53 protein-coding genes, 1 pseudogene and 1 riboswitch (1 of these 55 cut by a window edge) are annotated in these 57,671 nt (G+C 41.8%); of the genes and pseudogenes, 33 read left to right on the top strand and 21 right to left on the bottom strand.

Features of this window, described 5'->3' with window-relative positions:
• A protein-coding gene (locus ACQKNS_RS21725) for a methyl-accepting chemotaxis protein (RefSeq protein WP_427645333.1) crosses the window boundary here: on the bottom strand, nucleotides 1–773 show its start. The gene continues 1,222 nt to the left of window position 1, outside the view; the window shows 773 of its 1,995 coding nt (coding positions 1–773); it begins with the start codon at nucleotides 771–773; its stop codon lies beyond the left edge, outside the window.
• 497 nt (nucleotides 774–1,270) lie between these two features.
• Here ACQKNS_RS21725 and dacB point away from each other — a divergent pair, with 497 nt between their 5' ends.
• The 3 genes from dacB to bluB all read left to right on the top strand — a co-directional run bounded on the left by dacB (nucleotide 1,271) and on the right by bluB (nucleotide 4,297).
• Entirely contained in the window at nucleotides 1,271–2,692 is a 1,422-nt protein-coding gene (dacB, locus tag ACQKNS_RS21720) for a D-alanyl-D-alanine carboxypeptidase/D-alanyl-D-alanine endopeptidase (protein WP_427645463.1), read from the top strand.
• A gap of 263 nt (nucleotides 2,693–2,955) precedes the next feature.
• Complete coding sequence (locus tag ACQKNS_RS21715; protein WP_427645332.1) at nucleotides 2,956–3,561, top strand: uridine kinase family protein; 606 nt, start codon at nucleotides 2,956–2,958, stop codon at nucleotides 3,559–3,561.
• A gap of 94 nt (nucleotides 3,562–3,655) precedes the next feature.
• Nucleotides 3,656–4,297: a 5,6-dimethylbenzimidazole synthase gene (gene bluB, locus ACQKNS_RS21710; RefSeq protein ID WP_427645331.1), complete on the top strand. Its 642-nt coding sequence runs from the start codon at nucleotides 3,656–3,658 to the stop codon at nucleotides 4,295–4,297.
• Nucleotides 4,298–4,475: 178 nt separating this feature from the next.
• On the opposite strand, the gene rpoN is transcribed toward bluB, so the two are convergent.
• The gene (gene rpoN / locus ACQKNS_RS21705; RefSeq protein ID WP_427645330.1) at nucleotides 4,476–5,837 is read right to left on the bottom strand and encodes an RNA polymerase factor sigma-54; all 1,362 of its coding nucleotides are present in this window, start codon (nucleotides 5,835–5,837) and stop codon (nucleotides 4,476–4,478) included.
• 379 nt (nucleotides 5,838–6,216) lie between these two features.
• On the opposite strand from rpoN, the gene ACQKNS_RS21700 reads away from it, so the two are divergent.
• From ACQKNS_RS21700 to ACQKNS_RS21690, 3 genes are all read left to right on the top strand, one after another.
• Entirely contained in the window at nucleotides 6,217–7,542 is a 1,326-nt protein-coding gene (locus ACQKNS_RS21700) for an aspartate aminotransferase family protein (protein ID WP_427645329.1), read from the top strand.
• A gap of 18 nt (nucleotides 7,543–7,560) precedes the next feature.
• On the top strand, nucleotides 7,561–8,994 hold the full coding sequence (locus ACQKNS_RS21695; RefSeq protein ID WP_427645462.1) for an aldehyde dehydrogenase family protein: 1,434 nt from the start codon (nucleotides 7,561–7,563) through the stop codon (nucleotides 8,992–8,994).
• A 216-nt stretch (nucleotides 8,995–9,210) separates the two neighbouring features.
• Nucleotides 9,211–10,731, top strand: a complete 1,521-nt coding sequence (locus ACQKNS_RS21690; RefSeq protein WP_427645328.1) for an aldehyde dehydrogenase family protein — start codon at nucleotides 9,211–9,213, stop codon at nucleotides 10,729–10,731.
• 144 nt (nucleotides 10,732–10,875) lie between these two features.
• Here the strand turns inward: ACQKNS_RS21690 and ACQKNS_RS21685 are convergent, their stop codons facing one another.
• Nucleotides 10,876–12,924, bottom strand: a complete 2,049-nt coding sequence (locus ACQKNS_RS21685) for a molybdopterin oxidoreductase family protein (protein WP_427645327.1) — start codon at nucleotides 12,922–12,924, stop codon at nucleotides 10,876–10,878.
• Nucleotides 12,925–13,080: 156 nt separating this feature from the next.
• Here ACQKNS_RS21685 and putP point away from each other — a divergent pair, with 156 nt between their 5' ends.
• The 4 genes from putP (at nucleotide 13,081) to megL (ending at nucleotide 18,702) form a co-directional block, all read left to right on the top strand.
• The gene (putP, locus tag ACQKNS_RS21680; protein WP_427645326.1) at nucleotides 13,081–14,550 is read left to right on the top strand and encodes a sodium/proline symporter PutP; all 1,470 of its coding nucleotides are present in this window, start codon (nucleotides 13,081–13,083) and stop codon (nucleotides 14,548–14,550) included.
• A gap of 163 nt (nucleotides 14,551–14,713) precedes the next feature.
• Nucleotides 14,714–15,988, top strand: a complete 1,275-nt coding sequence (locus tag ACQKNS_RS21675) for an ATP-binding protein (protein WP_427645325.1) — start codon at nucleotides 14,714–14,716, stop codon at nucleotides 15,986–15,988.
• A gap of 50 nt (nucleotides 15,989–16,038) precedes the next feature.
• On the top strand, nucleotides 16,039–17,175 hold the full coding sequence (locus tag ACQKNS_RS21670; RefSeq protein WP_427645324.1) for a DEAD/DEAH box helicase: 1,137 nt from the start codon (nucleotides 16,039–16,041) through the stop codon (nucleotides 17,173–17,175).
• A gap of 351 nt (nucleotides 17,176–17,526) precedes the next feature.
• Nucleotides 17,527–18,702: a methionine gamma-lyase gene (gene megL / locus ACQKNS_RS21665; protein ID WP_427645323.1), complete on the top strand. Its 1,176-nt coding sequence runs from the start codon at nucleotides 17,527–17,529 to the stop codon at nucleotides 18,700–18,702.
• Between the two features lie 13 nt (nucleotides 18,703–18,715).
• Here megL and ACQKNS_RS21660 read toward each other — a convergent pair whose 3' ends face one another.
• Nucleotides 18,716–19,447, bottom strand: a complete 732-nt coding sequence (locus ACQKNS_RS21660; protein WP_427645322.1) for a TspO/MBR family protein — start codon at nucleotides 19,445–19,447, stop codon at nucleotides 18,716–18,718.
• Nucleotides 19,448–19,650: 203 nt separating this feature from the next.
• A riboswitch (FMN riboswitch) is annotated at nucleotides 19,651–19,781 on the top strand.
• A 146-nt stretch (nucleotides 19,782–19,927) separates the two neighbouring features.
• Here ACQKNS_RS21660 and ribE point away from each other — a divergent pair.
• The 4 genes and pseudogenes from ribE (at nucleotide 19,928) to ACQKNS_RS21640 (ending at nucleotide 23,213) form a co-directional block, all read left to right on the top strand.
• Nucleotides 19,928–20,566: a riboflavin synthase gene (ribE, locus tag ACQKNS_RS21655; protein WP_427645320.1), complete on the top strand. Its 639-nt coding sequence runs from the start codon at nucleotides 19,928–19,930 to the stop codon at nucleotides 20,564–20,566.
• Nucleotides 20,567–20,584: 18 nt separating this feature from the next.
• Nucleotides 20,585–21,223, top strand: a pseudogene (ribB, locus tag ACQKNS_RS21650) (3,4-dihydroxy-2-butanone-4-phosphate synthase); the annotation flags it as partial.
• Between the two features lie 80 nt (nucleotides 21,224–21,303).
• Complete coding sequence (ribH, locus tag ACQKNS_RS21645) at nucleotides 21,304–21,774, top strand: 6,7-dimethyl-8-ribityllumazine synthase (RefSeq protein WP_034305700.1); 471 nt, start codon at nucleotides 21,304–21,306, stop codon at nucleotides 21,772–21,774.
• 272 nt (nucleotides 21,775–22,046) lie between these two features.
• On the top strand, nucleotides 22,047–23,213 hold the full coding sequence (locus ACQKNS_RS21640; protein WP_427645319.1) for a DHH family phosphoesterase: 1,167 nt from the start codon (nucleotides 22,047–22,049) through the stop codon (nucleotides 23,211–23,213).
• A 60-nt stretch (nucleotides 23,214–23,273) separates the two neighbouring features.
• On the opposite strand, the gene ACQKNS_RS21635 is transcribed toward ACQKNS_RS21640, so the two are convergent.
• The 6 genes from ACQKNS_RS21635 to ACQKNS_RS21610 all read right to left on the bottom strand — a co-directional run bounded on the left by ACQKNS_RS21635 (nucleotide 23,274) and on the right by ACQKNS_RS21610 (nucleotide 28,399).
• Nucleotides 23,274–24,140, bottom strand: coding sequence for a YihY/virulence factor BrkB family protein (locus ACQKNS_RS21635; protein ID WP_427645317.1), 867 nt, complete (start codon nucleotides 24,138–24,140; stop codon nucleotides 23,274–23,276).
• Between the two features lie 439 nt (nucleotides 24,141–24,579).
• Nucleotides 24,580–25,806: a cation:proton antiporter gene (locus ACQKNS_RS21630; protein ID WP_427645315.1), complete on the bottom strand. Its 1,227-nt coding sequence runs from the start codon at nucleotides 25,804–25,806 to the stop codon at nucleotides 24,580–24,582.
• A gap of 6 nt (nucleotides 25,807–25,812) precedes the next feature.
• Nucleotides 25,813–26,310, bottom strand: coding sequence for a cation:proton antiporter regulatory subunit (locus ACQKNS_RS21625; RefSeq protein WP_076370883.1), 498 nt, complete (start codon nucleotides 26,308–26,310; stop codon nucleotides 25,813–25,815).
• Between the two features lie 52 nt (nucleotides 26,311–26,362).
• Complete coding sequence (locus ACQKNS_RS21620) at nucleotides 26,363–26,926, bottom strand: tyrosine-type recombinase/integrase (RefSeq protein ID WP_427645314.1); 564 nt, start codon at nucleotides 26,924–26,926, stop codon at nucleotides 26,363–26,365.
• Between the two features lie 258 nt (nucleotides 26,927–27,184).
• Nucleotides 27,185–28,192, bottom strand: a complete 1,008-nt coding sequence (gene mreBH, locus ACQKNS_RS21615; RefSeq protein ID WP_427645313.1) for a rod-share determining protein MreBH — start codon at nucleotides 28,190–28,192, stop codon at nucleotides 27,185–27,187.
• Between the two features lie 78 nt (nucleotides 28,193–28,270).
• The gene (locus ACQKNS_RS21610; protein ID WP_427645312.1) at nucleotides 28,271–28,399 is read right to left on the bottom strand and encodes a hypothetical protein; all 129 of its coding nucleotides are present in this window, start codon (nucleotides 28,397–28,399) and stop codon (nucleotides 28,271–28,273) included.
• A gap of 109 nt (nucleotides 28,400–28,508) precedes the next feature.
• Here ACQKNS_RS21610 and ACQKNS_RS21605 point away from each other — a divergent pair, with 109 nt between their 5' ends.
• The 6 genes from ACQKNS_RS21605 to map all read left to right on the top strand — a co-directional run bounded on the left by ACQKNS_RS21605 (nucleotide 28,509) and on the right by map (nucleotide 33,404).
• Nucleotides 28,509–29,606 carry an AbrB family transcriptional regulator gene (locus tag ACQKNS_RS21605; protein ID WP_427645311.1) on the top strand — a complete coding sequence of 366 codons (1,098 nt, stop codon included), beginning with the start codon at nucleotides 28,509–28,511 and terminating at the stop codon, nucleotides 29,604–29,606.
• A 367-nt stretch (nucleotides 29,607–29,973) separates the two neighbouring features.
• Nucleotides 29,974–30,765 (top strand): flagellar motor stator protein MotA, encoded by a 792-nt coding sequence (motA, locus tag ACQKNS_RS21600; RefSeq protein WP_427645310.1) that lies wholly within the window; start codon nucleotides 29,974–29,976, stop codon nucleotides 30,763–30,765.
• Nucleotides 30,758–31,513 (top strand): flagellar motor protein MotB, encoded by a 756-nt coding sequence (gene motB / locus ACQKNS_RS21595; protein ID WP_427645309.1) that lies wholly within the window; start codon nucleotides 30,758–30,760, stop codon nucleotides 31,511–31,513. The genes motA and motB overlap by 8 nt, the downstream gene beginning before the upstream one ends.
• 45 nt (nucleotides 31,514–31,558) lie before the next feature.
• Entirely contained in the window at nucleotides 31,559–31,834 is a 276-nt protein-coding gene (locus ACQKNS_RS21590; protein ID WP_427645307.1) for a late competence development ComFB family protein, read from the top strand.
• A 201-nt stretch (nucleotides 31,835–32,035) separates the two neighbouring features.
• Nucleotides 32,036–32,551: a type 1 glutamine amidotransferase domain-containing protein gene (locus ACQKNS_RS21585; RefSeq protein ID WP_427645306.1), complete on the top strand. Its 516-nt coding sequence runs from the start codon at nucleotides 32,036–32,038 to the stop codon at nucleotides 32,549–32,551.
• Nucleotides 32,552–32,657: 106 nt separating this feature from the next.
• Nucleotides 32,658–33,404, top strand: a complete 747-nt coding sequence (gene map, locus ACQKNS_RS21580) for a type I methionyl aminopeptidase (protein WP_427645305.1) — start codon at nucleotides 32,658–32,660, stop codon at nucleotides 33,402–33,404.
• Between the two features lie 526 nt (nucleotides 33,405–33,930).
• Here map and ACQKNS_RS21575 read toward each other — a convergent pair.
• The 5 genes from ACQKNS_RS21575 to ACQKNS_RS21555 all read right to left on the bottom strand — a co-directional run bounded on the left by ACQKNS_RS21575 (nucleotide 33,931) and on the right by ACQKNS_RS21555 (nucleotide 37,701).
• Nucleotides 33,931–34,839: a LysR family transcriptional regulator gene (locus tag ACQKNS_RS21575; protein ID WP_427645304.1), complete on the bottom strand. Its 909-nt coding sequence runs from the start codon at nucleotides 34,837–34,839 to the stop codon at nucleotides 33,931–33,933.
• 516 nt (nucleotides 34,840–35,355) lie between these two features.
• Nucleotides 35,356–35,598 (bottom strand): DUF2164 domain-containing protein, encoded by a 243-nt coding sequence (locus ACQKNS_RS21570; RefSeq protein WP_427645303.1) that lies wholly within the window; start codon nucleotides 35,596–35,598, stop codon nucleotides 35,356–35,358.
• 11 nt (nucleotides 35,599–35,609) lie between these two features.
• Nucleotides 35,610–36,119, bottom strand: a complete 510-nt coding sequence (mobB, locus tag ACQKNS_RS21565; protein ID WP_427645302.1) for a molybdopterin-guanine dinucleotide biosynthesis protein B — start codon at nucleotides 36,117–36,119, stop codon at nucleotides 35,610–35,612.
• A complete protein-coding gene (locus ACQKNS_RS21560) occupies nucleotides 36,113–37,378 on the bottom strand; it encodes a molybdopterin molybdotransferase MoeA (protein ID WP_427645301.1) in 1,266 nt (421 codons plus the stop codon). Before ACQKNS_RS21560 ends, mobB begins: the two co-directional genes overlap by 7 nt.
• 98 nt (nucleotides 37,379–37,476) lie before the next feature.
• Nucleotides 37,477–37,701, bottom strand: a complete 225-nt coding sequence (locus ACQKNS_RS21555) for a DUF1128 domain-containing protein (protein ID WP_427645300.1) — start codon at nucleotides 37,699–37,701, stop codon at nucleotides 37,477–37,479.
• A gap of 231 nt (nucleotides 37,702–37,932) precedes the next feature.
• Between ACQKNS_RS21555 and ACQKNS_RS21550 the strand changes: the two genes are divergently transcribed.
• Nucleotides 37,933–38,325: a YtxH domain-containing protein gene (locus ACQKNS_RS21550; protein ID WP_427645299.1), complete on the top strand. Its 393-nt coding sequence runs from the start codon at nucleotides 37,933–37,935 to the stop codon at nucleotides 38,323–38,325.
• A gap of 16 nt (nucleotides 38,326–38,341) precedes the next feature.
• Nucleotides 38,342–39,181, top strand: coding sequence for a YihY/virulence factor BrkB family protein (locus ACQKNS_RS21545; protein ID WP_427645297.1), 840 nt, complete (start codon nucleotides 38,342–38,344; stop codon nucleotides 39,179–39,181).
• 233 nt (nucleotides 39,182–39,414) lie between these two features.
• On the opposite strand, the gene ACQKNS_RS21540 is transcribed toward ACQKNS_RS21545, so the two are convergent.
• Both ACQKNS_RS21540 and ACQKNS_RS21535 read right to left on the bottom strand, forming a co-directional pair.
• Nucleotides 39,415–41,334 (bottom strand): heavy metal translocating P-type ATPase, encoded by a 1,920-nt coding sequence (locus ACQKNS_RS21540; protein WP_427645296.1) that lies wholly within the window; start codon nucleotides 41,332–41,334, stop codon nucleotides 39,415–39,417.
• Nucleotides 41,335–41,662: 328 nt separating this feature from the next.
• Nucleotides 41,663–42,829 carry an MFS transporter gene (locus ACQKNS_RS21535; RefSeq protein ID WP_427645295.1) on the bottom strand — a complete coding sequence of 389 codons (1,167 nt, stop codon included), beginning with the start codon at nucleotides 42,827–42,829 and terminating at the stop codon, nucleotides 41,663–41,665.
• 189 nt (nucleotides 42,830–43,018) lie between these two features.
• Here ACQKNS_RS21535 and cax point away from each other — a divergent pair, with 189 nt between their 5' ends.
• Both cax and ACQKNS_RS21525 read left to right on the top strand, forming a co-directional pair.
• Nucleotides 43,019–44,077: a calcium/proton exchanger gene (gene cax / locus ACQKNS_RS21530; protein WP_283902696.1), complete on the top strand. Its 1,059-nt coding sequence runs from the start codon at nucleotides 43,019–43,021 to the stop codon at nucleotides 44,075–44,077.
• A 468-nt stretch (nucleotides 44,078–44,545) separates the two neighbouring features.
• A complete protein-coding gene (locus tag ACQKNS_RS21525) occupies nucleotides 44,546–45,358 on the top strand; it encodes a YfkD family protein (protein ID WP_427645294.1) in 813 nt (270 codons plus the stop codon).
• A gap of 33 nt (nucleotides 45,359–45,391) precedes the next feature.
• Here the strand turns inward: ACQKNS_RS21525 and yfkAB are convergent, their stop codons facing one another.
• Nucleotides 45,392–46,513: a radical SAM/CxCxxxxC motif protein YfkAB gene (gene yfkAB, locus ACQKNS_RS21520; protein WP_427645461.1), complete on the bottom strand. Its 1,122-nt coding sequence runs from the start codon at nucleotides 46,511–46,513 to the stop codon at nucleotides 45,392–45,394.
• A 156-nt stretch (nucleotides 46,514–46,669) separates the two neighbouring features.
• Here yfkAB and ACQKNS_RS21515 point away from each other — a divergent pair, with 156 nt between their 5' ends.
• A complete protein-coding gene (locus ACQKNS_RS21515) occupies nucleotides 46,670–46,855 on the top strand; it encodes an SE1561 family protein (RefSeq protein ID WP_034305661.1) in 186 nt (61 codons plus the stop codon).
• A gap of 305 nt (nucleotides 46,856–47,160) precedes the next feature.
• A complete protein-coding gene (locus ACQKNS_RS21510; RefSeq protein WP_427645293.1) occupies nucleotides 47,161–48,729 on the top strand; it encodes a fumarate hydratase in 1,569 nt (522 codons plus the stop codon).
• Nucleotides 48,730–48,779: 50 nt separating this feature from the next.
• Here the strand turns inward: ACQKNS_RS21510 and ACQKNS_RS21505 are convergent, their stop codons facing one another.
• Nucleotides 48,780–48,917: a hypothetical protein gene (locus tag ACQKNS_RS21505; protein ID WP_427645292.1), complete on the bottom strand. Its 138-nt coding sequence runs from the start codon at nucleotides 48,915–48,917 to the stop codon at nucleotides 48,780–48,782.
• A gap of 110 nt (nucleotides 48,918–49,027) precedes the next feature.
• Here ACQKNS_RS21505 and ACQKNS_RS21500 point away from each other — a divergent pair, with 110 nt between their 5' ends.
• The 5 genes from ACQKNS_RS21500 to ACQKNS_RS21480 all read left to right on the top strand — a co-directional run bounded on the left by ACQKNS_RS21500 (nucleotide 49,028) and on the right by ACQKNS_RS21480 (nucleotide 53,224).
• The gene (locus tag ACQKNS_RS21500; protein ID WP_427645291.1) at nucleotides 49,028–49,213 is read left to right on the top strand and encodes a hypothetical protein; all 186 of its coding nucleotides are present in this window, start codon (nucleotides 49,028–49,030) and stop codon (nucleotides 49,211–49,213) included.
• Between the two features lie 197 nt (nucleotides 49,214–49,410).
• Complete coding sequence (gene pdaA, locus ACQKNS_RS21495) at nucleotides 49,411–50,196, top strand: delta-lactam-biosynthetic de-N-acetylase (protein WP_427645290.1); 786 nt, start codon at nucleotides 49,411–49,413, stop codon at nucleotides 50,194–50,196.
• Nucleotides 50,197–50,319: 123 nt separating this feature from the next.
• Nucleotides 50,320–51,204, top strand: coding sequence for a DNA-3-methyladenine glycosylase family protein (locus tag ACQKNS_RS21490; RefSeq protein WP_427645289.1), 885 nt, complete (start codon nucleotides 50,320–50,322; stop codon nucleotides 51,202–51,204).
• Nucleotides 51,201–52,586 carry a 23S rRNA (uracil(1939)-C(5))-methyltransferase RlmD gene (rlmD, locus tag ACQKNS_RS21485; protein ID WP_427645288.1) on the top strand — a complete coding sequence of 462 codons (1,386 nt, stop codon included), beginning with the start codon at nucleotides 51,201–51,203 and terminating at the stop codon, nucleotides 52,584–52,586. The genes ACQKNS_RS21490 and rlmD overlap by 4 nt, the downstream gene beginning before the upstream one ends.
• A 116-nt stretch (nucleotides 52,587–52,702) precedes the next feature.
• Nucleotides 52,703–53,224 (top strand): DUF1456 family protein, encoded by a 522-nt coding sequence (locus tag ACQKNS_RS21480; RefSeq protein ID WP_427645287.1) that lies wholly within the window; start codon nucleotides 52,703–52,705, stop codon nucleotides 53,222–53,224.
• A gap of 169 nt (nucleotides 53,225–53,393) precedes the next feature.
• On the opposite strand, the gene ACQKNS_RS21475 is transcribed toward ACQKNS_RS21480, so the two are convergent.
• Complete coding sequence (locus ACQKNS_RS21475) at nucleotides 53,394–54,293, bottom strand: 3-hydroxyacyl-CoA dehydrogenase (protein WP_427645286.1); 900 nt, start codon at nucleotides 54,291–54,293, stop codon at nucleotides 53,394–53,396.
• A gap of 527 nt (nucleotides 54,294–54,820) precedes the next feature.
• On the bottom strand, nucleotides 54,821–54,952 hold the full coding sequence (locus ACQKNS_RS21470) for a hypothetical protein (RefSeq protein WP_427645285.1): 132 nt from the start codon (nucleotides 54,950–54,952) through the stop codon (nucleotides 54,821–54,823).
• A 376-nt stretch (nucleotides 54,953–55,328) separates the two neighbouring features.
• Between ACQKNS_RS21470 and ACQKNS_RS21465 the strand changes: the two genes are divergently transcribed.
• The gene (locus ACQKNS_RS21465) at nucleotides 55,329–56,519 is read left to right on the top strand and encodes a glycine C-acetyltransferase (protein WP_427645284.1); all 1,191 of its coding nucleotides are present in this window, start codon (nucleotides 55,329–55,331) and stop codon (nucleotides 56,517–56,519) included.
• 44 nt (nucleotides 56,520–56,563) lie between these two features.
• The gene (locus ACQKNS_RS21460) at nucleotides 56,564–57,523 is read left to right on the top strand and encodes an L-threonine 3-dehydrogenase (RefSeq protein ID WP_427645283.1); all 960 of its coding nucleotides are present in this window, start codon (nucleotides 56,564–56,566) and stop codon (nucleotides 57,521–57,523) included.
• Nucleotides 57,524–57,671 lie beyond the last annotated feature (148 nt).

The following is a 57,671-nucleotide window of genomic DNA, read 5'->3' as shown; positions in this document are numbered from 1 at the left end:
GCGTATCCGATGATCCTGCTTTGTCCTTCGTAATCCTCGATCATTGAACCGGATGCACTTTTCATTTTTCTGAACATATTTTCCTTTGATATATCCTGTTGGATTTTTTCCTTGTCTGGATGTGTAACGAATGACCCTTTCTTATCCAGCAAAACCGTATAGCCCGTTTCACCTAATTTCGTTTGATTGACCATCGCGATCAATGTATCGATCGAGATGTCGACACCGAGCACGCCTATTAATTCATCACGATCATCATATATGGCTTTTGCTGCCGTAATGACAAGTGCATTCGTCGCCTGATCCATATAAGGTTCCGTCCAAATCGTCTTGTTTTTTTGTTTCAATGCCGATTGATACCAATCCCTTTGTCTTGGATCAAAGTCAGCCGGCAATTCAGCTTTTGGGAATATCAATGTTGTTCCGTCTTTCTCTGTGCCAAGGTATAAACCATTTATTTCAGAACTGCTTGACTGTGTATGGGAAAACTCATCCACTATCGATTCGGAGTTCTTATCATAAGTACGCATGATAGGATACTTTCCAATCCTATCCAATTGGTTTTCCGTTTTTTGAAAGAAGATTTCGAAAGAATCATTCATTGACTTGACTTGTTCTTCCGTCGTTCCGGTAAGTTCCTGGGTCGTCAACTCGATACTATTTTTATAGCTCATGTAAGAGATGGCCATTCCACTTATCATGATCAAAGCTAAAAAAGGAATCAAGATTTGTTTTTTTAGCGAATTAAAATACCAGTCTGTCAGTCTTTTCATTTGGACAATTCTCCTTATATCCCTCAAATTAATTTAGGTTCTATAAGATATTTCGGACTGCTTTGACTTTTTTGAAGCTCCAAGTTAGAAAATTCCCAATATTAATTTTGATGTGGGTGGACTGGCATATATTCTAGGTGTGAGAGGGGGAAATGGAGAAAAAAGAGCTGACTGCCATGGTCAACTCTTTCATTCATTGATTGCTATTCGACTTGAATATTTTTTGTTCTGCCCATATACCATGTATAAAACTCGTCTGCATATTCAACGGATACATCTTGGAGCTTTGTATGGTGTACAGGCTTGGAGCGGTTGACCGTTTCAATTGTGGCAAGACCGAAAAGCTTTTGAGTGAATCTTTTCTTTTTATATGACTGTAAATTGGACAAGATAGAAGTGGTGAGCTTTTTAGAGTGGGAGTGATAGATTTGACATACAAAAGGAAGTGGAGTTTTATATTCTTCCTGTTTTTGATTTGTTTTGTTAATGGAGAATCGATGCAGGCTGCGAATGATGATGGAAACCTAGGGCAGGAAATTCAACAAATATTGGCTGAATCGCCGGGATTGGCTGGCGCGTTGACGGGAATTTCCATCCGTTCAGCTGAAACGGGGGAAATGATTTATGAACGGGGATCCCAAACGAGATTGCGTCCTGCTTCGAACCTAAAACTATTGACTGCAGCAGCTGCACTGGAAACTTTAGGGGAAGATCATGTTTTTCAAACGGAACTATACATAAAAGGAGTGCAAGTTGGCCATGTTCTGCAGGGCAATGTGTACCTGAAGGGAAAAGGGGATCCCACATTATTGGAACAGGATTTCGATGAGCTTGCAGCTTCACTGAAACGCAAACAAGTTAAGGTGGTTCATGGGAATCTTATAGGCGATGATTCTTGGTATGACGATGTTCGGCATTCCCAAGATTTAGTTTGGAGCGATGAACAGGAATATTACGGGGCGGCCGTTTCAGCTTTAACCGCTTCCCCGAATGAAGACTACGATACCGGTACCATCATCGTGGAGATATCCCCTGGGAAAAAGGCTGGTGAAAGGGCAACGGTTAAGCTGAAGCCTGAAACGGATTATGTGAAGGTCATCAACAAAGCAAAAACTGAATCGGAAGGTGGCAATAAGAAAATAGAAGTCGAAAGGTCTCATGGCACACAAGTCATTAAGGTGACCGGAACTATTCCGGAGCATGCCGGGGTGACCAAAGAGTGGATCTCGGTGAAAGATCCCACAAAATATGCCCTGAGCTTATTTGAAAACTCAATGAATAAACACGGAATTAAAGTGTTGGGAAAAAGGAAAAAAGGGAAAACGCCAGTAGGAGCGGACATGATTGCTACTCATCAGTCCATGCCGCTTTCACACCTGCTTATCCCTTTCATGAAATTGAGCAATAACAGCCATGCCGAGGTTTTGGTGAAAGAAATGGGCAAAGAGGCAGAAGGGGAGGGAAGCTGGAAGGATGGTTTGAAGGTTGCCCGAAATCAGCTGAAGAGTATGGGGCTCGATATGCAAACGATCATGATGCGTGATGGATCTGGAATTTCCCAAGTCAATATGGTTCCAGCGAATGAAATAACGAAGCTGCTGTATGCCGTACAGGAAAAAGCGTGGTTTCCAGCTTACTTGAACGCCCTGCCGATTGCAGGGAACGAAAATCGGATGGTAGGCGGTACGCTAAGAAAGAGGATGAAAGAGACATATGCAGCCGGGAATGTTCGCGCTAAAACAGGGACGATTTCAGGAACGAGCTCTTTATCTGGTTATGTTACGACCAAAGGAGGGGAAAAGGTCATATTTTCGATCATCTTGAATAATTTTGTAGAAGAAAAAGGCATTACGGCAATCCAGGATAAGATAGCCGTGATGCTCGCAGAAAAGGAAAACCGGTTGGGGAGTGGCCTTTAAGTCCATTTGGGAAACTGAATTTGAAGATCAGGGAAATCTGCCAATTCATTTTCTTCGGCAAATACGAATTGGGAGCATACAGCCAATGAGTCATATTATTTCCTGACTCGATGTCGGTTTCGATCGCAAATCCGAATGGCGTATTCAATTCGATGGTCATTCAACATTGCCAGCACCTTCTTCTAGTTTTTTTTCATTTTATCCGCTCAAGGAAGGAATTTGAGGGAGGATGAATAGAAATAAGTAGTATAGGAGGAATGCTCATGAATTTTCCACCACTTGATGGGCAGTATACGATTACCAGTCTTATAACTGAAATTCACGAATTTTCCAAAAAACGGTCTCCATATATATTGGCCATAGATGGCCGGGGCGGCTCTGGAAAAAGTACACTCGCTTCCCGTATCCAAACTGAGTGCCCGGGTAGCGCGGTCGTTCATATGGATGATTTTTATTTGCCATCAGCGGATAGGGTCCAACTGCCTCCATCCCAAAAGCAGATTGGTGCGGATTATGATTGGGAACGGGTATTTAACCAAGTTTTGAAACCGCTTGCAAGCGGTCGGGATGCCAGGTATCAAAGGTATGATTGGAAAACGGACACTATGGCGGAATGGCATGATGTTCCTGCTGAAGGGCTTGTTATTATAGAAGGAACATATTCCATCCGTAAAGAATTGGCAGGGTACCATGATTTCATGATTTGGGTGGAATGCCCCCGTGATCAGCGTTTGAAACGGGGGCTTGAGAGGGATGGTGAAGAAGCGCGGCAAATGTGGGAGGATAATTGGATGGTGCATGAAGATCTGTATGTAGGTGTGCAAAGGCCTCAAGAAAGAGCGGACCTTGTTGTGGACGGAACGAGCTGAATCCTTGGATTTTTGGAACTCGCTTTTAATTGTAAGGGTTTACCTATAAAATTGTATGTATGTTTAGATAAAGCCGGAAACTTGAGGGGGAACTATGTTTACTAATGAAGAACAAGCTGCCGTTTATAAAGCCATTTATAACCGAAGGGATATCAGGAGTTTTTTGCCTAAGCCCATTTCAAAGGATATACTCCGCAGAATTTTGGATGCTGCACATCATGCGCCATCTGTAGGATTCATGCAACCTTGGAGTTTCATCGTGATTTCATCTCAGGAAACCAAGAACAATTTGGCATGGGCAGCTGATAAAGAAAGAAGGGCACTCGCCATTCATTATGAAGGTGATAAAGAAAATAAGTTTCTTAGTTTGAAAGTGGAAGGATTAAAAGAAGCACCTTACACCATTTGTGTTACATGCGACCCGACACGGGGCGGCTCCCATGTTTTAGGGAGGAACTCCATTCCGGAAACGGATATCCTATCCACAGCCTGCGCGATACAAAATATGTGGCTGGCTGCCTGTGCGGAAGGATTGGCAATGGGATGGGTAAGCTTTTATAAGAAAAATGATATTCGTGATATTTTGGACATTCCGCCGCATATAGAACCCGTTGCACTCCTGTCGATTGGCTATACGGATCAATATCCGGATAAACCCATTCTTGAACTTGCTAATTGGGAAAAAAGAAGGCCGATGGATGAACTTATCTTCAAAGATAAATGGGGTAATAAATAAAACTATATAGTAATTCAATCCCCTGTTTCAGGGGTTTTTTGTTGAAAGAAATTGATTTTTTTACAAAAAAATGAAATGAAGCAGTGGGAAAATAGAAGACCCTTACGGTAGATACATCTTTTGTAAGAGTCCTTTAAAAATACGTATTCCGTAATATGGAAACAAAATTTGGTTTGATTTAAAATCTGCGCCGTTTTGAAGATCCCGGTATACCGAGATCTTCACGGTATTTTGCAATGGTGCGGCGGGAGATCTTCATCCCTTCATTTGCGAATATTTGACAAAGTTTCTGATCTGAAAAAGGCTTTATCTTATCTTCATCGGCAATCAAGACCTTTATTTTTTCTTTGATGGTGGCCGTTGATTCGGTTGTTTGGCTGTTCACTCGGTTTAATCCTCTAGTAAAGAAGTTCCTAAGTTTAAAGAGGCCATGCGGCGTCTGGATATATTTATTGCTTGTCGCCCTGCTGATTGTTGATTCATGAACATGAAGTTTCTCCGAAATGTCTTTCAGCGTCATTGGTTTTAATCCCGTAATTCCCTTCATGAAAAACTCTTGCTGCTCGTCAACTATTGTCGAGGCCACCTTGTAAAGTGTCATTTGCCTTTGTTCGAGCCCTTTTAAAAGTAATTGGGCATCATTTATGTGTCCTTTTATATAATCTTTAGCTGGATTGACAGGATTCAGAGCGATGTGGTCCTTGTAGAAAGGGCTGATGGAAAGTTTAGGTGTGCAGCTATCGTTGACCGTTATCAGAAAACCTTCTTTTTCTTTTTCCACGTAGACCTCCGGAATGATGTAATGAGTCAAATCATTGGAAAAGTGACTGACGGGACGCGGGTTTAACGTACGGATGAAATCTGCCGCGTCTTGTACTTCCTGAATGGTCACTTTGTAAAGGGCGGCAATTTTTCTGTAGCGTTTTTCCGCTAAGTCCGATAAGTGCTTTTTAACGATCTTAGACGCCAATTCATTGTGATTCTCATGCTCACGCAGCTGAATGAGTAAGCAATCGGTCAAATCTCTAGCCCCGACTCCAATCGGGTCAAGGGATTGCAAAACTTGAATCATTTTTTCTATTTCCCCGACGGATACGGAAAAATGAGAGGCAGTCCAATTGGTATCCAATTCAAGAAATCCATATTCATTTAAGTTCCCAATTAAAAATTTGAGAATCCTCCTTTCAATGGTTTTCAACGAACTTAGTAAACTTAATTGTTCCAGTAAATGGATTTCCAGTGTTTCTGTGTTGATTGAATAATTATTGATAGGGTTGTAATCATTGTCTCCGTTGAAACTGTTACTTTTAGAGGACCGTTTCAGAGAATTTATTCTAGGTGTACGAATGCTAGATTCAGTAAGTGATGAGAGGGGGTCTTTAAAGCTTATTTCGAGAACGGGATTTTCGTAAGCCTGTCGGTTTAGGAAACCTATTAGTTCATGGGTCGAATATTGAAGGATCTTGATCGATTGCTGTAATTCAGGGGTTAATGACAATTTCAAGGTTTGTTTTTGGTACAGTTCAAATCCTACCTGCATACTTATCAACTTCTTTCGTTTAGATTAACACGGCAGCTCAAGAGGGATGGAAAAATATTAACATGATAATAATACAAATCTTCCGAAAATTCAACATTGTGTGTCAGGTTTTGTAACATCAATAAGAAAATAAAGTGGGAGGTTTTGTAATGTAGTATTTATTCTAATGAAGGGGTATTGGGTGATTCAAATACGAATTGAATGATTTATATGTGAATCAACGCAAACTCCTAATGATTTATTTATGAATCATTTTAACTTGAATACCTTTCATATAAGGCACATATAATTTGGCATGCATCTTGCTATATCTAAATATATAAATAAAAAAATAAACTAGCTTGAAAAAAATCCACTACAAGAGAAGGGTGTTTTTTACATGATCAAAGAAACGACGGGTATTCAGGAATTAATCGATTTGGATAAAAAGCATTTTATTCATCCGACTACGGCAATCGAGCAACAGCAGGCAGATGGTCCAAGTTTCATCTTTAAGGAAGGGAAAGGAATATATCTTACGGATGTCACGGGAAGGACTGTTATTGATGGCATGGCTTCACTTTGGAATGTGAATATTGGACATGGACAAGAAGAGTTAGCTGAAGTTGCGAAGGAACAAATGACGAAGCTAGCTTTCACCTCAAGTTTTGCCACTTTTAGCAATGAGCCGGCAATCCGGTTGGCAGCCAAAATCGCTTCCATCGCTCCTGGGGATTTGAATGCAGTTTTCTTCACTTCAGGTGGATCGGAGTCGAATGATACGGCCATCAAACTTGCTCGTCATTACTGGCTTTTGAAAGGGCAGCCTAATCGTCAGAAAATCATTTCCCGCTCGAAATCCTATCATGGGGTGGCAATGGGAGCTACAAGTGCGACTGGCCTGAAGCCGTTCCGGGACTTCACGAATTCAATCGCACCGGATTTTTATCATGTGGACGGTTCCTCCATTGAGGAATTGCGTAAGGTCATAGAACAGGAAGGGCCGGAAACGATTGCGGCATTTATTGCTGAACCGATTCAAGGTGCTGGTGGAGTGAACCTTCCTCCTGAAGGCTATTTTAAGGAAGTAAGGGAAATTTGTAATGAATACGGCATTTTAATGGTGACGGATGAAGTCATTACAGGTTTCGGAAGAACAGGGACTTATTTTGGGATTGAACACTTTGGTGTCGTACCTGATATGATGTGCTTCGCAAAAGGTGTGACGAGCGGATATGCACAGTTAGGCGGGGTCGTCTTGAATGATAAGATGCACCAGGATTTCATTGCCCTTTCAAAAGGCACGCTTTTACATGGCTACACATACAGCGGCCATCCTATGGCATGTGCGGTTGCTTTGAAAAATATTGAAATAATTGAACGTGAAAACTTGATAGAAAACTCGAAACAGCGTGGTGAAGAGTTGCTTGCCGGCTTTAAGAAGCTTCAAAGCAAACACCCAATTATTGGTGATGTCAGGGCACTTGGATTAATTGGGGGCATCTCCATCGTAAAGGACAAACAAACAGGCGAAGGCTTTGAGACACAGCTTGCTCCAAAACTGGTTGCTGAAGCGGCGAAGAATGGTTTGATTTGCCGGTCTGTTACGTTTGACCAAGATACACTCGTATTTGCACCGCCTTTAATCATTACTAAATCGGAAGTCGAAAGAATAATTGAAATCCTTGATGAGACATTTACTGCAGTTGAAAAAGAAATTTTATAAGAGGTGAAAGTGATGGTCATGACGGAAACGCTGAAAAAGAAATTATTCATTAATGGTAAATGGCAAGAAGCTGAAAAGTTCACGACACTAAAGTCTCCCTATAGCGGGGAAGTTCTGGCGGAGATTCCTTCGGCAAGCCTCGAAGATGTAGAGTTGGCAATAGAGTCAGCCTATCAAGCTAGAAAAACAATGGCAGCTTTACCTAGTCATAAACGTGCTGCAATACTTGAAAAGCTTGCGAGTCTTTTGGAGAGCCGCAAAGATGAGGCAGCTGAAATTATTGCCAAAGAGGCAGCGAAACCGATCAAAACGGCAATGGTTGAAGTATCCCGGACGATTGCCACATATAAATTTGCAGCAGAGGAAGCAAAAAGGATTCATGGGGAAACATTGACGATGGATGCTACAGCTGACGGAGAAGGAAGGATAGGATACACAGTCCGTGAGCCTCTAGGCGTTGTGGGTGCGATTACCCCTTTTAATTTTCCGATGAACCTGGTTGCCCATAAAGTAGGCCCGGCCATTGCTGCTGGAAATACACTTGTCCTGAAACCTGCGAGCCAAACACCGCTATCTTCGCTATTTCTTGCTGAATTATTAGCCGAAACCGATTTACCGGCAGGTGCGTTTAATTTAGTTACTGGAAGCGGTTCGGTTATTGGTGATAAACTAGTCACCGATTCACGCGTGAAGAGCATTTCATTTACTGGAAGTCCGGCTGTTGGAATCGGGATCCGTAATAAGTCCGGATTAAAGAAAGTGAGTCTTGAACTAGGTTCGAATGCGGCTGTCATCGTTGATAAAGGGATCAATATCGATAAGATCATCCAACGCTGTGTATCGGCAGCATTCGCTTTTCAGGGGCAGGTCTGTATTTCCTTACAGCGTGCATATGTTCATGAAGAGGTATATGATGAATTCGTCAAAAAATTCATAGAAGCAACGAATGGCTTGAAACTGGGAGATTCTTTGGACCCTTCTGTGGACCTTTCGGCATTAATCAGTGCTGGTGATGTACAGCGAAGCCTGGATTGGATCGAGGAAGCTAAACAACACGGTGCGATCGTTGCAGCAGGAGGTAAATCTGAAGGGAATATCCTGCATCCGACTGTGTTGCTGGAAGTGGATGCAATGCTTAAGGTATCTTGTCAGGAAGTCTTCGCACCCATTGTTTTGATCAATAAGGTTTCTTCTGTTGAGGAAGCGATTGACTTGGTCAACGATTCCGAATTCGGATTGCAGGCAGGAATTTATACAGAAAATATCAACCTGGCTCTTTCTGCGGCAGAACAATTGGAAGTCGGCGGTGTTATCATTAATGATATCCCAACTTACCGTGTCGACAACATGCCATATGGCGGAGTCAAAAAAAGCGGGACGGGCCGCGAAGGGTTAAAATATGCGATTGAAGAAATGACGGAAATGAAACTGGTCATTATTAACCGAAATTAATCAGAAAAGAGATGAGCTGCTGCTCATCTCTTTTTCTATGAATCTTGAAAGTGTTTGGTCCATGAGTTATGCAAAAATGAATAGTTAATTCACGATTGAATTTAAATGAGACAGGAAAGGGCAAAAAAACGTGAGTTACCTAATATTTCAAACTGGCATGAATCTTGCTCCTATCTAATATATAGGTAGATAACTTAAAACCGAGGAGGAAATTACATGCAGGAAACTTTGCAAAATAATACGAAAAAAGAGGGTACGGGAGCACTGGACTTAAAGATGTTCATCAATGGGGAATGGGTGAATTCCACTTCAGGTGAAAAGAGGGATGTATTGAATCCGGCCACGGGAGAAGTTATTGCCAAAGCTGCGGAAGGAACACAGGAAGATGTGGATGCAGCGGTCGAGGCAGCAAAATACGCTTTCTATGAAGGTGGTTGGTGGGGAACTCCTGCAGTGGAAAGAGCTCGCATTTTATTCAAAATAGCAGATAAAATTGAAGAAAAAGCTGAAGAACTAGCGACGTTGGAAACATTGGATAATGGGAAACCATTGCGTGAGGCTCGTTATGATATAGCGGATTCAGCAGCCTGTTTTAGATATTATGCAGGATTGGCTACAAAACCGACAGGGCAAACTTTTGAAGTTCCTGACGGTCAGCAAGCGATGGTCGTAAGGGAACCGATCGGTGTGTGCGGGCAGATCGTTCCATGGAATTTTCCGTTAATGATGTCAGCATGGAAACTCGCCCCTGCGCTTGCTGCAGGAAATTCCGTTGTGTTCAAACCATCTGAAATCACCCCAGTGACAGCGGTCAAACTTTTCGAAATCATGGATGAAGTCGGATTGCCAAAAGGTGTCGCTAACCTTGTGTTGGGAGCGGGCCCAGTTGTCGGACAAGCTATTGCCGAACATGAGGAAATCGATAAAGTGGCATTTACAGGAGGAACGGCAACAGGGCGTAAGATCATGGAAGCTTCACTCGGTAACCTAAAGAAAGTGACATTGGAGCTCGGCGGGAAATCGCCTAATATCGTATTTGCGGACTCTGACTTTGAGACTGCCGTAGATTATGCTCTATACGGGATTTTCTGTAATCAAGGACAAGTGTGTTCAGCAGGTTCCCGTTTACTGTTGGAAGAGTCCATTTACGATCAGTTCATAGCAAGCCTTACAGCGAAGGCGAAAAAAATCAAAGTAGGTTCAGGATCTGATGAAAGCAGCCAGATGGGACCTATCGTTTCAGAAGCACATATGAACAAAATATTATCGTATATCCAAATCGGAAAAGAAGAAGGTGCCAAATTAATCGTCGGTGGAAATCGAATGAAAGAAGAAGGCTTGGATAAAGGTTACTTTGTCGAACCTACTATTTTTGTTGATACGACACCGGAAATGCGGATCGTCCAGGAAGAAATTTTTGGACCTGTGCTTGTCGTTCAAAAATTCAAAGATGAAGCGGAAGCTCTTCGACTGGCCAATGATACGAAATATGGGTTAGCGGGTGCGGTGTTCACGAATGATATCGCAAAAGCGTACCGTGTCATTAAAAAAGTGCGTGCCGGCATCACGTGGATTAACTCATATCATCCGACTTATAACGAGGCTCCTTGGGGAGGATTCAAGCAAAGCGGAAATGGACGTGAACTGGGAACTTTCGGTTACGAAGCTTACACTGAAGTGAAGCAAATCAATAACAACTTGGATATCCAGCCAACAGGCTGGTTTGATGAAGAATAAATAGCTTGACGAAAAGGCTGTTCCTTGTGGAACAGCCTTTTTTTGTGGAATCGCAGATATATTTCAATAATCGGAGATATAATCCGGAAAGTGCAGATAAAAAGCCGAAATCGGAGATATATTCAAAGATTGCTATACATTGATTTACTTTTGTTGGACTTTTTTAAGATCAACCCGTCCCGAAAAGAAAACGGCGCCATTGCCCATATCTGAGAGGCGATCCGGGGTAAGGGAATTGATGTGCTGTTTTGTTTCAGGTGTATTCTGCCACAAGCCTTGGCTGACAAGAACTCCGGGTAACACATTTTCACCGGGAGCAGCGGTAAGCAAACATTCACCGCGTTCGTTCCAGATCTTAACCATATCACCGGTGGATATTCCCATCTTTTCTGCATCAGCGGCATTCATGTGCAGTTTCGGTTCCTTTTCCATGGAGATATGTTTGGCATTATTTGAAAAAGTTGAATTCAAGAAATTGTGATTAGGTGCCGGAATGAATAAAAATGGCAGGTCGCTGTCTTTTATGATTGGCGTATATGTTGGCAAAGGCTCGTATCCATCCTGCTTCATCCGTTCGGAATAAAGTTCGATTTTACCGCTTGGTGTCGGGAGTTTTCCTGGGAACATCGGCTGCATCTTGGCTTTGACAAATTGATTCCTTGAAAGGGAGTCATAGGTGATGCCCTCTAAATGCGGATTATCGGGAAAATCCAGCGCCTGACGTATCATATCTTCCTCTGAATCTCTAAATGCTTGTTCCCCAAATCCCATTCCAGCAGCTAACAGTTTGAACAATTCAACATTCGATTTCGACTCGCCGTATTTTTCGACTACCGGTTTTTGTATTTGCACGTAATTATGCCAGTATGAATTATAAAAATCCTCCGTTTCATAAGATGATGCAGCAGGAAGGACGAGGTCGGCAAACATGGCCGTTTCGGTTAAGAATAGATCATGTACAACTGTGAATAGATCTTCCCGCATTAGACCTTCCTGCACTTTATTTGCATTCGGAGCGACAAGTGCTGGGTTGGAGCCGTATACGAACATGGAGCGGATCGGGTTTTCTTTTTCCAGAAGTGCTTGACCGATTTGGTTCATATTAATGGTCCGCGTCGCTCTATTATGCAAGAAATCAGGACGTCTTAAGGCATTTGTATTAAAAGCCAGATAGCCAGAATTCCCTTTGATGGCTCCGCCGCCTTCGATCATCCATTGGCCGGTAAGTGCAGGCAGGCAGGCAATGGTACGTACCGCCATGCCGCCGTTGTCATGGTGCTGCAGGCCATTGCCTATCCGAACGAATGATGGACTGGTGGTGCCATACATCCGGGCTAATTCATATAAGTCATCAATTGGGACGCCAGTGATCGCGGAGACGGTCGCAGGGTCATATTGGCGGACGTGTTCGCGCAATTCGGCAGCACCTACTGTATATTCATCGAGAAAGGGCTGGTCGACTAGATTCTCGGCGAAAAGTATATGCATTAATCCGAGAGCAAGCGCACTATCGGTACCAGGCAGGATCGGAATGAACCAATCCGCCCACTTGCCGGTTTGGTTTTTATGTACGTCAATGACGACTACTTTGGCCCCGTTTTTCCGGGCTTGCTGGGCAAGCGTTACTTGGTGCATATTTGTGCTCACCGCGTTAATGCCCCACATGATGAAAAGCTTTGTATGAATCGTTTCTTCTGGATCGATGCCGAATGAACCACCCATTGTATAGCTGTAACCGACTGAGCCGGCTGCGTTACAAATGGAACGCTCGAGCATGCTTGCACCGAGTTTGTGGAAAAAACGGCGATCCATTCCCTCAGCGCTGAGGTTGCCCATGTTTCCGTAAAAGCTGTAGGGAAGTATGCTTTCCGGTCCGTGCATTTCGATCAGTTCTTTCCATTTGGAAGTGATTGTGTCAATGGCCTCTTCCCAGCTGACTGGGGCAAAATTCCCTTCTCCTTTCGGACCGATGCGCTTTAATGGCTGTTTTAAGCGATTGGGGTCATATAGGCGGGCAGTCATGTTTCGGACTTTGTTGCAAATATTCCCTTTTGTGACTGGATGATCAGGGTCTCCTTGAACTTTAATGATTTTCCCGTCTTTTTTGTGCAGCAGTAAACCGCATTGATCAGGACAGTCAAGAGAGCAAACAGAGGGAAAGACTCCATCTGGCTGATTGATATAGGATTGCATGGCGTATTCCTCCTAATAATTTAAACTAATAAAATGAATTTTCTTAATTATATTGAAAGTGAAATCGTTGAAAGGTGCAAGAACTTCTTAACATATGTTTTTTTTTCTGATAAGCTTACAAGATGAAAATTAACCTATAAATAGGAGGATTCATTTTTGGATTATGGAATTATAATATCAATAGGGATATACATGGCAGGCATGCTGTTAATTGGTTATTTTGCCTATCGGAAAACGGCCGATTTAACCGATTACATGCTTGGCGGCCGGAACCTGGGCCCGGCTGTTACTGCATTGAGTGCAGGAGCTTCCGATATGAGCGGCTGGCTGTTGATGGGTCTTCCAGGTGCTATGTACATAAGCGGGTTAAGTGCTGGCTGGATTGTCGTCGGCCTTTGTGCAGGGTCTTATTTAAACTGGTTATTCGTGGCACCGAGACTTCGGACATACACGGAATTGGCCGGCAATTCGATTACGATTCCCGACTTTTTGGGGAATCGGTTTAAAGACAGCTCCAGGGTTTTAAAAGTGGTATCAGCATCGGTCATTTTAATTTTCTTCACCTTTTACACATCATCAGGCATGGTAGCAGGCGGTGAGCTTTTCCGCTCAGCTTTCAATATGGATTATCGGTGGGGCATCTGGCTGACGGCGAGCGTTGTTATTCTTTATACATTATTTGGCGGATTCCTGGCTGTTAGCTGGACCGACTTCGTACAAGGAACAATTATGTTCATTGCCTTAATTCTAGTACCAGTTGTCACGATTGTAAATATTGGTGGCTGGGATCCTACCTTCAATGAAATAAGATCGATCAACCCGAACTTATTGCATGCTTTTGAGGGGACATCAACGATTGGAATCATATCTCTTTTGGCATGGGGGCTTGGTTATTTCGGGCAGCCTCATATTATCGTTCGATTCATGGCGGTTTCATCTGTTAAAGAATTGAAAAGTGCACGCCGAATCGGTATGGGCTGGATGATTTTTGCTATCGTCGGAGCAATGTTTACCGGATTGGTGGGGATCGCTTATTTTAACCTGACAAACATTCCTTTAGGGGAAAAAAATGCTGAATCCGTCTTCATCATTTTATCTAAAGAGCTGTTTCCTTCTTTAATTACAGGCTTCTTGCTGGCTGCTATTTTAGCAGCAGTCATGAGTACGATTGCATCACAGCTGCTGGTATCGGCAAGTGCTCTGACCGATGATTTCTATAAGCAGTTCATTCGGCCGAATGCATCTGATAAGGAATTAGTGCTCGTAGGCCGGTTTGGTGTATTGGCGATATCTGCCATTGCCCTAATATTGGCTTTTAATCCCAGCGGTACGATCCTTAAATTGGTGGGGTATGCATGGGCTGGTTTTGGAGCGGCCTTCGGTCCTGTCATTCTGTTAAGCCTGTACTGGAAACGGATGACGAAATGGGGAGCCCTGGCGGGAATGATTGTCGGTACGGCAACCGTGATCGTCTGGGATATGATCGATCAGTTCGCTGAAGTATACGAAATCATTCCTGGTTTCATCGCTGGTTCAATAGCGGTAGTCGTTTTCAGTTTATTATCGGCAAAGCCTACAAAAGGTATAGAAGAAGAATTCAATCAAGCCATTAAAAACCTTTCTTGAGCATTTAAGGTCAAGGTAAAATGGTGCTGGATTTTTTAGCGATATAAAACAATGAATGTAATATATATGGTACAATATCCTAGAGTCCTTATGTTGAAAACATGAGGGCTTTTTTTGAGTGATTTGGGAATAATAAACCAAAAAACAATACAAAGGAAAAAATATGAACCAATCTCATAAAATTGCATGTAAAGTGGCTTTTATCTATATATTCATTGGGGTCCTGTGGATTATCGTTACGGATTACGTCTCTATGACACAGGCAAGGGCAGATGTTCAGATATATGCAATGTTTCAACATTCCAAAGGGTGGATGTTCATTTTCATCACCGGGCTCGTCCTTTACTTCATTATCAGGTATTGGACGGGGAAAATGTTGAGGTCCCAGCAGGAATTCATTCTGAAGGATGAACAGTATCGGTCGCTGTTCAAGCATAACCCGGATTGTGTGCTTGAACTGGATCTCGGGGGAAATGTCGTTGCGATAAACCCTGAAGCTGAAAAACTATTAGGTCATAACAGTGACAAATTGAAAGGCAAGAATGCGAATCATCTCCTTAACTGGAATGAAAGTGATAAAGTATCGGTATTTTTTAAACAGTCCCTTCAAGGGGAGGCTGTAAAATTCGAAACGACCATTCAGGATGGCAATGATGAAGAACGCATAATCCGTGTAACCTTTTTACCGATCATCGTTCACGCGGAAATGCTTGGAGTATATGCAATCGTTAGGGATATTACTGAATTGCGGCGCGAAGAGGAATTGATGATCATGTCTGAAAAGCTATCTGTAATCGGACATCTGGCTGCAGCGGTTGCACATGAGATAAGGAATCCGCTGACATCGTTAAAAGGGTTCGTACAGTTAATGGATATGACGCAGGAGGTAAACCCGCTGCATTCTGATATCATGTTGAAGGAAATTGACCGGATTAATATTATCTCAAGTGAACTTTTGATTCTTGGGAAGAAACAGGATGTAGCATTCCGCAGGCTCGATCTTGCCGACAGTTTACAACAGGTATTCACGCTGATGAAAGCGGAAACGAATCTAAATAATATCGAAATGGGGTTAAGGGTTAAAACCGCCGAACCGATTTATATTATGGCTGACCCAATTGAAATTAAACAGTTGATAATCAATATCGTCAAGAACAGCATTGAAGCGATTGAGGATAATGGGAAAATTGATATATCGCTGAAAATCATCGATGGACAAGCTGTAGTCAGCGTGAGTGATAATGGCATGGGGATGGTGCCCGAGCGCCTAGAACGGATTGGTGAACCTTTTTATTCGACGAAGGAAAAGGGCACAGGGATCGGACTCGCGATTTGCCGGAAAATCGTTCATCGACTTCAAGGGGAAATGCATTTTGAAAGTGAGATAAACAAAGGGACGACGGTTACAATTCGTATTCCGTTGGCTACTGGACAATAATAAATGGTACTATGAAAGATAGGAAAAGTTATATATTAAAGGAGAACGATATGAGCGAATTACCTGAATTAGTGAACGATAGAAAACCATATATACAAGAGGTCTGGAAAAAGTCTGGATTCGGACAACTTACCCCGATTCAAACGAAAGCGATTCCGGTGATTGTCGAGGGAAAAGACATCATGGCCGAATCACCGACGGGTACCGGAAAAACATTAGCGTATTTACTGCCATTGCTGGAAAAGATAGATCCTGAAAAGAAATCGCCCCAAGCATTGATTTTGGCATCATCACGAGAACTGGTCATGCAAATCAATGAAGAGGTCCGCATTTGGTCAGAGGGAAGCGGCATTACGGGTGCAGCATTCATCGGCGGTGCTAATGTGAAAAGGCAGTTGGACAAACTGAAGAAGCGTCCCCAGGTGATTGCTGGAACACCAGGGCGGATTTATGAATTGATTGCCCAAAAGAAATTGAAGATGCATGAAGTAAAGACGATAGTACTTGATGAAGGTGACCAATTGATCACTCCAGAGCATATGGGAACGATCAATAATATTATCAAAACAACGCTAAAAGACCGGCAAATCATGGTATTTTCAGCAACCTTGCCGGAGGAAACGGAAAAAGCCGCCAGGGGATTCATGAATGAACCCGAAATGATCAAGGTCGATAAGCATGAAAAAATGGAATCAAAGGTGGACCATCTTTACTTTGTTGTTGAGAGACGGGAAAAGTCCAAGATTCTCGAGAAAATCACAAGAATTAAAGATGTGAAGGCCCTTGCCTTCCTGAATGATATAGCAGAGCTGAGCGTCCTGCATGAAAAGCTGAGTTATAAAGGTATTGAAATGGGCGTACTTCACGGTGAATCCAACAAAGTCGACAGGGAGAAAGCGTTGCGCAAGCTTCGTTCCGGAAAATCCCCGATGCTGATAGCAACGGATGTAGCGGCAAGGGGGCTTGATATTAAAGGTCTTACTGCGGTCGTTCATATCGATATGGCTGACAACATCGAACAATATATCCATAGATCTGGGAGAACTGGGCGAGCAGGTGCTGATGGCACTGTCATTTCAATCGTAACGGAAAGAGAAGAGCGAGAGTTGAAAAAAATGGCCCGTGAACTGGAGATTCCATTAACGAGAGTGACCTTCTATGGTGGAAACATTGTAGTCGATGAATGATACGGAAAAAGGGACGGCCAGGCGGCTGTCTCTTTTTTTGCAAATGCCCGTTAAGAATTAAACTTAAAAATTTGCTCATTGTGCGGAATCCCACTACATGCCGTTTTCACTTTTCTGAATATGGCGGGATTCCCAGTAGAAATAGGAAAGTGCCCGTTGAATCAAATGGAACGCTGGCTGCCCAGCCACCAAAAAAATGATAATATCCCTGCAAAGCATTGGATGCTATCGATTGTGAAAAAAGCCTAAATTCAGGAGTTCATTAATGGGGGATGATCATGAATGAAAACGCTTCCTTTATATGGTTTTTTGACATATGATAGCAATAGACATAGGTTAGGAGGAGACGGTATGACAGGAAAGTATAATAAGTTTGAAACGGCAGTCATCCATGAAGGATATGACTCGAAGAAACATTTAGGAAGCTTGGCAACACCCTTATTCCAAACCTCAACATTCACTTTCGAAAATGCCGAGCAAGGTGAAAAGCGTTTTGCCGGTATGGAAGATGGATATATTTATTCTCGCCTAGGAAATCCAACAGTACAAGTGCTTGAAGAAAAGATTGCCGCTTTGGAAGGCGGGGAAGCTGGCCTGGCTTTCGGTTCAGGCATGGCTGCCGTTTCAGCAGTGCTTTTTGCGTTAACAAAAACAGATGACCACATCCTGTGCTCACAAGGGCTATATGGTTGTACATTTGGCCTACTGCAGCTAATGAAAAATAAATACCGCATCACACATGATTTTTGTGAAATGGATTCAGAAGAACAGGTAAGGAAAATGATCCGGCCGGAAACGACCTGCATATATGTAGAAACCCCTATAAATCCGACGATGAAAATGATTGATTTACAGATGGTGGTGAGAGTTGCGAAGGAATATAATGTGACGGTCGTGGTCGATAATACATTCTCGACTCCCTACCTACAGAGACCGCTCGAATATGGCTGTGATATCGTCCTTCATAGCGCTACGAAATATCTTTGCGGGCATGGTGATGTCGTTGCAGGCCTTGTCGTCGGTAAGAAGGAATTCATGAACCAGGTAGCCGGGACTACACAGAAGGATATCGGTGGAATCATTTCACCATTCGATGCCTGGTTACTATTACGGGGGCTAAAGACCTTGCCTGTCAGGATGGACCGTCATTCGGCCAACGCAATGGCAATTTTTCAAGAACTTAAGAAACATCCAAAGGTGAAAAAGGTATATTATCCAGGTGATGAAGCTTCAACGGATTATTATATTATGCAAAAACAAATGAAACATGGCGGCGGACTTATCTCTTTCGAACTGCATGGCACAAAACAGGATGCACAGGAATTCCTCGATAAATTGAAACTTATCAAAATAGCCGTAAGTCTAGGGGATGCCGAAACATTGATCCAGCATCCTGCTACGATGACGCACTCTGCCGTTCCTGAAGATTCACGGGAGCAAATGGGCATCAGTGACCAGCTTGTCCGTCTCTCAGTCGGCCTTGAGGCGTGGGAGGATATCTGGCAAGATCTTCAGCAAGCATTTTAATGTACCATATCCCTCATTTGTTCCTCTTATTTTTAATGAAGATGGTGATGGATACGATAAAAGTGATGGCAGCCAGGATAAAAGAAATGTCCGTGATTAACGGATAGGCGTCGCTATTTCGTATCCCGATGCCCATGAATGCCCAAACGAATACGAGAGGATAGCACCAATCCCGGTTTTTACCTGCAAAGACAAAGGCCAAGGCTATTGCTGCAATCAGCAGGACGATCGTCCAGATTATACTGGAAACCCCAAAACCGTCCCATTTAATATAGGTGAGGTAATAAGAAATGTCAGCTATTGTTGCAACACTTACCCATCCTGTATAAACGGAAAACGGAAATAGGTCGAAAGCATCATGCTCCACTTTTTTTACTCTTGTATAAATGACCATTAAAATAGTCAGCAGGGCAATGATAATGAATACGGATAATAAAAAGCGTTCATAGTGCCAGGCCAAAAGCCAAGCGCCATTCAGGACACAGCTTAAAGCGAACCAAGGGAAGGATGCCTTATAAGCAGGGCTGTTTTGATGTTTACTTAAGAACTGCCTGAATACCCAGATGGCGAGCAGGAAATAGATCAAGCCCCATATGGAAAATACATAACCGGCAGGAGTGAAATGGACATCCAGTTTATCGGAAATCTCTCCTGATGTTTGGCCGTTCAATGGCAGATAATTGGCTAAAAAATTCATCGTGACGACGAATAGATAGAGAATCAAATTAATGATGGAAAAAATCAATGGGCAACCTCCTTGTATGAATTATGATCTTTCTACCCTTATTCCACATATTTAGCCTGATTAACCTTTAGGAGCACATCGGGGTTGCTTGGGGGGCATTTTTCCATAAAGAGAGGAATTTCCTGTAACAATTGAACCATTTAAGGTTAGAAATTTTACATCTTCACTTTATGGTGATAAAATATTCAAAGATTCATATTATTTTAGTCCTTCGGGGTCGGGTGAAAATCCCAACCGGCGGTGATGAAGAAATTCTAAGCCCGCGAGCCTGATAAAGGCAGGATTTGGTGAGATTCCAAAGCCGACAGTACAGTCTGGATGGGAGAAGGACGTGTGGAACCCAAGTGTATACGTACGCCTAATTTTTCGAAAATGAAAACGTTAGGCTTTTTAGGTATACAATTTTTTTCACTCATTTCTCCTGCTAACTCCTTAGGCCATCCTAAGGGGTTTTTTATATTTTATAAAAGGGGGAAAAGCATGTTTACGGGAATCATTGAGGATATCGGTACCGTACATTCCTTGAAAAAAGGAAAGAGCAGTATGGAGTTATCGATCCGTTCTGAAAAAATCCTTGAAGATGTGCATCTTGGGGATAGCATTTCAGTCAACGGGGTCTGCTTAACGGTAACATCCTTCACGAAAAGTTTGTTTACGGTCGACGTTATGCCGGAAACGGTCAAAGCTTCCTCGATCCGGACGTTAAAATTGGGATCACCTGTTAATCTCGAACGAGCAATGAGTGCACAAGGAAGGTTTGGCGGTCATTTTGTTTCAGGTCATATCGACGGAACCGGAACGATCATTAAAAAAGAACGGAAAGAAAATGCCGTATATTATGTAATCCAATTGGAAGAAGGGCTTAGTAACTTCTGCATTCCAAAAGGTTCCGTGGCCATTGATGGAACGAGCTTGACGATATTTGGGATCGAAAGGAACCTTTTGACTGTATCACTGATTCCATTGACTCATCAGGACACCATATTGGGACAAAAAGCGGCTGGCGATATCGTTAACATTGAAAACGACATGATAGGGAAATATATAATACATCAAATGAAAAATGGCAATCCAAAACCAGGACTGAATTTAGAGTTTTTGGCAGAGCATGGATTCTAATAAAGGGGCGGTGTAATGATGTTCCATACAATAGAAGAAGCAATAGAAGATTTGAAGGCTGGCAAGGTAGTAATCGTATCCGATGATGAAGACCGTGAAAATGAAGGGGATTTTGTAGTGCTGGCCGAAAAGGCGACACCGGAAGCGATTAATTTCATGGCGACCCATGGGCGTGGTTTAATTTGTACAACCATCACTGAAGAACTCGCCGCGAAATTGAAACTGCATCCTATGGTAGGTGAAAATACCGATCATCATGGCACTGCTTTTACGGTAAGTGTCGATCATAAAAGCACCTCTACAGGAATCAGTGCTTTTGAACGGTCCTTGACCATCCTTGAACTTCTTAATGAAGATTCTGTAGCTGAAGATTTCCAAAGGCCTGGTCACACTTTTCCGATAGTCGCTAAAGAAGGCGGCGTATTGAGAAGGGCAGGCCATACGGAGGCATCGGTGGATTTGGCGAAGTTATGCGGTGCCGCTCCAGCTGGTGTCATTTGTGAAATCATGAATGAAGATGGGTCGATGGCCCGAGTAACCGATTTAGAAGTCATCGCTGATAAATTTAACCTGAAATTCATTACGATAGCCGATTTGATTCGGTATCTTGAACAAAATGATTCAATTGGGAAACAGGAACTTGAACTGAACATCCCGAAAGCTTGAAGCATTATTTAGGAATTAAATCTTAACGTGGAAAAAATGATATTGTTTTTTAAAATTAGGAGGAATTAGACATGGGGAAAACTATTGAAGCACAATTAATCGGATCAGGATTGAAAGTCGGTATCGTGGTAGGAAGATTCAATGAGTTTATCACAAGCAAGCTTTTAGGAGGGGCAATGGATGGCCTTAAGCGTCATGGCGTTGATGAGAATGATGTTGACATCGCATGGGTTCCGGGTGCTTTTGAACTTCCGTTAATTGCTAAGAAACTTGTGAATACAGGTAAATATGATGCTGTAATCGGTCTAGGAACGGTCATCAGGGGTGCCACTTCACATTATGATTATGTCTGCAATGAAGCAGCTAAAGGCATGGCTTCCGTTTCTTTGGAAACAGGTGTACCGGTTATCTTCGGTTTACTGACAACTGAGAATATTGAACAAGCCATTGAACGTGCAGGGACAAAATCAGGTAACAAAGGCTATGAAGCAGCAGTTAGTGCGATTGAAATGGCCAACCTTGGAAAATTAATAGAACAGTGATTTCACATAAGGAAGCCGCAGGGAATAACATTCCTGCGGCTTTTTTATTGTTGGATTGGAAATGCCCCGATTTCAAAGAATGTGCGGTTTCAGTAATAAATCATGGGAAATAATGAAATGTTAGGTAATTCAAAAAAAAAACGGACAAAAGCATCACGTAATGGAAGCATGATAAAATATGCGGATATGATTGTGCTACAATTGTAAAGATTGCAATTGAAATTCATGACTTTAGGGAAAAGTAATTTTATTAGTTATTAGGAGGGGTTTGTGTGTACCATCTCTTTACACATAATGATTTAGATGGAGTCGGCTGCGGCATTGTAGCTAAGCTGGCATTCGGAGAAGAAGTAGTGGTTAGTTATAATTCGATTGGCCGCCTCAATCAGAATGTAGGAGCATTTCTTGAGCAGGCCAAGATTGAAGATACTTTGATCGTTACCGATCTATCGGTTGATGAAGATAACGAAAAAATGATTACTCAGTTTGTGGAAGATGGAGGCAAGGCACTGCTGATTGATCATCATAAGTCAGCACTGCATTTGAATGAACATGATTGGGCATCTGTAACTGTCGAACAGGAAGATGGTAAACAGACGGCAGCGACATCATTATTCTATCAGTATGCAGTTGAAAATAATCTGCTGGAACCTTCAGGCATTGTCGCTGAATTCGTTGAATTGGTTCGTCAATACGATACCTGGGAATGGGAAGTCAATAAAAATACAACGGCAAAACGATTGAATGACCTGTTTTTCATGATTCCGATAGAGGAATTCGAAATGAAAATCGCAAATAAGCTGTCCACGGCTGAAAGTTTTACTTTTGACGAAGTGGAGCAAACTCTTCTGAATGTTGAAGAGAGTCGAGTAGAGCGGTACATAAACAGAAAAAAAAGAGAAGTATATCAGGCTACGGTTGGTCCCCATACAGCTGGTGTGGTCCATGCAGAGTCATACCACTCGGAATTGGGTAATGAACTGTCGAAAGAGTTCTCGCATCTGGATTATATAGCCATCCTGATGGTAGGAAGTAAAAGGATCAGCTTCCGGACAATCCATGATGATATAGATGTTTCTGAGGTTGCCGGCAAGTACGATGGGGGCGGTCACCAAAAAGCCGCCGGTTGCACCATGTCTGAAAAGGCATATAGCCAATATGTCGAAAAGACCTTCCATGCTGAGCCACTGAAACGAGACGCACATAAGAATCAATTGAATGTGAAAGAGTCCCCAGAGGGTTGCCTATATTCAACGAGAGACAAACAGGACATATTCATCTATGAAGATGAAGAAGAGGAATGGATTGTTGAAATCAACGGAAAACAACAGAAAAAAGTATTCGATACATTTGCGGAAGCGGAAAAATACATGAAGCGGAAATACGCTGCATGGCTGGCGCATGATGAAAGATATGAAGAATTTATCAATAAGGGATGAATAGGAAAGCGGCTGTCCGAATGGACAGCCGCTTTTCAATGTTCCGTTGTCATTCATGTTTTACCTTTTAAGCGGGACAGGATGAACGATTGTACGGGACTGTTTTTTCGGAATGGAATTTTGGCGATGGAGAATTGCATTGATTTCTCCCCCAATCACAAAAATCAGACCACTCAAATACAGCCATAGCATCAAGATGATCACGCCTCCTAAACTGCCGTAAGTGGAAGAGTAGTTGGCAAAGTTACTGACATAGAATGAAAATCCTAGTGATATTCCCAGCCAAAGCACAGTTGCGGTCACTGCCCCTGGGATGACATGTTTAATGGGAAAACTTTTATTCGGTGCAAAGCGATATAAAAAGGCCAAGACAAGTGAGATGACCACAACCGCGATAACCCACCGTAATAAGCTGAATAATATTTGCGTTTCTTCAGGGATCGGAATGACTTGCTGTAATAAATCGATGATCACTTTTCCAAAGACGGGGAGACCCAACATGACGATGAATGCTACAACCAGGCCTAATGTCAATAAAATGGAAATGAAGCGAGCTTTGATGAAATTCCTTGTTTCCTCTACATCATAGGCAATATTCATGGAATGGATGAACGCATTCATTCCGTTGGAAGCCGACCAAATGGTACCGAGGAAACCAAAAGTCAGTAAGCCGCCGTTCCGTTCAGATAATATGTTGACGATATTTTTCTCAACGACTTCCATCGTTTCCGCAGGCATGAAGGTTTTTATCGTATCAAGGGCTGTCTGAGTATCGATGTTCAGGTAAGGTAATATGGACAGAAGTAAAATGAGCAAAGGGAACAGTGCCAGTAAATAGTAATAAGCTTGTTCTGCCGCCAGCCCGGTTACACGATCTTCCTTTATTTCTTTAATCAGTTTCTTTGAAAATTTTATCGACTTATTCATCTGGGCATCACTCCTGAATAGTTACTTAGGTTATCTCTTCTTTTCCCTCTGGTCATGTAAGTTAATCCTCAAAAGAAAAGAAAGTGAAAGTTCTAATCGCGGGCTTGTAGGGGGATGGGCTAATAAAATAACCTCATAAAAACCAAAAACCAATTTGGAGGCGAGTCAAATCAGTTTTAAATGCTCCAGTAAATTACAATATCAGAATGATGGAGAGCTGAAGAAATGGCAAGCCGATTATGATCAACCTTAGCCTATATTTTTCGATACTCTTTTTATTGGAAGGCTTTGCAAGATAAAAAGGAGTTGATACTTCAAGTCTATGAATAATAAGGTCCAATACGACTAGTAATGATTTTATGCCTTCTTTATAAAAGGTTAATAATTATGATAGGTAAACAGAAAAAAAGGGCAGACAGCAATGTCTGGCCTTTTTTCTCTATTGCACTTCTTTTCCCTGTTCCTTTTGAACCTTCGGAGGGGACCATTTGAATACTTTATTTAGGATATTATAGATGTGTTTGGATTCTTTTGTAAGGATTGGCCCAAGAATCGCTAAGGTTAAAACATAAAGTGCCGCAAACGGGGTTAGTATAGGCATTAAACCGCCTGCAATGCCTAAGTTGGCTAAAATGATGGAGAATTCGCCGCGTGAAACGATCGTTAAACCGATGTTTGCGGAAGCTCTGTGAGATAAACCGGATTTGCGTCCGGCGATCATACCAGCTGCAAAGTTACCGATTATGGTGATGATGACTGCTCCAAGAACCATCCAGACTGCTCCCCCAAGGGTCGTCGGATCGATACTCAAGCCAAAGCTGAAGAAGAATATGGCCCCGAAGAAGTCTCTAAAGGGAATGACAAGTTTCTCAATCCTGTCGCTATGTTCCGTTTCAGAAAAGACTAGGCCGAGCAGTAATGCACCGATGGCTTCCGCAACATGAATCGTTTCCGAGAAACCGGCAATGAAGAATAGTAACGCGAACACGACGATGATAAAAATCTCATCGGAGGTTATATTGAATAATTTGTTAAGGACCCCAGATGCTTTCCTGGCGATAACGAAAAATATCAGCATATACCCAATCGCGATAAATGTAGAAAGTAATGTTCCCCAAACGGAACCAGAAGAGCTTAATACCAATCCGGAAACGACTGATAAATAAACGGCGAGGAAGATATCTTCAAACATGATGATGCCAAGGATTAGCTCCGTTTCATTGTTACCGGTCCTTTTAAGGTCCACAAGTACCTTAGCCACAATGGCACTTGAAGAAAAACTGATGATCCCGGTTAATATCAGAACCTCTTTCAATGGAAGGCCGAGCAGGAAACCATACAGCAAGGCCATTCCCACGTTGATTAAAATATAGTAGGTTCCGCCTGTCACGATATTTTTCCCGGACTTCATGAGCTTTTTAACGGAAAATTCAAGCCCTAGGTAAAACAGAAGGAATAAAATACCGACACGGCCGAGGAATGCAATGATTTCATCACTTTCAATGAAGCGCAAGTCAATTAATCCAAAGTGCGGGGCATGGGGGCCAACGAGCATCCCGATGATAATTAATAGTGGAACATTTGATATTTTGAATTTACCTGCTACGAGAGCGGCTAATGCCACTAGAAGTAGGGCAGTACCCACTTCAAAGACTAAATGGTCCATATGAGCTTAGTCACTCCTTTCGTCGGTCAATAACTCTCTTGTCAGGTTACGGATATCTTTTCTTTCACCGGATATCACAAGAGTGTCGCCTGTTTCGATGATGGAGTCAGGACCAGGATTATTCATTTGTTTTTTTCCTTTTTTAGAATGGGCGATGACGGTCACGTTATAATTGCTCCTGATATCAATCGAACCGATCGTTTGATTGATTGCTTTTGAACCTGGTTCGACTTTGAACCATTCAATCACCAAGTCACCCAATGACATTTCAATTGTTTCAAGTGCTTGTGGTTTATAAACCATGCCGCCAATGATGGAGGCCATTTGCCGGGATTCCTGATCGTTAAGGGTGATGCTCGATATGACGTCCTCATGTTCATTATCAAAATGGTATAATTCCCGACGGCCGTCATCGTGAATGACGATTACTAACTTTTCATCATTTCTGGTTATGATTTCGAATTTTTGGCCAATACCAGGAAGTTCGCTTTCTCTAATTCTCACTGGAATTCCTCCTTAAAATGTTGGTTGAAGTTAATGGAAGATAGCAGGATGTTCATAAGTTAACGTCAATATTCGTCTTGAATTTCTTCTCCTTGGATATGCCGATGTATTTTAATGTCTCCGATGGACTGGAATGATGGTAATGCTTCTGTATCAAGGCCAGTGAAACTCCTTGTTTATAGGCATGGTAGCCAAAAGTTTTACGCATCGAACTTGCTCCGAATTTGCCTGTCAGCCCTGCACCTTCCACAGCATCATGGATGATTCGGTGCGCCTGCTGACGTGTTATCGGCTTTTTTGTCTTAGGGGAAAGAAATAAAAATTGACCTTCGATAACCTTAGAGCCTTTAAGGTATTCTTGTAACGCGGTACGGACTTTCAAGTTCAAATAAATGAGATTGACTTCGTCATTTTCCGTCCGTTGTTCATAGAACTCCTTGATTTTTCCTGTTTCATCCAGAACGCTGGCCACGGTGATTTCAAGCATTTCATTTATCTTCATACCTGTATTGATGCCGAGTACAAACAATAAATAATCCCGACTGGAGTGAGCGCGCAGGTATGTTTTTATTTTGCTGATTTGATTGATATCCTTAAAGGCTTCTACATATTCCATAAATCTTCTCCTCTTGCTAATGTAACATAATTATATTATAACACAAGTTATGTAACATTGCATGCATTTAGTCCTGTAGGGGATTTCTATCCAAACAGTAATGCATGCTGTCGAACGTAAAAAATCATTTTCCTTATTCTCTGCTCAACCGAGGTAAATTATTTCAGATAATTATGTGGAGAATGCTGTTTGCATCAACGGGAATATCAGCCTGGAATGAAAAAAAAAGAAACCCCAAGTTGGGGTTTCCTCATCTTTTTAGTACACGGCTTTTTGTAGTTTGTGAATGACTTCAAGTGAAAGCCCGGTTCCGATGGCAACTGATTCAAGCGGGTTATCTGCAAGTTGGACTGGGACGACAATTTCATTCGTCAGCCAATCTTGTATCCCGTTGAGAAGTGCACCCCCGCCGGATAAGATGACACCTTGATCGACGATATCCCCGCTCAATTCAGGAGGACAATCTTCCAAAGTGGCCCTGATTGCTTCCAGTATATGAAGAAGCGATTCCTGAATGGCTTCCTGGACGTCAGTGGATGATATTGTAATCGGCTTCGGGAGACCCGTTACAAGATCGCGGCCCCTGACTTCCATGCTGATCACGGAATGTTCAACAAGTGCGTAGCCGATTTCTTTTTTTATTTCCTCGGCTGTTCTTTCACCAATCAGCACATTATGTTTTTTCCTGACATATTGGCTGATATCTTCATCCAATTGATCTCCGCCAATTCTGATTGAATTGCAAGAAACGACGCCGCCATAAGAGATGATTGCGACCTCAGTCGTTCCGCCGCCGATATCAACGATGACATTGGCAACGGGCTCTTCGACAGGCAGGCCTGCACCTATTGCTGCTGCTACTGGTTCCTCGATAAGGTGGACCTGTTTCGCTCCGCAGCTTTTAACTGCATCCTGAATGGCCCTTCTCTCAACTGATGTGGAACCTGATGGTGTACAGACCACTACACTAGGTTTGCGAATCGATAAACCTAGGGCCTTACTTGCTTTTTTCATGATTTCCCGAAGCATTTGCGCGGTTACATTAAAATCCGCAATGACACCATCCTTAAGCGGACGGATTGCCACGATATTTCCGGGAGTTTTCCCGATCATGTTTTTTGCATCCACACCGACTGCCAATACTTTATTAGTCTCTATATCAATGGCCACCACAGATGGCTCATTAAATACGATTCCTTTATTTTTACTGTAAACTAGCGTATTTGCAGTCCCTAAGTCAATGCCTATTTCTGTATTTGATAACATTTAGTCACCCCTCCATAAGAGTTTGACCCCCTATATACTCATTCTACCTTTTATTGCGGGTTTGTGGGGGTGGGAAATCTAGTAAATGGTGGAATTGCCATGCCGTTTCTTTTCATAGAGCGAAAACATGATGAAATATAAAAATGCATTGGCGATGGCAAGAGGGCGGATAACGACAAAAATGTCCAGTGTTATAGTATATTTCACACTGCCGCTCCTCGCCTCAGTCGAAAACAAGCGTGGATGGCTGCTTTGAATCAGTATATTTTATGTTAAGATAAAGATGAAAATCCGCTTAGATAAAGAAGGTAATTTTGTGAGTGCAAATTTATACGAGAGTAAGAGTTTTAGAGTCATCTTTACAGCTTTTCTAGCCTTCCTGGGTGGTTATGCGTTTGATAGCCTTGGAATTTACCTGCCATGGATGCTTGGGCCATTATTTGTCGTGATGATCGCGAAAGTGAAATTAAGGAAGTATTTGTTTTGGTCTAAAAACTTTAGAAGTACTGGATTGGTCATTCTAGGTTTGCAACTGGGCAGTTCATTCACGAAACAATCGTTAAATGAGATGATCGAATATCTGCCTGTAATGCTTTTTACGACAATCGCAATCATTTCATTTACAGTGTTGACTGGCTGGTTTGTCGGAAGACGAATGAACTTATCCTTGGGCACATCCATGCTTGGCAGTTTTCCGGGAGGTCTTTCCCAGATGGTCGTCTTAAGTGAGGAAATGAAGGATAGTGATGAAACGGTTGTAGGTTTCATGCAAACACTGCGGGTCATCCTGGTGATATCCATTGTTCCTTGGATCGTGACTCATGTAATGTCAGTTGAATCAGGTGTGGTAACGTCCGTAACGGAGCGACCTTTTTTCTTATTTGAATATGATGGGAAATTAGCCATCATGATGTTGATAACCCTGTTATTATTCATCTTCATCACAAAGAAAGCGAAATTTCCGCTGCCTTTTTTGCTAGGACCCCTCATGGCCGCAGCACTATTCAATTTGGCAGGACCAGGTGCCCAGCAGATTCCTGACTTTTGGTTGAACTTGTCGCAATTGTTGATCGGCGCTCATTTAGGCTACACACTGAAGGTTGATAATCCCCGACTTTTCAGAAAGATGTTCGGGGCCGTATTCGTCAGTAATGTCCTATTGATTGGATTTTGCTATTATCTTTCCATTCAGTTTGCCCCGATCCTATCTTTACAGGCGAACGAATTATTTTTGAGCATGGCGCCAGGCGGCGTCGCCGAAATGGCAGTCACAGCCATGTCAGTGCATGTGGATTTATCCGTTGTAACAAGCTTTCATTTATTCAGGATTCTATTCATTTTATTTTTCCTGTCACCCATCATAAAATGGCTGGTCGGAAGAAGCCAGGGAAAACAGGAACAGGGACAAAGCTGAAAGGCTTTGTCCTTTTTCTTTTCGGAAGTACTGAAGAGTGAAAAGAACAAATCAGGCGTTATGCGGGATTCACGAATAAACCGCTGAAACTCGCGAGTAAACCGCCAAAATTCCGAGTTAATGCGAATATTCCCATACATTATGGGAGAAAAGTACGAACGGAATATGCTTGAAATTCAATCTTCGGAAGGATATTGTACCCGAACAATGGATTGTGCTGTTGAATAAGCTCATGTAGGTGCCGAATCTGGTGGATTTTGTGATGATTTAATGAAAATTGAATTCGAATAGTAAAATAATCCTCACTTTTTTTGAACTTCATCCGATATAAGGAGAAGACGAGACTTTAAATGAATGGGTGAGTATTATGGATATAACATCAGTTTTGGGCGTAGTTCTTGGTATTGTGGCCATCTTAGTCGGAATGGTGTTGAAAGGCGTAAGTGTAACGGCGTTGATTAACCCTGCGGCTATTTTGATCATTATTGTAGGGACGATAGCTGCTGTCGTAACGGCTTTCCCTTTGTCGGAATTAAAAAGACTACCAAAAATATTCAAGATTTTATTCTTTGAACAAAAATTGACAAAGCCTGAAGAGTTAATAAAGACCTTCTCGGAATGGGCGGTCATTGCCAGGAAAGAAGGCTTATTGGCATTGGAAAGCATTTCGGATCAAATGGATAATACCTTTCTGAAAAATGGATTGAATCTAGCAGTGGAAGGTCAGAGTGCCGATTATATTCGTGATATTTTAGCAGAGGAAATAGACGCGATGGAAGAACGTCATTTAAGCGCGGCAGCGATTTTCAGTCAAGCCGGTACATATGCACCGACGCTTGGCGTATTGGGTGCGGTAATCGGACTTATTGCCGCATTGGGGAATATGGCTGACACAGAGGCATTGGGACATGCCATATCTGCCGCATTCGTTGCAACCTTGATGGGGATTTACACGGGGTATGTGTTATGGCATCCATTTGCAAATAAGCTCAAACGGAAATCGCAGCAGGAAGTCCGAATCAAAGAAATGATGATCGAAGGTATTTTATCGATCATCGAAGGGGAAGCTCCAAGAACGATTGAACAGAAATTAACATCCTATTTGCCTGCTGGAGAGCGTAAGAAGTGGTTGGAAGGCGATGTGAGAGAAGATGGCTAGGCGCAAAAAGAAACAAAGGCATGAGGAGCATATAGATGAGTCATGGCTGGTCCCCTACGCCGATATCTTAACATTGCTTCTCGCGCTTTTTATCGTCCTGTTCGCGTCAAGTTCGGTTGATGCAATAAGGTTCCAGCAGCTGTCCAATGTATTTAACCAGGTTTTTACAAGCGGAACGGGTTTTATGGAGTTCCCAAGTGATTCCCCCAGCAATGAGCCGACGTCACCGGAACAAAGAACAGGCGCAGAAGAACTTGAAAAGCTTGGGAAAAGCGAACAGGAAGAACTTATGGAAGTTCAGGAGCGTGTAAATGCCTACATCCAAAAGAATGATTTAACGGATAAATTGGGAACGAATCTTACGGATGAAGGGATGTTGATTTCAATCAGGGAAAACGTGCTGTTCGAATCGGGGGTTGCTGAGGTGAGACGTGAAAACCGAAAAATCGCTAAGGAAATCTCTGATTTACTGGTCATGGACTTACCAAGAAACATTATCGTAAGCGGACATACCGATAATATTCCGATTAAAAATTACCAATATGAATCCAACTGGGATCTGAGCGTGATGCGATCCGTGAATTTTATGAAACTTCTTCTGGAAAATAAAGAGCTGGATCCCGAAATGTTCAGTGCTAAAGGACATGGGGAATTCAAGCCGGTTGCTTCTAATGAAACAAAAAAAGGAAGGGCGAAAAACCGGAGGGTTGAAATCCTAATTGTTCCACGGACAGCGATAAATGAGTGAAAACCTGTCAGGAATGGACGGTTTTTTCTTTTTGAAGGAGAAGATATGGAAAGAGAATATACAAACGTGATGGAAGAAATCGTTGTGACATGGGTTCAGTTATTAATGTCAGGAATGGAATACCAAACATTTTGTTCGTGCCGGAAATGTAAAAATGACATTATTACATTATCATTGAATAACCTGCCTAATTACTATGTAACCACGGAAGAAGGGCGTAAAAGGATGTTTGGGAATTTGAATACAGAAGAAAACAGGAAATGGATCAATAAAAGAATCATCAATGCGATACACGTTGTTGGCCGGTATCCTAAACATTGATCAAAAGTTTGCCATTATCTTTTTTTCCGATATTAAAAAAGGTGGACAGCGACCGCCGAAGGGTTGGCGGAAATATAGCGGTATATTACTCATAAACAAAAGGGACAACATGAATTATGTGTTTTATTTATGGTGGCAGAGGGAACATAAATAATGTGCAAAGTAGGTTCATTCGATCAAAAATTGAGGAGATGAATGATTATGGGTAAAAATATCGCATGTGTTATAACGAATATGTTTGAGGACTCGGAGTATAGTGAACCGGCCAAAGCATTTGAAGAAGCCGGCCATACGGTAACGACGATTGAAATGGTAAAAGGGAAAACTGTCAAAGGGAAACAAGGGGAGGTAGAAGTCGAGATTGATGAAAGCATCGACTCGGTGAAACCGGAAAATTTCGATGCATTATTCATCCCCGGCGGGTTTTCCCCTGATCAACTGCGTGCTGACGAACGCTTCGTATCTTTCGCCAAATCGTTCATGGATGATAAAAAACCAGTATTTGCAATCTGCCATGGACCGCAGTTGCTGATTACGGCCAAAGCACTTGAAGGACGCCGTGCAACAGGATATACATCCATTAAAGTCGATATGGAGTATGCAGGTGCCACATATTTGGACAAAGAGGTTGTGGTTTGCGGCGACCAGCTTGTAACCAGCAGGACACCTGAAGACCTTCCGGCATTTAACCGTGAATCGCTCAATCTATTGAAATAATGAGAAATCCCGGCACATGCCGGGATTTTTCATTTTAAAGGATTCATATACTTCAATCTTTGCAGTAAAATAAAAGGAGAGACGAATTAAAAAGGAAGTGTCATGATTGATCGTATTAAAATCCGCACGTGAAATTCAAGCGATGCATGAATCGGGTAAAATTTTGGCAGCCTGTCATAGGGAGATTGCAAAGTTGATTGTTCCTGGGGTGACAACATGGGAAATTGAAGAATTTGTTGAAGGATTCTTAAAAAAACATGGTGCGAAGCCGGAACAAAAGGGTTACAAAGGGTATGAGTATGCGACATGTGCCAGCATTAATGAAGAAATTTGTCATGGTTTCCCTCGTAAGAACCCATTGAAAAACGGGGATATCGTAACGATTGATATGGTCGTCAATTATAACGGGGCCCTTGCTGACTCTGCCTGGACGTATACGGTCGGTAAGGTTTCAAAGGAAACCGAACATTTAGTGAATGTGACGAAGGAATCTTTATATAAGGCGATTGAAGTATGTGTGGAAGGCAATCGGATTGGAGATATAGGCCATGCCATACAAACATATGTCGAAGCGGAAGGCTTCTCTGTCGTTCGTGATTTCATCGGACACGGGATAGGAAACGTCATTCATGAAGAGCCGCAGGTTCCGCATTATGGACTGCCGAATAAAGGTCCGCGTCTTAAGGAAGGCATGGTATTCACCATCGAGCCAATGGTAAACGTAGGTACATATAAAGCAAGGCGGGATCCGAATGGATGGACGGCATCCACTGCAGATGGGAAATACTCGGCTCAATATGAGCATACGATTGCCATTACGAAAAACGGTCCGCTTATTTTGACTGAACAATGAACATGAAGGCGCTCGTCGTGCACCTTATTTCCCAAAACGTTAATATCTATAAATCAATGTTTACAGCCCTTTCTCGGATTACCGAGGAAGGGTTGTAATTTATACAAAAAAACCGTATGAATACCCCTTGAATCCCCTTCCTCAAAATCCATATAACTTTGAAATGAATTTGCTACTTTTTCTCTCACAGTATATGACACGTGAGAAGATATTCATTGTTGTTTGAATGTCTGTATGACCAAGTTTTCTTTAACATCCTTAATGAATGCTCCAGGCTTATCATTTAATCTAGATAAGCGGATGAAAAGCCTTTATACCAATGCAGAATTATCTAGCGAGATGCCTAAGGCAACTAAGCTTATAAAAATTATTAAGTTACCCGCATGACATTGAGATAGATGAAGAGTCATTAATTTCTCGCAAATGCTTTGATGACCAAAAGAAGTAACTTATTAATTTTTGACAGGCAGTCGCTTTAGTGATTGGATTGTTCGTGAAGAAAACCTTAAAAATAACTTCAAGTATTCTAGAATTCGTTTTCGGAAATAAGGTATCTTTCCACAAACTGCAATAAAGCATTAGCGCACGGTGAGAGATAACGTCCTTCAAAATAAAATACAGATACCCAACGGGATAGTGGTGGATCCAAGGGTAAAATGGATATTGATGGACCTGGAGACTCCGTCATTAAACGCGGGAGGACTGATACGCCTAGTCCCTCTGCTACCAATGTCCGTGGAGAGGCACACTCGTAGGCAATAAGTGGCTCGAAACCTTCTCTATTGCACGTCGCAAGTAGTTGGGAACGTATTCCAGATCCCTCTTTAAAAGATACGAATGATTCTTCCCTAAGTTCTTTGATGGAAATTTTCTTTCGCTTCTCCAGTGGATGTCTTTTGGCGATGATCAGCACAAGTTCATCTTCACATAGAGGTTTTGCGCGAAGCCCCTTTGGTGGAATTAGATCTATATTTGATGAGTAAATAACTTCCGAATGAGCCAGGGCGAGATCTAATTCTCCCTTTTTAAGAGCTTCCAACAATGGTTCAGTTGTATTCTCCCTTATAAATACTTTTATACCGGGGTACTTCTTACTAAATGATGTCAGCAAGCTCGGCAATCTAGTTTGTACCATGGACTCTAACGCTCCTACCATAACTTTGCCGTGCGGGGAGCTAATAAACCCCTTAACAGAGTCTTTCGCCATTTGTGCCTCTGCTAGGGTCTTTTCAGCACCAATTAAGAATTGTTCCCCTGCCCAAGTTAGTGTTACCCCCCTTCCTGTTCGCTTAAAGAGCTTAATGCCGAGTTCTTGTTCCAATTTTCTTATCTGCTGAGAAAGCGCGGGTTGAGCTATTCTTAGCCGTCCGGCTGCTTTTGTAAAATTATTTAGCCTTGCCACTTCGACAAAGTAAGCTAACTGTCTAAGCTCCATACATTCAATGACCACCTAATTTCATGATATAAGTAATTCTTATTGGCACAATAACATAAATATCTTTTTCTTATCAATTTAACAGGATTATAATTTAATTTAGAAGGGGGAAAGCAAGTAGATTTTTACGATCATGCATTCTTTTATCTCTGTTGTAGCTAGAGTTTCAATTGCTAGCATAAGAAAAACGGCATTTAACTATTTGAATTTAGGAGGTTTGGGCCAACTGGTGCTGTAATTCTCTTATTACTACCGATGTATACGATCCGTAAAGTTCCTGTGTTAGCTAAATACAAGGGGAAAATGAGCAATGTTTTTGTCACAATTATGGGCGTAATTACTGTCCTGGCTATTTTTAAATCATTATTCTCATTTTAAAAATGCTAGGTTTTATGAACCCCATACTTCGAATTGAAGTGGAAAGAGAAGGATTTCGATGTTTCATAAAATGATCTGAAATTACATCGATCAATTAAAATGAAAAAACAGCATCGATCATGATGCTGTTTTTTCATTTTACTCAATTGGACGTTCCAATGAATACAAATCTTCTTCTATATTTCCTAATCTGTCCTCAATTACTTTTTTAGCATCTTTGATACCTTCATTATAAATAAAGGGAGCAATATTTTCGAAAATGAACTGCAAATGATTTTCAGCAGCAATTTCACCGATTTCCTTGCCATGTTCCTGATACACATATTCTTGGATGCTTTCAATCATCTTGCGGCGTTTTTCTATGGGGAATTGTATGAACATTGTGCCCTCCTTCATATTTGTTCTAAAAACCATGTAATGAATTGATCCGAATCCAAAGGGAAGACGGGTACTGAAGCATGATTCCTGGTTCGTTCCAGACATTCGGGCCAAGCCACAGCTGCTTTGACATTAGTAAGCCGCTCCAATAAAAGGAGGTCACTTTCTTCTTTGATTAAAATCACCTTAGGAAAGTCCTCTTGCTTATAACCTTCAATTAAAATCACATCAGGGAGAAATAGACACAGTAATTGAATCAGCTCAGTGATAGGGGCTTTCCCCTTGAAATTGCCGAGCAGCTCGATTGTACCATCTCCTTCAACAAGTGATGCGGCCGCGCCTGCATGAAAGTGTTTATTGGAATCCTTTGTGCCTGTGACAGCTGGCTTTCCGCCATGTCCATGATGTTTTAAAACGGCTGTCTCTAACTTTGCTTCGCGAAGCTGTTGGATTATATTCGTTATGAAGGTCGTTTTTCCTCTATTTTGATAGCCAACGACCTGGAAAATAAAAGGTTTTACCAAGGCCAGTGGCATCCTTCTTGGTCATCGAGAAGCAGGATGTCCACAAAATCTCCAGTTTGGAAACCACGTGTCCCCCCAGGTAAGACTGTCAGTGAATTGGCACCTGCCAAGCTTGTTGTAATATTGGACTTATCCACACCGCTAGGAATTACCTTCAACTGACCGGACTCGTAAAATAATCGGGTCCTAAGCAGACGTGAAAATGGATTGGGTTTTAAGAAGTCTTCTGCCAATTGTGCCGACTCTTTTCGTAAATGCGGATGCTCCGAAAACAGCATGGTGCGGATGATCGGTCTAGCAAATAGTTCAAAGCCGACATAACTGGCGGATGGGTTGCCGGATAAACCGAATAAAAATTTGTTATTATATACGGCTACGGTCGTCACGCTGCCGGGGCGCATGGCCACTTTATTGAATAAGACATCAGCGCCCATTTTTTGATAAATATCCGGGAGAAGATCAAAATCACCGACAGAAACCCCTCCTGTCGTAATGAGCAGATCCACTTCCTCCAAGGCAGTGGAAATGGCATCGTAGCTTAATTCGAATTCGTCCTTAAGCTTTCCATAGAAACGGACTTCTCCTCCGGCCCTCCTAATTTGGGCGGAGATGGCATGTGAATTGCTGTTGCGAATTTTGCCGGGCTGCAACGGTTCATTAACATCAAGAAGTTCAGACCCCGTAGCGAATAATCCGACGACAGGTTTAGTGGCCACTGGCACTTCGTAATAACCGAATGTTGCCAGCAATCCGATGATCCCTGGATTGATCACTGTTCCTTTTTTCACAAGAACATCGCCTTTTTTTGCATCTTCACCTTGAAAAGAAACGTTTTCGCCTTCCTTGAGCGAGCGTTTAAATGATATGTACTTCTTTCCGTCCTTTTCGAATTCCTTCGTAAGCTCGAGCATGATTACGGCATCACACTCAGCTGGCATTTGAGCTCCAGTCATGATTCTTGCCACTTGATTTTTTTGAACAGGAATATTCGATACCATACCCGCAGCCAACTCTTCAACCACTTCGAACTCGAGAGGGTTATTAATGGAACCTTCGGCCGTATCCTTGGATCTAAGGGCGAATCCATCATATGGAGAGCGGTTAAAATGCGGAACATCATTTGTAGCCACAATATCTTGAGCCAAAAAACGGTCATGGCTATCCTCGAGGGGGATCAGTTCCATATGTCCTGTTAATTTATGCTTCATCACTTTTTCCACTGCTTCTGGAATACTGATGGGCGTTCTTCTTTCTACCATGCTTACAACTCCTGTCGGTTTTTCATTTTCTATATTAAATGTAGCAGAACTTTTTAAAAAATGAAAAAAATCCTCACCGGTATGGGAGGATTTGAATGTTACTTATTACGCAGTCTTCCAAGTTCTTCAGCGATGGCTTCCATTTCACGAACACTGAAATTCGTTTTTTTCATCACCATAGTATAAATATCGTGCAGTTCTTCGTACATCTCGATATCAAAATGGCTCGATTTGATTGCACCGAAGTTCATGACTTTTAATTTATCCTTGATTGCTTCAATCATAAAATCGACACTTTCGGCTGTATTTTGCGTTAAATCCATTTCCCTCATCCTTTCATACGTTCCTAAATTATTTTCATCTTTGCATGATTACCCTGAGAAGTCAATGAATATTCGGGTGGAAAACGAAGCTTGATTCCCGATACACTTGGTCATCTCCACGTTTTAAAGTGAGAGAGTTTGGGAAAAGATAGGAAAAAAAATATTTAAACATTGTATAATGGAGATAGCTACCAATATACATCAACTAATATATGACGAGGAGGAGAATATATGAGCAACATTCGTGAAGAATATAGGTGTGCCAAGAAAAGCAAATTTATGCAAGCGGTCTTTATTGGGGCGTTGGCTGGGGCAGCGATAAGCCTTTTTGATAAGGATACGCGTCATTCTGTATTGGAAAACAGTAAAAGCTGCATGGGTAATATGAAAGAATTCATAAAGAACCCCAATGGGGTGCTTACACAAGTACGTGAAACATCATCTAAGGTCCGTTCCACTGTTGAAAAAATTTCTGACGATGTCTCCTTCATTTCCCAAAAGGTGGAGGAAATGAAAGATATTCCTTCGCAAGTTGCCCAAGTGGTGATGGAGACGAAGGAAGTTTTTGCTGCGGAGGAAGAAGAGCCAACTTCAGGTAACCATGAACGGATTTCCTTAAATTAGAAAATGGGGTGGAGGTATGGCCAATAAAAAAGAATGGCTGAAAGGCTCATTCTTCAAGACTTTCATAAAACGGTTACAGGTCGATGATGTGTCTGGTCTTGCCGCACAGCTGTCTTATTTCTTTTTACTATCCCTGTTTCCGTTACTTATTTTTTTATTCACTTTATTGGCCTATCTGCCATTTTCCCAAGAAGATATATTAAATACCGTCCGTACATATGCGCCTGAAGATTCGATGGAAATCATTGAGGCTAACCTATCGGAAGTGATGGAAGCGAATGGGACTTTATTGTCGTTTGGTGTCATTGGAACGATATGGTCGGCATCGAATGGGATGAATGCAATCATAAAAGCATTTAATCATGCATACGGTGTAAAAGAAAGTCGAACTTTCTTTATTTCCCGGGGAATGTCGATTCTTCTCACTTTAGCGATGATTTTTGTTTTTATTGTCGTTTTATTGCTTCCGGTATTCGGAAAACAAATCGGAGTGTTTTTATTTGCCGAAATTGGACAATCCGATGAATTTCTTACGATTTGGAACCAACTTCGCTGGGTGATCAGTACGCTTGTATTTTTAATTGTGTTCACCATTCTCTATTGGATTGCGCCCAACATAAAGCTGAAGTGCATAACCGTACTGCCTGGTGCTATCTTTGCAACGGCAGGATGGAGTCTCGCTTCCTTTTTGTTTTCATTTTATGTGGAGAACTTCGCTAATTATTCCGCAACATATGGAAGTCTTGGAGGAATAATCGTATTAATGGTCTGGTTTTATTTGTCGGGGCTCATAATCATAATGGGCGGGGAAATAAATGCGCTCATTAGTGAAAAGGAAAAACCGGAATGTGGTTGAGCTTCCTGGAGTTCCCGTAATAGCGGACTATCATGCTGCGGATACTATTCAAGAAATGAAAACTTTTGTAGAGGAGGAGTTCTTTCATGAGTAAAAAGGATGGCAGCACAAAGCAAAAAGGAAAAAATAAAGGTTCGAACCATAAAACATCAGGTTCTGCAAACGGTAAGAACGGATACCACTAAATGAAAAGATCATAAAAAAGGGAGCCCTCGAGGGCTCCTTTTTCATGATTAGTTTCTCAAAAGTCTTAAGCTGTTCAGTATAACGAGAATGGTGCTTCCTTCATGGCCGATCACGCCGTATGGAAGGTCCAGAAATTGAAGGAAATTGGATGCTATCAGGATCATGATGACTGAAATTGAAAAGATGACGTTTTGTTTGATGATCCGATTCATCTTCTTGGATAATTTGACTGCTTCCGCAATGCGGGGCAGGTCATTCTTCATCAGAACGACATCTGCCGTCTCCAAGGCAACATCCGTGCCTTCCCCCATGGCAATTCCAACAGACGCTGTTGCAAGTGCAGGTGCATCATTTATGCCATCCCCAACCATCGCTACAGTGCCAAAATGTTCTTTCAGTTTTTTCACTTCAGTCACTTTGGTTTCAGGCAGGCATTCGGCAATATATGCATCAATATGACTCTCCGAAGCGATCGCTTTAGCCGTTTTTTCCCCATCCCCAGTAAGCATGACGGTATGGATGCCCTCATTTTTCAAGGCTTTGATGGCTGTAACGGTTTCTTCACGCACGACATCTTTCAAAGTGAGTATTCCTGCAATTCCTTGATCATCTTTTGCATAAACGATTGTCTTGCCTTGTTCAGCCAATGTCAGAGCAATGCCGTTTTGGAATCGTTCCGCTTCACTGCGACCGACGAAATCAGCCTTTCCGACTTGCCAAAGCACGCCATTGATATAGGCTTGAACCCCATTACCTGAGATATCTTCCATGTTATCCGGTTTAATGATATCCTTTTGCAATTTCGATTTGGCATAACGAACGATCGATGTAGCCAAAGGGTGATTCGAATAATTTTCAACAGATGCAATATGAAATAAGAAATCATCTTCGTTTAAATCTTCACGGATTATGACATCCGTTACTTCTGGTTTTCCTTTTGTCAATGTACCGGTTTTATCTAAAGCGATTGCCTGCAGATTACCTAAATTCTCAAGATGGATGCCCCCTTTAAATAAAATGCCATGTCGGGCTCCATTTGAAATGGCAGAAAGTGTAGCTGGCATGATAGAAGCCACAAGGGCACATGGAGAAGCGACAACGAGCAGGATCATCGCTCTGTAGAATGTCTCGGTCCAGCTCCAGCCTAATAGGAAATGGGGTACGAACATCATTAGGGCGACAACCGTCAATACCACTTTTACATAAGTCCCTTCGAACCGTTCAATGAACAGCTGGGAAGGGGACTTTTCACTTTGTGCGGATTGAACGAGAGTGATTATTTTTTGAAATAATGTTTCACTTGCCGGTTTGGTGATTTCCACAGTAATCGTACCGCGGAGATTAACCGTTCCCGCAAAGACTACATCATCCAAAGATTTACTGACTGGTATGGATTCGCCAGTGATGGCGGCTTCATCGATATTGGTACGGCCGTCCGTGATTTTTCCATCTGAAGGAACTCTCTCTCCTGGTTTCACTAAAATCAAGTCCCCGACATGCAGCTGTGAAACGGATACGGTTTCTTCATATCCGTTCGTGATGCGCAGTGCTTCTTCGGGCTGTAAGTCCATTAGTGCCGAAATTTCTTTATGGCTTTTATTCATCGTGTATGTTTCAAGGGCACCGCTTAAAGCGAAGATGAAAATCAATATGGCACCTTCCGTCCAGTATCCGATGACGGCAGAACCGATTGCCGCAAAAATCATCAGCATCTCAACATTCAGTTCCCGGTCGGCAATCGTATCTTCTATGCCTTCTTTCGCCTTGGCATATCCGCCAATCAAGAAAGAGGCCAAGTATATGACTATGGAAGTGGTTTCCATTCCGTTCTTTGAAAGGGCCCAGCCCAATACTATAAGTAAACCGCTGAATAATGCAGCAATAAGTTCTAGATGAGGTTTGGCTTTTTCCAACCAAGTGGTTTTACATGCAGCCGGTTGGGTTAAATGTTTAGTATCTGTAGTCATAAGACTCCCTCCCACATTCTTCTCTATTTTGTGTAAATGATATGGATTATCATTTATGTTATATATAATTGAGAAAGATAATCAACGTCATTTCTCTGGATAAAATATGAAAGCTGCCACCGTAATTGCGATGACAGCAATGTTTTCAATGGTTTATAAATGTGATGTCCCTTTTGTTATTATTATAGTACCACATATCCTATTCAAAAATAAAGAAGAATGATTCTAATCTAGTAAAAAATATAAAGTATTTCCTAACCAATATTAAGTCTATGGATCATACCGTTCAAATTGAATAATAAAAGTAGCAGTCCAGATAAAAACTATACTACATAACTGAAGCAGGCATTTTTTCCTTAAACAAGGCCAATGATATGAAGACAAGGAAAAGCATGATGCTGATCATATAGAAAAAATTCCCTCCATCAATGTGTTCTATAACCAGGCCGCCAAAGAATGGACCGCCGATGCTGCCGAGACTAAAGAATATACTGCATAATAAATTCCCGGCAGGCAATAGGTTTCTAGGTAAAAGATCTGCCATATAACTGATTCCCAGCGAGAAAGTCGAACCAACCATCATTCCGCCAAACATAAAGCAGATGAATAGGCCAAGTACTGAATGGGAATAAATCCCTGCCAACGTGAATATGGCAAACCCCGATATAAGAATGGTCAGCAAGGTCTTTCTCCGTCCAAAACGGTCACTGACCATCCCCAAGGGAATCTGGGTAAGCAAGGTCCCAGCAGAAAATGCCGGTATGATGATGGAAACAGCGGTTAAATCGATTCCGGAGCGCAGGGCGAATACAGGAAAATTACTATTCAATGAGGCTTCAAGCACGCCAAATGTAAACGGAAGTAAAAAAGCGACCCAGGCTATGCGGCTAACTTTCGTAAACCTTTTGAGTGTGCCAAGGAATGAGGTGCTTTCAGAATCATCCTGTTCAGGAAGCTCATTTCTAATAAGGAAAACAGTGGACCAAGCCAGTAGGCTAAGTATGGATGTGATGATGAAAGGCAAAGACTGATCAATCTCGAGAAGCTTCGTCATCAACGGGCCAACCATGAAGCCAAGACTGAAGAAAAGTCCATAAATGGCAAGATTCCTTCCTCGCTTCGCTATTGGTGAAATGGCTGTGATCCATGTCTGTGTAGCAAAGTGAAGCGTATGATCGCCGATACCGATGAAGAAACGCAGTACGAACCAAAACCAGAATGATTTCCAGACAGGAAATAAGGCAAGTGATACAATGACCGTTATCCCGCCAAATAAGATCAATGGCTTAAAGCCGTATTTACGTAGTGGGGCTTCCATAAAAGGAGAAATCAATAGAATTCCAATATAAAGGGAGGCTGCATGAAACCCGTTTAGGGATGAGCTAATTCCTTCATTTTCAAAAATGATGGCAATGATCGGCAGAAGCATCCCTTGAGAAAACCCGGATATGCCGACAATTAAGATTAAAACGCTTAAAAGCAATTTATTATTCATAAAATCATGTCTCCTAAGAAATGTATACCTTCTTGATGTTACATCTTAGGAAGAGGATTAAGCAATAGAAATTTGGGTAAATATTGTCAAGAAGAGAGGCGATGATAAAATTTTCCTTTGTCATCACCCGAAGATTATGTATGATAGTTTTTGTTACATAAAAAGAACTATAGGATTGTGAGGAGAAGTATCGTGAATAAAATATTTTTGGGGCTTGTCCTGTTAGGCGTGCCTTTATCTGTCATTGGGTCATTATTGCATTGGCCGAGTGTAATCATGTTCATAGTATATTGCTTAACAATCGTGGCGCTTGCAGGCTTCATGGGCCGGGCAACTGAAAGCTTAGCGATCGTTATGGGACCAAGGATTGGCGGTCTCTTGAATGCAACCTTTGGTAATGCAGTGGAATTGATCATATCCATCTTTTCATTGAAGGCGGGGCTAGTGGGAGTCGTGCTGGCGTCTTTGACTGGTTCCGTTCTAGGAAATTTATTGTTGGTGGCAGGACTTTCATTTTTTGTCGGAGGGACTAAATACAAACGGCAGAAGTTTAATGTATTCGATGCGAGGCATAATGCAGGTCTATTGATTTTTGCAGTGATTGTTGCCTTCGTCATACCGGAAGTATTCACACAAAACATGGGTGAATCAAGTACGATGTCGTTAAGCGTCGGAATTTCCATTATATTGATCTTATTATATCTTGCTGCATTATTCTTTAAATTGGTTACTCACCGCGGGGTATATCAGCATACAGAGAAACTTGAGGAACATGAAGAGGAAGTACCGGAGTGGAGCAGGAAAAAGGCAATTATCATACTTGCTGCCGCTACATTGGCTGTTGCTTACGTCTCGGAAAAACTTGTTCATACGTTCAGCGAGGTGGGGGAAGCCTTCGGATGGTCGGAGTTATTCATCGGTGTCATTATCGTAGCGATCGTCGGTAACGCGGCAGAGCATGCTTCCGCCGTCATAATGGCCTATAAAAATAAAATGGATGTCGCTGTGGAGATTGCCGTTGGATCCACGCTTCAAGTAGCGATGTTCGTTGCTCCAGTACTCGTATTGATTTCGTTAATGTATCCAACGAGTATGCCGCTTGTTTTCACAATGCCTGAACTGATATCAATGGTTACAGCAGTCTTTCTGGTGATCATGATTTCTAATGACGGCGAAACGAACTGGTTTGAAGGCCTTACCTTATTGGCCGCTTACTTCATTATGGGAATTGGATTTTACTTATTATAAGAAGGAGGCCTTCCGATGTGGGGGGTCTTTTTTTTATAAAATTAGAAAATAAAAATGACTCTGCTCAGGTTAGATTTAGCAGAGTCATTTCTATGTTAGTAAATTACCATTCATAAGTTATTCCAAAATTTTTCATCATGCTTTTGTAAAAGTTGAGAAAATATTCTAGAGTGTCACACCATCCTTTTACATCAGATTTAAGTATAGGCGAATTCGTTTTCTGTCATCCTTTAAAAGGGTGTCATGGATTGTTCGATAAGCATACCTCCTGAAGGTTTAATAGGTATGAACGATTTCGCCTCCTTTTTATAATGTAAGATAAGTATAACTGATTTGAAGAGAAAAGTAAATATTCTGAACTTTACAAATTTATTACAAAGTTGAAATCTGAATGAAATGTATAGAATGTTGGCTAAAAACAAAATCTATACTTACTATGATTGAACCCCTCAAAAGGAGTGCGACAGCATGAAAAGAACTTTTATTATTATGATGATTGCCCTAATTGCCTTCATTCAGGCGAATGTAAGTTTTGCAGCTGATATACCGGAAGTCAAAGCAAATCCGAATAAGGTGAATATCCCACCTTCAGTTCTGAATATTGCAAAGGAGAATACGTATCCGAACCCGACCCAGGATCTTCCGATGCTGCAGCCGAGTAATCTTGCCAAACAATTGATCGATTCGGCGGATATCAAGATTGAAAACCCAGAACTCATACAAATGTTGAATGAATCCGCAATTGCAAAAGCCCCGCTTGCTTTTGGATACAGGGCGACGATTTACCTTGGCCATTGGGCCTTGAATTATGAGTCTTCGGAAACGGCACCAAACTGGGAATACCAAAAGATCAATACGAATTACTATGATAATCGCGGCGGTGAAGTTCCCTATAGGATCCGTTATGTCCAGGAAAGTCAGAAGGCAGTGAGTGGCGGTCTGACAGCAAAAATTCCTAAGGCTGAGGATGTTCAAAAGATGATGTTGCTAAAAGCCACTGAAAAAACGAATTTGCCATTGGCTTTTGAAACGATCATTGGAGCTGGTACGAAAAAAGATCAAGTATACAATGTTGCTTCAAATAGGATTGGTTACTTATCCAGTTTTGCTTCCGCCGTCAATGAAAAAGGCAAGGTGACATATGGGGAAGTATATTTGAACCTAAAAGGAAATAAAAGAACCATTACGATAAAGAACATCACATCACAAGGCATCGGTGCATGGATACCGGTTCAGGACCATGTTTCCTTCAGTTTTACAGTCTCGCAGCAACCAAGGTAAATTGAAAAACTCGCCGGATTGGCGAGTTTTTCTTCATATGGTTGACTTCCTGATCCTGAAGTCCTCCTTCGGGTAGTAGGCATTTTTGACGAGAACATTCGGGCCTAGACATTTGACTGCCGGGCAGTGACAGTTCAATTCATTGGCAAGTTTCGAATTCATCCATGTGTCATAGGAATCGGTCAAGGGCTGGTCTTGGATATTCCCTAATGTAGGCGCGTCCCCGAAATCGGTCACGATCACTTCCCCGGTGAAAATATTGATATTCAACCTGGAACGTCCATCAGGGTCATTCCGTACAGTCACTTTATGTGAACCATAAAGGCGTTGAAGCAGCTTTATATCCTCTTTATTGTTATTGCAAGGATAAAATGGAAGGGTACCGAAAAGCATCCAAACATTTTCATCACGGATATCAAGCAAATGATGAATCGCTTCACGCATTTTATCCAATGATAAAGTTTCAAGTGCCGAAGCGAAGTCGCTTGGATACATCGGATGTATTTCATGCCTTTGGCATCCCATTTCATCGACGATCTGTCTGTGAATATGCTCAAGATGGGGCAATGTCCGTTTATTAAGCATCGTTTCTGCAGATACAAGCACACCAGCTTTTGTCAGGGCACGGGAATTTTCAATCATTTTATCGAATAGTTTTTTTCGCTGTTCCCGAGATGGTTTTCGGTCCATCATGGCAAAGCCGATATCAATGAATTCATCGATCGTTCCCCAATTATGGGAAATGTGCAGCACATCCAAATAAGGAATGATTTCCTCATACCGTTCCAAGTCAAGGGTCAAATTGGAATTGATTTGTGTCCTTACTCCGCGGCTCCTGGCATATTTCAATAGAGGCAAAACATAATTCTTCACTTGTTTTCTTGAAAGCATCGGTTCCCCGCCAGTGATGCTGAGCGAGCGAAGCAAAGGGATCTCATCAAGGCGCTGAATCAGTAATTCCAGAGGCAGGGCATCCGGGTCCTTGGGCTGAAGAGTGTAACCGACGGCACAATGCTCACAACGCATATTGCAAAGGGTGGTGGTGGTGAACTCAACGTTGGTGAGGCTGAGTTTTCCATATTGTTCAACGTCCATATATGCTTCCCAAGGATCATACTTGGGTGTAATTGGTGTTAAAAGATCTTGCTTGATTATTGACATATTTAAGACTCCTTACGTAATAATGCACTAACCCATTATGAACAATGGGAACAAAAATTGTCAAATGGCGGAGAGCTGCATTTATAGCTTGCCATTGCACTTTCAAGCAGATTTCGTTACGATGAAAGAAGAACGGAAGGAGAGTGCCTCATGGGAAAATCCATTACAGGTAAAAACGAACAATTAACATACTTAAAAGAACGCCTCACGATGTTCATGGAAGTTCTTGATCATATCGAACCGGAAAATACGGAGTTGGAAGATATAGACCGTTTAATCGGCATGATAGATGATTTGGAAGGCAAAGTGGAACAATTCAAAACCAGGGAAGACTAATATCTGTTTCGATAGTATGATTTTTTCAATGTTAATATTCATGAAGGGATGACGGGAAACCTGCGTCATCCCTTTTTAATATCAAATCTTCTTGGAAATGATTGGTGATGAAATTTGTTTTATGGGCTATTTAAGACGCTTTGATCCTTCACTCCAAATTGCTGTTCATTAAGAAAAATAATTACTTGTTTTCGAAAGATTATGTTAGAGGTATAATAAAACGGGTGTTGAATCATTCGCTATTTATAGAGAAGCAGGGAAATGATTAAATCTAATCTAGGGGAAATAAGAGGGGGAAGAGAAATTTGGATATTCAAAAATTCCAAGAAAGTATGTACAGTCTTATCGTTGAAACTTCAACGAATCTTCCAAAGGATGTTCGTCGTGCGGTCAAAAGTGCAAAACAACGTGAAAATGCAGGTACTCGTTCTGCATTAAGCTTGGCCACCATCACGAATAATATTACAATGGCTGACGACAATGTATCACCGATTTGTCAGGATACTGGTCTGCCGACTTTCAAAATAAAAACTCCAGTTGGCGTGAACCAACTTGAAATAAAAAAAGCAATCCGAAATGCGATCATTTTAGCGACCAAAGGCGGAAAACTTCGTCCAAACGCAGTTGACTCCATATCGGGTGAAAATAGCGGGGATAACCTTGGGGAAGGTCTTCCTGTCATTAAATTCGATCAATGGGAAAAAGACTATATTGATGTTCGCCTTATCTTAAAAGGCGGCGGATGTGAAAATAAAAACATTCAATACAGCCTGCCTATGGAACTTGAAGGATTGGGCAAAGCGGGCCGTGATTTGGACGGAATCCGTAAATGTGTACTTCACTCTGTCTACCAAGCACAAGGACAAGGCTGCAGTGCGGGCTTCATCGGCGTTGGTATCGGAGGGGACCGCTCATCCGGATATGATCTGGCTAAGGCTCAACTTTTCCGCAGTAATGAAGATGTGAACCCGAATGAAGACCTTCGCAAACTTGAAGAATACATCATGAAAACAGCTAATGAATTGGGAATCGGCACGATGGGCTTTGGCGGCGAAACTACGCTGCTTGGATGTAAAATCGGTGTCATGCACCGTATTCCGGCAAGCTTTTTCGTATCCGTTGCTTACAACTGCTGGGCGTTCCGCCGTTTAGGAGTGAAAGTCAATCCTGAAACAGGTGAAATCAATGAGTGGTTGTATCAAGAAGGCGAGAAAATCGACTTTGCTTTAGAAGCAGAAAAAGCAGCGAAGGAAGAAGTGGCAGCCGCTGCTGAACCGGACGTTAAAGCTTCCCGTGAAATCACCTTGCAAGCACCAATCACGGAAGAACAAATCCGTGAATTAAAAGTTGGTGACGTAGTTCATATTAACGGCAGAATGTATACAGGCCGTGACGCCATCCACAAACATTTATCTGAAAACCCTGCACCAATCGACCTGGATGGACAAATCATCTATCATTGTGGTCCAGTTATGCTGAAGGATGAAGAAGGTAAATGGCATGTGAAGGCAGCGGGACCAACAACAAGTATTCGTGAAGAGCCATACCAAGGCGATATCATGAAACGCTTCGGCATCCGTGCAGTTATCGGTAAAGGCGGAATGGGACCCAAAACACTAGAGGCACTAAGTGAACATGGCGGCGTTTATCTAAATGCTATCGGCGGGGCTGCTCAATATTATGCAGACTGCATCAAATCCGTCGAAGGTGTTAACTTCACCGAATTTGGTATTCCAGAAGCGATGTGGCACCTGAATGTTGAAGGATTTACTGCGGTAGTTACCATGGATTCACATGGAAACAGCCTGCATAAAGATGTTCAGCAATCTTCATTGGAAAAATTGGCACAATTCAAAGAACCAGTATTTAAATAATTTTATGGAAAAAAGACGCTCACCAAACGGTTGAGCGTCTTTTGCATATTTTACTCTTCGATTTCCGGCAGTGGATCGATCCTTGATGCATCCTCTAAATTCAATCCACTTTTCACAAAATGAATAAACACTCCGCCACCTAAACCAAGACAACCAACAAAGCCTAATGTGATGACCCATTCCAGCATTTCATCCCCCCTTGCTAAATGTATATGAAAAAAAAGGCGATAATTAACTCAAAAAAGTACAATCTTTTAGAACGGTCGCACATACATTAGAAGAGAAAGGGGGGATTTTCATGCAGAACAACTACATCTTATTCTTTATCGCCATGTTATCTGGTTTTGCTTTCATCAAACTTCCTGTGGCAAATACGATTTTCTCCGGTCTTGAAACATTCCTTGACGTAGTCGGAATTGTAATCGTTCTCATTTTCGCTATCGCCATTATTTGGAAGGCGGCACAAGCGTTATTTAAAGGATAAACAAAGCAAGGAGGGCCAATCCTTTTCGGGGGATAGGCCTTTTTTTACGTGGATTAAGGTTTTGCGGGGGATACTTTAATAATTCGGCCCATTGCCCGAAATTTGGATCCTGGGCGTAGTGAATCCGACATTAACTATCATGCATATAAATCTCCATGTTCCAAACAATAAGAAAAAAGGATATGGGGGATATTCCAATGAAAAAAATGGTGATTTTATCCGCTTTTATATGCTTGATATGCTCTTTGGCAAGTCCGGCTTTTGCCGAATCCTATAACTGGGGTTTCAATAAAGGAAAAAATGGGACACCTGCAGATGCCGGTAAAAAATTCAATGAAATGCTGCCTGAATATGAAGCCATTTATAAAGGGGATACAAGGAAAAAAGTCGTTTATTTAACGTTTGATAACGGTTATGAAAATGGGTATACGGCCCAGATTTTAGATGTACTGAAGAAACACGGTGCTCCTGGAGCTTTTTTTGTCACGGGTCATTATTTAAAGACTGCACCTGAGCTTGTTGTCCGTATGGCTAATGAGGGGCATATCGTAGGAAACCATTCATGGAACCATCCAGATATGACCAGCGTGACGGACGATGTGATACGCAGGGAGCTTGAGCGGGTAAAAAATGCAACCGAAAAGTTAACGGGGCAAAAAGGAATGAATTACTTACGGCCGCCTCGAGGGGTATTTAATGAGAGAACAATGAGGATTGCAAAAAAAGAAGGGTATTACCATATCTTCTGGTCACTGGCATATAAAGACTGGATTGTTGATCAACAAAAGGGTGCCGCGTTCGCACACGATGAAGTGCTTAGGCAGATTCATCCCGGCGCGATTTTATTACTGCATACTGTATCGAAGGATAATGCGGAAGCATTGGACTCGATTCTGACGGATCTTGAAAAACAAGGGTACACTTTCAGTAGCCTTGATGATTTAATGATTGAGAAACAGTTGCCGAACCGAATGCTATATTAAAAATGAGAAGCGGGTCCTGTAGTGATAATCCAGGTCCCGCTTTTATCCATTCTCTTCAATTTCAAGTAATATTTCTGGAAACATGCTATAATACGTGGAAAACTGCTAAAGGATGGATCGCTTGTGTGGACAGAAAAATTACAGGTTCAAGGACCCTATAATTTCGATCTAGTTCTCGAACGATTATCGTTAGACCCACTTCAGGTAGTTGATTTTACTAACAGGACGGTAAAAGTTCCGCTATATATAGAAAAAGAACCAATCGTTTTGCAGGTTCAGGCAATAGGAAATATCGATGAACCATCTTTCATCATCAAAGGTCAATCAGAGGTATACAAGTCAAAAGCAATCGAACGGTTAAAAAAGGTTTTTCATTGGCATCAGCCATTAGAAGGCGTTTCCCGTCATTTCCGGGAATCAGATTTAAGGGAAATCTTCGAAGAGCACCGCGGTACTGCCATAGTCTTGGACTTCGATTACTACAGTTGCCTCGTCAAATGCATCATACATCAGCAATTGAACTTATCCTTTGCCCATACGCTCACGGAACGATTCGTTAAAACCTTCGGCTACCAGATGGAAGGTGCCTGGTTTTATCCGACACCGGAAACAACAGCCCAACTTCAAATCGAACAATTAAGAGCCATTCAATTCAGTGGCAGGAAAGCCGAATACGTCATCGGACTTTCCGAGCAGATCATTCAAGGCCATCTCACCCTTGATAGAATGGATAAGCTATCCGATCAAGAGGTTATGGATACACTAATAAAAATACGCGGTATCGGTAGATGGACGGCTGAAAACTTCCTGCTTTTTGGACTTGGCCGGCCGAACCTATTTCCTAAAGCCGATATTGGCATTCAAAATGCCTTGAAAATATTATATGGCTTACCGCAAAAGCCAACCCAAGAAGAAATGGAGTCCTATAGTGTGAAATGGGCCCCATATTTAAGCTACGCTTCCCTCTATTTGTGGAGAAGCATTGAAAAACGGAGTGAAAAGAAATGACAAACATTCAAGATACAAAACTGGAAGTGAATCAAACCCTTCCCCTTACGATTAAACGGCTTGGCATTAACGGGGAGGGAGTCGGTTATTTCAAAAAGAAAGTCGTCTTCGTCCCAGGTGCATTGCCAGGTGAAGAAATTGTAGCTTTGGTCACAAAGGTTCAGCCAAACTTCACCGAGGCGAAAATAAAAACCATCCGTAAAGAATCGCCGCATCGCATTGCAGCGCCATGTCCGGTTTACGCTGAATGCGGCGGATGTCAGTTACAGCATTTAAGCTATGCCCAGCAGCTTATTGAAAAACGCGATATCGTCATTCAAGCGATGGAACGCCATTCAAAATTCCCAGTTTCTTCATTAAATGTAAAAGAAACGATCGGCATGGAAGATCCATGGAATTACCGCAATAAAAGTCAGTACCAAGTAGGCCAAAAAGATGGCAAATTGATTGCTGGCCTTTACGGCTTGAATTCCCACACACTGATCGATATCCCGAATTGCCTTGTACAGCATAAGGCGACAAATAAGGTGACGCGTACAGTGAAAAAGATACTAAAGAACCTGAATATCTCGGTTTATAACGAAAGAAAAAGAAAAGGTGTTATCCGTACGGTCATTACACGGGTAGGCTTTGAAACAGGTGAAGTACAGGTTGTCCTCGTTACAGGTGCGGAGGAAATTCCACAAAAAGATCAGTTGCTTAAACAAATTCGTGACCAGCTGCCAGAAGTGAAATCGGTCGTTCAAAACATCAACAACCGGAACACATCACTTATTTTTGGCGAAAAAACGATTCACCTGGCAGGCGAAAAAGTCATCAACGAAACATTGGGTGACCTATCATATGAACTATCAGCCCGTACATTCTTCCAGCTTAACCCGGTCCAAACTGTTCGCTTATATGATGAAGTGAAAAAAGCGGCAGCCTTGACCGGCACGGAAAAAGTGGTTGACGCTTATTGCGGTGTTGGGACCATTGGCCTTTGGCTGTCCGAAAATGCCAAAGAAGTCAGAGGAATGGACGTCATTAAAGAATCCATTGAGGACGCCAAGAAAAATGCCAAAAAACATAAACGCAATAATGTATACTATGAAACAGGTAAAGCCGAGAATATCCTTCCACGCTGGACCAAAGAGGGCTGGAAACCGGATGTACTGGTCGTCGATCCCCCAAGATCCGGCTGTGATCAATCATTACTGCAGACAATCTTGAAAGTTAAACCAAAAACCATTGTGTACGTATCATGCAACCCGTCCACATTGGCGAAGGACTTACAAGAATTGGGTTCTTCTTATCGCGTGGAGACCATGCAGCCTGTGGACATGTTCCCGCAGACGAGCCATGTTGAAGTAGTAACCTCATTGAAGCTGATTAAAGAATAAGCAGAGTGATCCGGGAATCTGTAATAGGTTCTCGGATTTTAATCTGCGTTTATTTCCATCCATTTGTGAAATAATGAAAGTACTGTGCAATCGATAAATACATAGGAGGATTTTGGATGCATAATCATGATATATTAATTCGATTAAGATATGCGCTTGATATTAAGAATAAAGATATGGTGGAAATATTTAAACTCGGGGATATTGAAGTGACAAGAGAAGAAGTCATGCAGATGCTCACAAAACCAAAAGATGATTATTATGATGAATATGATGATGATATGGATGAAGTTGAAGATGGGGTAATATGCAATAACATGATGTTAGAGTCCTTCTTAAATGGTTTGATCATTTTTAAAAGAGGGAGACAAGAGCCAAAACCTGGTCAGCCTCAAAGTCAGGCACCGGCTGTAAAGAATAAGGAAAGTATGAATAATATCCTTCTGAAGAAACTGAAAATAGCATTGACCTTAACCAGCGAGGATATGATTGATATCTTAGACGAAGCAGGTGTCATGATTACTAAAGGGGAATTAAGCGCCATATTAAGAAAAGTGGGTCATAGGAATTATAAAGAGTGCGGGGATCGATACGCCAGGAATTTCCTAAAAGGATTAACTTTGAGATATAGGGGATAAGCGTTCAGTAACAGTTTTTATCATCATTAAAATTAGGCTTTGATTTCGTGAAAAGCACTTTTCCGATTTCATGGTCTTTTTTTTTCGGATGAACGTTAATGAAGACATTGGAAAATGCTGAACCGATAAAAAAACTGAAGGCACCCTTAAGGCACCTCCTGCACATCCATTACCCTCTTAAAAAGTCTGGCTTTGCGAAATTGGGGCTGGGGTATTTATAGAAGCCTTCTCCGGCTTCTCTACCGATTTTCCCTTTATCGATATACTCTGTTTTCAATAGGTTAGCCAGCTTTTCAACCATTGGATCACCTGTCGCTTTCGCTTTTGCAAGTGAAATATTATAAGCGGTATTGATTCCTACCACGTCTAATATGGCGAAAGGGCCAAGAGGCGCTCCAGTTGCGACCATCCACGTTTTATCGATGGTTTCCGTATCTGCCACTCCTTTTAATAAGAGCATTTGGGCAGCATCCAAAAGGGGAACCAATAAGGAATTCAAAATATAGCCTGGCTGCTCTTTATGTAAAGGCAGAGGAACCATTCCAATCGCTTTTGCAAAATCAATCACTTCATCGAACACTTCACTATCCGTTCCGGGATGTTTCATGATTTCTGCCGTATTGTTTTTCCAGATTTCATTAGCGAAGTGTAACGCCAGGAATTTTTTTGGACGGCCTGTTGCTTCGGCAAATTGGCTTGGTAATAATGTAGAAGAGTTCGTGGCGAAAATTGTTTTATCAGGAGCAACTTTTCCTAACTCCGTGTAAAAATCCGTTTTGATTTGAACCACTTCCGGAATCGCTTCGATCACAAGGTCAGCTTCGGCTACTGCCACAGATAAATCACTGTGGAAAGAAATGCGGGCATAAGCAGTATGGAGATCTTCCTCCGTTGAGCCCATGTCTTCTTTATAGTATGGCTTCAAATTATCGATCCTATTTTTTGCACGTTCCAATGCATCATCATTGATGTCATATACAGATACGTTGAATCCTTTGAAGGCGGTTTGAAATGCGATCTGGCTTCCTAAAACGCCGCTGCCGGCAATCGTGATATTTTTATAATTCACAGCCATTCTCCTTTATTTATTTGAATATCTCTTCTTGTTAATTATTTCACGTAACTTGAAAATAGATGCGGGAATTTGCTAGATATATGTTATTTTCCCTTTATGAAATCTGATAAAAGTATGTTAAGAAAGTAACAACCTTTTTCAGATGCAGGACATTCTTCATTACATTTGCTTTTACTTTGCATAGCTTGTATGAAAGGGAAGTTGCCTATTGCATTTCACCCGAAACGGACCATTGAGCTGTTAAAGGGTGAATAAGAGGTACGACCGCTTGGCTGTTACATTGTAGAAAATCAGAGGTGTGGATAAAGGAAGAGGGAAATAGAAAAAATCCACGTTTTTCAAAGTTTCCTCTTCCTCCTGATCATGCGCATAACTTTTTTGTTTTTTGATCAACTTGCACTTGAGCGTAGCTTCAATATCCTGAGCTGGTCAGCAGCAGCTCACTATTGTTGTATTTGACTTAAGCGTCCGTTAGTACAATGTAAAACAGGCAAAAAAGAGGATGATTAAATCCCCTTAGTTTACATGTCTTCATTTGTTTGTTCATCAGGTTTTTGGACGATTTCTTTTAATTCCCCAATGTCACCTTTTGCATTGATAATCTCAAAAATCTCATTTAGGCCTTCTGAGGTTTTTTCATCTTCTGTTTTCACTATATCCCTCCTTATTTGTGGTTATTTGTTAATGTCTCCGAAAAACGGAATAAAAAACATCGTTCACATTGAAAATTGATGATGATATTCTCTTCGTATTTCCGTTGATATACATGCATTTTAGGCGGATGCTTATTGTAAAACTACAAAAATTCCGATTTTTTTGTCCGCGCAATATGGACAACACGAAAATTATCTATTATTATGATTGTTATAACTCCTAGTATAAAGGGGTTTTAGTTGATTTAGTGTGTGTTTTTGGGGAAGACACATGTATTTTTAGAAAAAAGGAAATAAATACAATATTTTTGAAATAGGGTAAAACAATATAAAAAATCCTGCATTTATTCCAACCATCAATGAGGGGGTATATTAAATGTCAAGTGAAGTATTAAATCAATTTTTGAAAGAAAATTTGGAAGATTTAAAAGAAAAGGGACTATACAACGTTATTGATCCGGTGGAAGGTCCAAACGGTCCGGTAATCACCATTGCAGGCAGGGAGTTAATTAATTTATCATCAAATAACTATTTAGGTTTAGCAACAGATCGACGATTAATAGATGCTTGCATAGAAGCGACGAAAACATATGGTGTCGGGGCCGGTGCCGTTCGTACGATTAACGGAACCTTGGATATTCACGTCAAATTAGAAGAAAAGCTTGCAGAATTTAAACATACAGAAGCCGCCATTGCTTATCAATCTGGATTTAACTGTAATATGGCAGCGATTTCAGGAGTGATGGATAAACACGATGCCATTCTTTCAGATGAACTGAACCATGCTTCAATCATTGATGGATGCCGATTATCCAAGGCGAAAATCATTCCTTTCATCCATTCCGACATGGACGATTTACGGACAAAAGCGCGTCAAGCAAAGGAATCCGGCTTGTATAACAAAGTCATGATCATTACCGATGGAGTTTTCTCGATGGACGGGGATATTGCCAAGCTTCCAGAAATTGTAGAGATTGCAGAAGAGTTTGACTTAATTACTTATGTTGATGATGCACATGGATCGGGTGTATTGGGTAATGGTGCAGGAACGGTAAAACATTTTGGGTTATCGGATAAAGTGGATTTCCAAATTGGAACATTATCCAAAGCCATTGGTGTTGTTGGAGGCTATGTAGCAGGAAAGAAAGATTTGATTGATTGGTTAAAAGTGAGAAGCCGTCCATTTTTATTTTCAACGGCTGCTACACCGGGAGCAGTTGCGGCTAGTATAGAAGCCATCGATATTTTGATGAATAGCTCAGAACTTCAAAATAAGCTGTGGGAAAACAGCGATTACTTGAAAAAAGGCCTAAAAGAATTAGGATTTGATATCGGGGAGAGCGAAACGCCGATTACGCCTTGCATCATAGGGGATGAAACAAAAACGCAGCAATTCAGCAAGAGGCTGAATGAAGAAGGTGTGTATGCTAAATCCATCGTATTCCCTACCGTTCCAAAGGGTACAGGAAGAGTGCGGAATATGCCGACTGCTGCTCATACAAAAGAGATGCTGGACCGTGCAATTGCCATTTATGAAAAAGTAGGAAAAGAGATGTCGATCATATAAGAGATTGCTTGTTTCAGAGTTTAAAACATAGGGAGGGATTTTTGATGAAAAAGGTCTTAGTAACGGGGGCTTTAGGTCAAATTGGTTCAGAACTGACGCTGAAAATGAGAGAGGTCTATGGAGCTGACAATATCATTGCAACAGATATCCGGAAAACGGACAGCGATGTTGCCCAATCAGGTCCATTCGAGATTTTAGATGTCACAGATGAAAAAGCGATGTTTAACATGGCAAAAAAACATGAAGTGGATACAATTATACATTTAGCCGCATTATTGTCAGCAACGGCTGAAAAGAAACCACTTTTAGCTTGGCATTTAAACATGGGCGGATTGGTCAATGCTTTGGAATCGGCACGGGAACTTGATTGCCAATTATTCACACCTAGTTCGATTGGTGCATTTGGTCCAACAACTCCTAAAGATTGGACACCGCAAGACATCATTCAACGACCGAATACGATGTACGGAGTGAATAAAGTATCCGGAGAGTTATTATGTGATTATTATCATCATAAATTTGGGGTTGATACGAGGGGGCTTCGATTCCCGGGATTGATTTCGTATGTGACGCCTCCTGGCGGTGGAACTACCGACTATGCAGTTGAAATTTACTATGAAGCCATTAAAAACAAGCGATATACCTCATACATTGACAAGGGAACGTATATGGACATGATGTATATGCCTGATGCTTTAGCCGCCATCATTAATCTGATGGAGGCAGATGCCTCAAAATTAAAACATCGCAATTCTTTCAATGTGTCGGCCATGAGCTTTGATCCGGAGCAAATTGCAGCCGAGATTAAAAGGCATATTCCGGAATTTGTCATGAATTATGAGGTCGATCCTGTAAGACAATCCATTGCCGATAGTTGGCCAAATACTATAGATTCAACTTGTGCAAAGGAAGAGTGGGGATTCAAGGCGGAATATGATTTAGAGAAAATGACGAATGATATGTTGTTGAAGCTGAGATTGAAGTCCCTTTTAGTAACAGCATGAATGAACCTGACAGCCGAATAAAAGAGTTGCAATACTCTTTTATTCGGGTTACTTTATACAGAGGAATTTTAACGTTTAAGTAGTGGGCTGTTATAAACGATAAAAAGTAAGCGCTTTCTATGACACCTTGAACAGAATTAAGAGATAC

Origin of the sequence: Peribacillus sp. NPDC094092, from assembly GCF_050279365.1 — a bacterium.
In the GTDB taxonomy this organism is placed as follows: Bacteria; Bacillota; Bacilli; order Bacillales; family DSM-1321; genus Peribacillus.
This window is presented reverse-complemented; position numbering and strand designations above follow the sequence as displayed.

Coding starts and splice junctions, on each gene's coding strand:
- ACQKNS_RS21585 (WP_427645306.1), top strand. CDS start 32,036: ATGGGTAAAAATATCGCATGTGTTATAACGAATATGTTTGAGGACTCG.
- ACQKNS_RS21695 (WP_427645462.1), top strand. CDS start 7,561: ATGACGGAAACGCTGAAAAAGAAATTATTCATTAATGGTAAATGGCAA.
- pdaA (WP_427645290.1), top strand. CDS start 49,411: ATGAAAAAAATGGTGATTTTATCCGCTTTTATATGCTTGATATGCTCT.
- ribE (WP_427645320.1), top strand. CDS start 19,928: ATGTTTACGGGAATCATTGAGGATATCGGTACCGTACATTCCTTGAAA.
- ACQKNS_RS21515 (WP_034305661.1), top strand. CDS start 46,670: ATGGGAAAATCCATTACAGGTAAAAACGAACAATTAACATACTTAAAA.
- ACQKNS_RS21630 (WP_427645315.1), bottom strand. CDS start 25,806: ATGGACCATTTAGTCTTTGAAGTGGGTACTGCCCTACTTCTAGTGGCA.
- ACQKNS_RS21715 (WP_427645332.1), top strand. CDS start 2,956: ATGAATTTTCCACCACTTGATGGGCAGTATACGATTACCAGTCTTATA.
- dacB (WP_427645463.1), top strand. CDS start 1,271: ATGCAGGCTGCGAATGATGATGGAAACCTAGGGCAGGAAATTCAACAA.
- ACQKNS_RS21700 (WP_427645329.1), top strand. CDS start 6,217: ATGATCAAAGAAACGACGGGTATTCAGGAATTAATCGATTTGGATAAA.
- ACQKNS_RS21500 (WP_427645291.1), top strand. CDS start 49,028: ATGCAGAACAACTACATCTTATTCTTTATCGCCATGTTATCTGGTTTT.
- ACQKNS_RS21525 (WP_427645294.1), top strand. CDS start 44,546: ATGAAAAGAACTTTTATTATTATGATGATTGCCCTAATTGCCTTCATT.
- ACQKNS_RS21670 (WP_427645324.1), top strand. CDS start 16,039: ATGAGCGAATTACCTGAATTAGTGAACGATAGAAAACCATATATACAA.
- ACQKNS_RS21575 (WP_427645304.1), bottom strand. CDS start 34,839: ATGGAGCTTAGACAGTTAGCTTACTTTGTCGAAGTGGCAAGGCTAAAT.
- rlmD (WP_427645288.1), top strand. CDS start 51,201: ATGACAAACATTCAAGATACAAAACTGGAAGTGAATCAAACCCTTCCC.
- ACQKNS_RS21555 (WP_427645300.1), bottom strand. CDS start 37,701: ATGGATTTAACGCAAAATACAGCCGAAAGTGTCGATTTTATGATTGAA.
- ACQKNS_RS21550 (WP_427645299.1), top strand. CDS start 37,933: ATGAGCAACATTCGTGAAGAATATAGGTGTGCCAAGAAAAGCAAATTT.
- rpoN (WP_427645330.1), bottom strand. CDS start 5,837: ATGCAGGTAGGATTTGAACTGTACCAAAAACAAACCTTGAAATTGTCA.
- ACQKNS_RS21685 (WP_427645327.1), bottom strand. CDS start 12,924: ATGCAATCCTATATCAATCAGCCAGATGGAGTCTTTCCCTCTGTTTGC.
- bluB (WP_427645331.1), top strand. CDS start 3,656: ATGTTTACTAATGAAGAACAAGCTGCCGTTTATAAAGCCATTTATAAC.
- ACQKNS_RS21590 (WP_427645307.1), top strand. CDS start 31,559: ATGGAAAGAGAATATACAAACGTGATGGAAGAAATCGTTGTGACATGG.
- ACQKNS_RS21690 (WP_427645328.1), top strand. CDS start 9,211: ATGCAGGAAACTTTGCAAAATAATACGAAAAAAGAGGGTACGGGAGCA.
- ACQKNS_RS21620 (WP_427645314.1), bottom strand. CDS start 26,926: ATGGAATATGTAGAAGCCTTTAAGGATATCAATCAAATCAGCAAAATA.
- ACQKNS_RS21545 (WP_427645297.1), top strand. CDS start 38,342: ATGGCCAATAAAAAAGAATGGCTGAAAGGCTCATTCTTCAAGACTTTC.
- ACQKNS_RS21535 (WP_427645295.1), bottom strand. CDS start 42,829: ATGAATAATAAATTGCTTTTAAGCGTTTTAATCTTAATTGTCGGCATA.
- ACQKNS_RS21675 (WP_427645325.1), top strand. CDS start 14,714: ATGAACCAATCTCATAAAATTGCATGTAAAGTGGCTTTTATCTATATA.
- ACQKNS_RS21465 (WP_427645284.1), top strand. CDS start 55,329: ATGTCAAGTGAAGTATTAAATCAATTTTTGAAAGAAAATTTGGAAGAT.
- ACQKNS_RS21505 (WP_427645292.1), bottom strand. CDS start 48,917: ATGCTGGAATGGGTCATCACATTAGGCTTTGTTGGTTGTCTTGGTTTA.
- motA (WP_427645310.1), top strand. CDS start 29,974: ATGGATATAACATCAGTTTTGGGCGTAGTTCTTGGTATTGTGGCCATC.
- mreBH (WP_427645313.1), bottom strand. CDS start 28,192: ATGTTATCAAATACAGAAATAGGCATTGACTTAGGGACTGCAAATACG.
- ACQKNS_RS21480 (WP_427645287.1), top strand. CDS start 52,703: ATGCATAATCATGATATATTAATTCGATTAAGATATGCGCTTGATATT.
- ACQKNS_RS21540 (WP_427645296.1), bottom strand. CDS start 41,334: ATGACTACAGATACTAAACATTTAACCCAACCGGCTGCATGTAAAACC.
- ACQKNS_RS21635 (WP_427645317.1), bottom strand. CDS start 24,140: ATGAATAAGTCGATAAAATTTTCAAAGAAACTGATTAAAGAAATAAAG.
- ACQKNS_RS21460 (WP_427645283.1), top strand. CDS start 56,564: ATGAAAAAGGTCTTAGTAACGGGGGCTTTAGGTCAAATTGGTTCAGAA.
- ACQKNS_RS21570 (WP_427645303.1), bottom strand. CDS start 35,598: ATGTTCATACAATTCCCCATAGAAAAACGCCGCAAGATGATTGAAAGC.
- megL (WP_427645323.1), top strand. CDS start 17,527: ATGACAGGAAAGTATAATAAGTTTGAAACGGCAGTCATCCATGAAGGA.
- motB (WP_427645309.1), top strand. CDS start 30,758: ATGGCTAGGCGCAAAAAGAAACAAAGGCATGAGGAGCATATAGATGAG.
- ACQKNS_RS21560 (WP_427645301.1), bottom strand. CDS start 37,378: ATGGTAGAAAGAAGAACGCCCATCAGTATTCCAGAAGCAGTGGAAAAA.
- ribH (WP_034305700.1), top strand. CDS start 21,304: ATGGGGAAAACTATTGAAGCACAATTAATCGGATCAGGATTGAAAGTC.